A 44924-nucleotide genomic window follows, 5' to 3' on the forward strand; every position below is an offset into this window, starting at 1 on the left:
GTGCCCGCCACGGGCGCCACCGGCGCAGCGCCCACCGCCCCGGCCGGTGCGCCGCGCCTGCGGCTCGACCCGCCCGACCTGAGCGCCGGCACCTCTCCCAACGCCGCGCCGGACGCCGCCGCGCCCGCTGCAGCGCCCGCCGAGCCCAGCCCGCTGGAAGCCGCGCTGTCGCTGGCCAATGAGGAGTCGCGCCGCAACGCTGAGCGCCTGGCCGCACTGGAGTCGGAAATGGCGCGCTTTCGCGAGGCGCAGCAGCGCGATCAGGCGCGCGTGGCCGAGCTCAGCGCGCAACTCGCCCTGGCGCAGGAGCAGCGCTACTCGAACTGGCTGGTCTTCCTGCTCGGTGGCCTGCTGCTGGTGTCCCTGGCGGCCCTGGTCGCCCTGCTGCGCCGCCAGCGCCGCGACGCGGCCATCGCCTCGGACGCCTCGCGCGCCTGGTGGAACGGCCCGGACGCGGAGGGCGAAGCCCCCCGTGCCTCGCGCCGCGCGCCGCTGGCGCCCAGCGCGCCGGTGCCGCTGGGTTCGGTCGACGTGGACCTGGACGTGGATTCCACGCCCGCGCCACTGGCGCCGGCCAGCCGCCGCGCGCCCACGTTCGGCACCACCCTGCCGCCGACGGATCGCCGCGACTTCGCTCCCAGCGCGATGGGCGTGTCGCGTTCCGTGGCGGCCGAGGAGCTCTTCGACGTGCAGCAGCAGGCCGACTTCTTCGTCTCCCTCGGCGAGGACGACCAGGCCATCAACGTGCTGCGCAACCACCTGGCCGAGAGCCACGAACCCAGTCCGCTGGCCTACCTGGACCTGTTCCGCCTCTACCACCGCCTGGGCCGCCGCGCCGAGTACGAGGGCCTGCGCGAGGAGTTCAACACCGTGTTCAACGCCGGCGCGCCGCCGTTCGAGCGCTACGCCGACAACGGCCGCGGCCTGGACGCCTACGAGTCGGCCTTCGGGCGCATCCAGGCGCTGTGGCCGCAGCCGCGCGTGCTCGACCTCATCGAGCGCAGCCTGTTCCGCGACGCGGCGGAGGGCGATACCGAGGTGTTCGACCTGGAGGCCTATCGCGAGCTGCTGATGCTGCACGCGATCGCCAAGGACATCGTTCAGCGCGAGTCCGCCACGCTGCCGCCGCAGGAGTTCCGCAACACCTCCATGCAGCCGCTCAAGGCGGTGTCGCGCAACGCGCCGCTCGCCGCCACCGGCGACGACCCGCAGCGGCGCACCGTGCCCATGGACCTGCACGTGATCCCGCCCGCGTCGGCCCGCCAGTCGCTCGACGTGAACCTGGAGGACATGGAGGCGGAGTCGCAGTTCGAGGCTTCGCTGCCCGAGGTGGACGTGCCGGTGGAGCCCACGGCTGGGCGCAGCGGCATCTTGCGCAGCGGCGAGAGCAGCCTGATCGATTTCGAGATCGTGGACAACGACCCGCGCCCCGAGGAGCCGCGCAAGCCGCGCGGCGAGGACGACGAAGAACCGCGTTGACGGCGCCGGGTGCGCCGCCGCTCAGCGGCGCACCTGCAGTGCGCCGGGGTTGACGATGTTCGTCGGCGTCCCCTTGATGAAATTCACCACGTTGTCGAAGGCCGAGCTGAAGTACATCTCGTAGCTGTCCTGCTCGACGTAGCCGATGTGCGGCGTGCAGATGCAGTTCTCCAGGCGCAGCAGCGCATGGCCCTGCAAGATGGGCTCGGACTCGAACACGTCCACCGCCGCCATGCCGGGACGCCCCCGGTTGAGCGCGGTGATCAGGGCATCGGGTTCGATGAGCTCGGCGCGGGAGGTGTTCACCAGCAGCGAGGTGGGCTTCATGCGCAGCAGGTCGTCGAGCTTGACGCAGCCCATGCTGCGCTCGCCCAGCCGCAGGTGCAGGCTCAGCACGTCGCAGCACTCGAAGAAGCCCTCCTTGGACGTGGCGACGTCGTAGCCGTCATCGGCGGCGCGGGCGCGCGCCTCGTCCGAGCCCCACACCACCACGCGCATGCCGAAGGCGCGGCCATAGCCGGCGACGAGCTGGCCGATGCGGCCGTAGCTCCACACGCCCAGGGTCTTGTCGCGCAGCACCATGCCCAGGCCGAAGTTGGGCGGCATGGCCAGGGATTTCAGCCCCGACTGCTGCCAGGCGCCGTGCTTGAGGTTGGATACGTACTGCGGGATGCGGCGCATGGCCGCGAGCACCAGCGCCCAGGTGAGCTCGGCCGTGGACACCGGCGAGCCCACGCCCTCGGCCACGGCGATGCCGCGTTCGGTGCAGGCGGTCACGTCCACGTGGCTGCCGATGCGCCCGGTCTGAGCGATGAGCTTGAGGCGCGGCAGCTTCTCGATGAGCTGGCGGGTGATGGGCGTGCGCTCGCGGATCAGCACGAGCACATCGGCGTCGCGCAGGCGGACAGAGAGCTGACCAACACCCTTGACGGTGTTGGTGAAGACCTTGGCGGGGTAGGGCTCGAGCTTCTCGGCGCAATGCAGCTTGCGCACGGCGTCCTGGTAGTCGTCGAGGATCACGATGTTCATGCCGCCTATTGTGCCCGGCGGCCCTGTAACGCCTTGTCGGCGCCGGGTGAGATCCGGTGGCGGCCGGGCGCCGCGAACGGCTCAGGCCAGGCGCCGTTGCAGCCTGGCGGGTGCCGCCTCGTCCTGCGCGGCCAGGCGGTCCAGTTCGCGGCAGACCTCGTCGATGCGACCGGCCAGGGCCACTCGGCCGTCGTGCGCGCGCGGGCCGTTGGCGGCCGAGCGCCCCAACCAGCCCGCGCGGGCGAAGCGGCGCACGGTGGGGCTGGCGGGCGTGGCGGACGCTGCGCGGGGAGCGGCGTTGCCCGTGCGGGGTTCGGGCAGCCAGCAGTCGATCAATTGAAGGGGCTTGCGCCAGCTGTTCGATGCGAAGGAGTGAAAGAGCAGTCCCATGCGAAACACCTCGTGAAGGGGTTGAACACAGGCAGGATTGATCTGGAATGCCGTCGCTGCGGGGTTTCGTGCCCGGCCCGGGGGCCGGGGGCACGCAACGCCCGCCACCCGCAGTGGCGGCGCCGACCGGGGGTCAGTTCTGGAAGTTGTTGCGGATCAGGCCCACGGCCAGGCCCTCGATTTCGAAGGGCTCGCCGGGCTCGACCACGATGGTGGGGTAGTCGGGGTTTTCGGCGTGCAGCTCGATGTGGTCGCGCTGGCGCTGGTAGCGCTTGACGGTGACGTCGTCGCCCAGGCGGGCCACCACGATCTGGCCGTTGCGGGCCTCGCGGGTGGAGGCCACGGCCAGCAGGTCGCCGTCGAGGATGCCGGCGTCGCGCATGGACATGCCGCGCACGCGCAGGAGGTAGTCGGGGGTGCGCTGGAACAGGCCGGGCTCGACGCTGTAGGTCTGGTCCACGTGTTCCTGCGCGAGGATGGGCGAGCCCGCCGCGACGCGGCCGATGAGAGGCAGCACCAGTTGCGCCAGCCCGGGCAGCGGCAGCGTGAGCTGGTTGTCGCGGTGGATACTCTGCAGATCGGCCCGGCGCAGGCGGATGCCGCGCGAGGTGCCGCTGACCAGTTCGATGACGCCCTTGCGTGCCAGCGCCTGCAGGTGTTCTTCGGCCGCATTGGCCGACTTGAAGCCCAGTTCCGCGGCGATTTCGGCGCGCGTGGGCGGCGCCCCGGTGCGCGCGATGGCGGTCTGGATCAGCGCCAGGATCTGCTGCTGGCGGGCGGTGAGCTTGGGAGCGGGTGAGTCGAGCATGGAACCTCGCATCAAGGGCTGGTGGGCCGGGCGCTGGGTACTGTTTGGGTATCCAGTATCTGTATTTTTAACCAGTTGATCGGAGAACGCAAGTGGGTGAGGCGACACAGGCCGGGCGCATCGTCGTGCTGGGCATGGGAGGGACGATTGCCGGCCGGGCCGAGCGCGTGGGCGACAACGTGGGGTACGACGCCGGCGCGGTGCCGGTGCAGGACCTGGCGGCCGGCCTGCCGGCGCTGCGCGGGCGGGACATCGCCTTCGAGCAGGTCGCGCAGATCAACAGCAAGGACATGCGCCTGGCCGACCTGCAGCGCCTCGTGGACCGCGCGCGGGCCCATCTGGCCGACGCCGCCGTGCAGGGCATCGTCGTCACGCACGGCACCGACACGATCGAGGAAACCGCCTACCTGTTGCAGACCGTGCTGGCGCCCGCCAAGCCCCTGGTGCTGACCTGCGCCATGCGCCCGGCCACGGCGGTGTCGCCCGACGGGCCGCAGAACCTGAGCGACGCAGTGGCGGTGGCCACTGAGCCCGGCGCGCGTGGTGTGGTGGTGGTGTGCGCAGGGCGCGTGCACGGGCCCCTGGAGGTGGCCAAGCAGCACCCGTACCGCACCGACCCCTTCGATTCGGGCGACGCGGGGGTGATCGCACTGGTGGAAGAGGGCCGCGTGCGGCGATTCCGCGACTGGCCGGTGAGCGCGCGCCACGCCGATCGCGTCGAGGCCTTTCTGCGCGCGAGCGCCATGCCGCGCGTGGCCTGGCTCAGCAGCCACGCCGACGCGCAGGCCTGGCCGGTGCGTGCGCTGCTGGCCGCGCCGCCTGAGCAGCGTGTGCAGGGCATCGTGGTCTCGGGCACGGGCAATGCGTCGTTGCACGCCGACCTGGACGCCGCGCTGCGCGAGGCGGTGGTGGCGGGCGTGCGCGTGGCCATCGCCAACCGAAACGGCGCGCCACCGGTGCCCTACCCGCAGCAGCCGTTCGCCGACATCGACGGCCTGTCGCCGCCCAAGGCCCGCTGGGCGCTGGCGCTGGATCTGCTGGACGCCTGAACATGTTCGCCACGCTCGGCTCGCACCCCTGGGCCTACCCCATGCTGGAGGTGGTGCACATCCTGGGCATCGCCTTGTTGATGGGCAATTTGCTGCTGCTGGAGGCGCGTGTGTTCGGGCTGGGGGCGGCCTTGCCGGTGCAGCCGCTGGCGCGGCTGAGCCTGGGTCTGGCGGTGCTGGGCTTCGGCCTGGCGGCGGCCAGCGGCCTGACGATGTTCGCCACCATGCCCGAGGAACTGTTGGCCAACCGGGTGTTCACAGCCAAGATGGCGCTGATCGCGCTGGCGGCGTGCAACGCCGGCTGGTTCCACGGCCGGCATTCGTTGCAGCGCCTGGACGGCACGGCGCGCGCGCTCATGGCGCTGTCGACGCTGCTGTGGTTGTTGGTGATCACCTGTGGCCGCTGGATCGGCTACGTCTGAAGGAGGTACCCCGATGGACAGACGAACCCTCTTGCAGGCCGGCGCCCTGGCGCTGGGCGGCGTGGCCGGCGCGGCGCGCGCGCACCATGGCTGGAGCAGCTTCGACCAGAACCGCCCGATCTACCTGGAGGGCAAGGCCGTGCAGGTGGCCTGGCGCAACCCGCACGCCGAGCTGGTGCTGGAGGTGCCGGCGAACCTGGCCGTGCCCGCAGGCCTGGCGCAGCGGCCGGTGCCGGCGCAGTCGGCCACGGTGGACGGCGCGGCCTTGCTGGCGCGCGCCACGGTACCCACGCGCAAGGACCGGCGCTGGGAGATCGAGCTCGCGCCCATCTTCCGCATGAACCAGTGGCAGGTGCCCGAGGTGAAGGTGGGCGACAGCATCGCCATGGTGGGCTTCACCTTCGAAGGCGAGCGCGGCGAGCCGGTGCTGCGCGTGGAGTACCTGTTCGTCGGGGACAAGACCTACGGGTTGCGGTCGAGCCCGGCGTGAGCGGGCGAGGGGTGGGATGAGCTTGCTCTTGGCGTGAGAGAAAGGTGAGGGACTGCGCGTAGGGGTCAGGCACTGACGGGGGTGGATCCTTGGGTCCACCCCGCCCGGAGCACGGGGCCCATGACTCCTTGGACCATCGAACGCGTTTCCCACCATGAACAAATCCGGAGGGCCTACCCCAGTCGGTAGCCCACGAGGCATCAACACAGGAAGGAAACTTCCTGACCTTCCACCACGCGGCAGCAACACCGGCGTCACGCATGCACCCGAAGGCCGCACGGACGAGAGCCAGGGCATGCCTGAATTGCAGACCGATTCGTCCAATCTTCGCTATGAGCGTGATGAGGACGAAGGCGGTCAGGACAGCGGCTCGCTTACGCCTCCATTGCACCTGGAGCTGAGTTCGATGGAATCGCTGGAGGTCGTCACGTTCAGTGGTGAGGATTCCTCGTCACAAGGCCAGCCGATTCCTTCGCTGGCACGTTGGGCGAATTCTGGCGAGGAGGAACTCGGCGTTGAGGAATTTCTGGCTGAACTGGGGCGTGGGAGCGCCGCACACGCCACGCTGCGATCGGCTGTTGATGACCCCCACAAACAGCATCGCCCTACGCGGCATTCCAAAGTTCGCCAAGAACTCGCCGCGAAAATAACCCAAGCGAGTCACAAGCTGGGGCTGGACCTAAAAAGGCTGCTGCCGCAGACCGAGGTGACACCGGCGACGCCGACCTCGTTGTCGCCAACATTCATGCGGGGATCTCCAAGATCGGTGCCATCGACGAGGCGTTCAGCGCGGGAGTCTGATCAAGAACGGAAGAGGCCAGTGTCCCCGGTCGTGCACACCGGGCATGTCCGCGGCGGTTCTTACATTGACCAGTCGCCGACCCAGCTATGGGCTGTGTCGCCATCGAAGACCTGCGCAACGAAGGGCCATGAAACCGTGGCGGACAAAGAACCGCTTCCCACACCGAGGCCGTCGAAGCAGACGCGGCGCGGCCTGACCAAACGGGAGCCTACGTCATTCGTCTCCGTCCGGAGGAAGCGCGGGCCCGCTGCCAGCAAGCAGGCGGGCGAGGTCGCTCGTCACGCCAACGAGCTCAATCTGAGAATGCTCCAGACCGACCTGGAGGAACTGGACCACGTGTATGACGATCTTCGCGCCACGTACCCCTATGAGGAGACCCCCGCCAAGCAGCCACAGGAAAAGTCCGAGAACTCCTGATCAGGCCGCAGGCACCGTCGCGGTCGCAACGGGCCAGCGCAAAAAAATGCCCCGTCGAGCGGGGCATTTTCTTGGGAGGGCCTCGGTGCGAGGCGAAGCTCAGGTCCCGTTCAAGACCCCAGCGCCTGCAGCGCGCGCGCGGTGATCTCTTCCACGCCGCCCAGCCCGCTGATGGCGCGGTACTTGGGCGCGGCGTTCGGCTCGGCCTTGGCCCACTGGCTGTAGTAGTCCACCAGCGGGCGGGTCTGCGCGCTGTAGACCTCCAGGCGCTTTTTCACCGTGTCTTCCTTGTCGTCGTCGCGCTGGATCAGCGGCTCGCCGGTCACGTCGTCCTTGCCGTCCACCTTGGGCGGGTTGAACTTCACGTGGTAGGTGCGGCCCGAGGCGGGGTGCGAGCGGCGGCCGCTCATGCGCTCGATGATGGCGTCGAAGGGCACGTCGATCTCGAGCACGTAGTCGAGCTTCACGTTGGCGGCCTTCATGGCGTCGGCCTGCGGAATGGTGCGCGGGAAGCCGTCGAAGAGGAAGCCGTTGGCGCAGTCGGGCTGGGCGATGCGCTCTTTCACGAGGTTGATGATGAGCTCGTCGCTCACGAGGGCGCCGGCTTCCATGACGGCCTTGGCTTGCAGGCCCAGCGGCGTGCCGGCCTTGACGGCGGCGCGCAGCATGTCGCCGGTGGAGATCTGGGGAATGCCGAACTTCTGGCAGATGAACGCGGCCTGCGTTCCCTTGCCGGCCCCCGGTGGACCCAACAGAATCAATCTCATCGCTTTCCTTTTCAGAGTTTCAATGGCGTCGCCGCTGTCTCCTCGCGCGGCGGCCCCAGGGCGTGCCCGCCGGGGTAACCGTCGGAGGATAGCATGTGCCCTCCTGACAAAGCCTTACGGCGCACCAGGGCGGTGCGGGAGCATCCGACGCCGGGGCGCGCATCGGCGCAGCGGCGCTGCGTGGGGGCGTCGTTTCAGGCTGCGCGGATCAAGGCGCGCACGCGCTCCAGGTCTTGCGGGGTGTCGACGCCCGGGCCTGGCGCCAGTGCGGTGAGGTGCACCGCGATGCGCTCGCCGTGCCACAGCGCGCGAAGCTGCTCGAGCGATTCCAGCCGCTCGGTGGGGGCGGGGGGCAGGGTGGGAAAGCGCCGCAGGAACGCCGCCCGGTAGGCATAGATGCCGACGTGGCGCAGCGGCGCGGGCGACGGCAGTTCGTCGCGCGACATGCCGTCGCGCCACCAGGGAATGGGCGCGCGGCTGAAGTACGCGGCGGTGCCGCGCGCATCGGTCACCACCTTCACCACGTTGGGGTCGAGCCAGTCCTCGCTGCGGTGGATGGCGTGCGCGGCGGTGCTCATGGCGCAGTCGGGGCGCGCCCGCAATTCGGCCGCCACGGCGTCGATCAGCGCGGGCTCGATCAGGGGCTCGTCGCCCTGCACGTTGACCACGATCTCGTCGTCGGCGAGGCCCAGCGCGGTGCAGGCCTCGGCCAGCCGGTCGCTGCCGCTGGGGTGATCGGCGCGCGTGGCCAGAGCGGCCACGCCGTGCTGCGCGCAGGCTTGCAGGATGCGCTCGTCATCGGCCGCGACCACGCAACGCGTGGCGCCGCTCAGCGCGGCGCGCTGCGCCACTCGCACCACCATTGGAAGGCCGGCGATGTCGGCCAGGGGCTTGTCCGGCAGGCGGCTGGAGGCCAGGCGCGCCGGGATGAGCACGGTGAAGCCGGCCACCGTCAGTCCTGGGGCGCGGCGGGCTTGGGTGGGCGGGCGGCTTCTTCCTCGCTCAGGGGCCGCGCCTCGTGCTCCAGCAGCACGGGGATGCCGTCGCGGATGGGGTAGGCCAGGCGCGCGCTGCGCGAGAGCAGTTCCTGGCGCTCGCGGTCGAGCAGGAGCGGGCCCTTGGTGACGGGGCACACCAGCAGTTCGAGGAGTTTGGAATCCATGCGGCGATGATAGGCGCGAGCGGGCGGGCTCAGGCGCGCGGCGCGCCCAGCCGCTCATCGACGGCGGCGAAGAACGCCGGGTCGACGTCGAGCACCAGCGGCACGGCCCAGAGGTCTGCGCGCGCGGTGCCGATGAGCTTCACCAGGTCCTTCTCGGTGCACAGCACGGCGCCTGCCGCTCGGTCCACCGCCCGGGCGAGGGCGCCGGCGTCGGCGTGATCGCCCAGCGCGAGCGTCGCCGCCAGCCGCAGGCCGCGTCCGCGCAGCATGTCGAAGAAGGCCTCGGGCCGCGCGATGCCGGCCACCGCCGTCACGGGCTGGTCCGCCAGGGCATCCAGCGCCACACGCTCGCCTCGGGCGTTCACGGCGTGCCGGGCCAGCGCGCGCCTCGCCTGAAACGAGGGCAGGCCACCGGGCAGCGCGGCCGGCGCGGGCGCGCCATCGGGCGCCTGCTGCAGCACGAGCTGCGGCGCGCGCGGGGCGTCGGTGCAGGGCCAGGGCTCGCGCAGCAGGCCGGCCGGCAGCAGCCAGCCGTTGCCCAGGCCGCGCTCGTCGAACACGGCCACGCGCAGGTCGCTGGCCAGTGCCCAGTGCTGCAGGCCGTCGTCGCAGACGATGAGGTCCACCTCGGGGTGGGCGCGCAGCAGGGCCGCCGCCGCGTCGGCGCGCGCGCGGCCCACCCACACCGGCACGCCCGTGGCGCGCCGGATCAGCAGGGGTTCGTCGCCGCTGTGAGCGGGGTCGCTGTCGGCTTGCACGGCGAGCGGCACTGCATCGGCGCGCCCGTGCCCGCGCGAGACCACGCCGGGCCGCCAGCCACGCGCCTTCAGGTGCTCGACGAGCGCGATCGTGGTCGGTGTCTTGCCCGCGCCGCCCACGACCACGTTGCCCACGACGACCACGGGCACCGGCAGACGCGTGGTCTGGCGCCGGCCCGATTGGTACGCACGGCGGCGCGCCGCCAGCAGCGCGCCGTAGAGCCAGGCCAACGGCAGCAGCAGGTGCGCGGCCAGTCCGCGGCGCAGGCTCAGCGCGCGCCAGCCGGCCTCGACGCGGGCCCGGGCCATGGCGGGGTCAGCGCTTGCGCGCCGGGGCGGCGTTGCCGCTCTGCTGCGTGGCGAAGGTGATCTGCACCAGGCCCGCGCGGCGCGCGGCGTCCATCACGTTGATCACCGCCTGGTGGGCCGCGGCGGCGTCTGCGCTGATCACCACCACGGTGTCCTGCCCGTCCTGCACGCTGGCCTGCAGGGCGCTGGCGATGAGCTCGACGCTGGTGCCTTCGAGCACGGTGCGGTTGACGGCGTAGCGGCCGTCGGCGCCCACGGCCACCACGATTTCCTTGGGGTTCTGCTTCGGTGCCTCGGCGTCGGCCGTGGGCAGGTTCACCTGGAGCTCGGTGAACTTGCTGTAGGTCGTCGTGAGCACCAGGAAGATGAGCACGACCAGCAGGATGTCGATGAACGGGATCAGGTTGATCTCGGGTTCATCGCGGTGACCGCTTGAACGGAAGTTCATGGCTTGCGCACGCTCAGAAGATGGCGGGCGAAGCGCTCGGTGGACACCTCCATGGCCAGGAGGTACTCGTCCACGCGCGCGCGGAAGTAGCGCCAGAAGATGAGCGCCGGGATGGCGATGATCAGGCCGAAGGCAGTGTTGTAGAGCGCGATGGAGATGCCGTGCGCGAGCTGCGCGGGGTTGCCGCCGCCGGGCACGATGCCCATGCCGTCACCCGCCTGCGAGCCGAAGATCTCGATCATGCCGATGACCGTGCCCAGCAGGCCCAGCAAAGGCGCGGCGGAGGCGATGGTGGCCAGCGCGCCCAGGTAGCGCTGCAACTTGGCCGCGGCCTGGCGGCCCGCGCCTTCCAGGTTGGCGCGCAGGTCCTCGGGCGTGGCCTTGGGGTTGGCGTTGAAGGTGCGAAAGCCGGTGGCCAGCACCGCGCCGAGCAGCGAGTTCTGCTCGAGCTGGGTCACCACGTCGGGGCCGGGGATGCCGTTGCGCGAGACCATGATGGCCTCGTCGAGCAGCTTGGCCGGCACGATCTTGTTCGCCTTGAGGCTGACGAAGCGTTCGATGACGAGGGCCAGACCGAGCACGGAACACACGATCAGGGGCCAGATCGGCCAACCGGCCGCTTGTATGATGGACAACAACTCAGGGCTCCGGGCTAGGACAACAGCGCCGGATTATGTCCCAGCCCTCTGTGCCACCCCCTCGTTTCAGGCGATGCGCGCGCTTCCTCCGGGACGACCGGAGCCGGCCCGCGACATCCACATCTCCTGTGGACATCTTTGTGAAGAACCCGGCGAACAAGCCCCGCAGGCCCAGCGTTTTCGCGCTTTTCGACGGATTGATGAAAAATTGGGCAGCACAAAGTGCTTTGGAATCAAGGCACTGCGCCGCAGGCCTTGTGGTGTCGGGCATTGGCGACAACAACCCCAGTATCGGTGCGGTTTGTGGACACATTTGACCCCTTCGAACCAGCAACGAAGCCATCCGGCGCGGGCGATGGCCCGTCCGGCGCGCGTTTCTGGGCGGTTGGCGCGCTGGTGCGAGCCGTGGCGGACGCCCTGGCCTCGCGCTTCAATCCCGTGGCGGTCCAGGGCGAGATTTCCGGCTTCTCGCGCGCGGCCAGCGGGCATTGCTACTTCTCGCTCAAGGACGACGCCGGCCAGTTGCGCTGCGCCATGTTCCGCCGCGCGGCCGAGCAGGTGGGCTTCCCGGTGCGCGACGGCCAGCGCGTGCAGGTGCAGGGCCGGCTGGACGTCTACGGCCCGCGCGGCGACCTGCAGCTCATTGTGGAGAACCTGCGCCTGGCGGGGCAGGGCAGCCTGTACGAGCAGTTCCTGCGCCTGAAGGCCGCGCTGCAGGCCGAGGGCCTGTTCGATACCGAGCGCAAGCGGCCGCTGCCGGCGCAGCCCCGGCACATCGGCGTGGTCACCTCGCTGGGCGCCGCCGCGCTGCGCGACGTGGCCACGGCCTTGCGCCGGCGCGCGCCGCACATCCCGGTGACGGTGTTTCCCGCCTCCGTGCAGGGCGCGCAGGCGCCGGCCGAGCTGGTGGCCGCGCTGGCCGCGGCGGCGGCGCACCGGGGGCCACGCGGCGCCTGCGACGTGCTGCTGCTGGTGCGCGGCGGTGGCTCGCTCGAAGACCTCTGGGCGTTCAACGACGCCGCCGTCGTGCGCGCGGTCGCGGCCTCGCCCCTGCCGGTGGTGGTGGGCGTGGGCCACGAGACCGACTTCAGCCTGGCCGACTTCGCCGCCGACCTGCGCGCGCCCACGCCCACGGCGGCGGCCGAGCTCTGCGCGCCCGAGCGACGCCAGCGCGAACTCGAGCTCGAGCGCCTTCAAGGCCTCATGCGGCGCGGCGTCGAAAGCGCCCTCGACCAGCGCGCGCAGCGGCTGGACCGGCTCTCGGCCCACCTGGGCCGGCCCTCGGGGCGCCTGGCGCGCGCGGCCGAGCAGCTCACGCGCGCGCAAGGCCGCATGCACAAGGCGCTGGAACTCGCGCTGCAACGCCAGGCCTGGCGGCTCGACGAACTGCAATCGCGCCTGCCGCCGGCCGTGCACCGTGGCCTGCTCACCAGTGCGCAGCGCCTGCAGCGCGCCCAGGACTCGTTGGCCCTGCTCGACCCGCGCCTCGTGCTGCAGCGCGGCTACGCCTACCTCACCGATTCGACGGGCCAGGCCGTGACCCGCGTGGCACAGGCTTTGCCGGGGGCCGAGGTGCAGGCCACGCTCGCCGACGGCGTGCTGCCCCTGCGCGTGCGCGAACCCGGCGCATGAGGCGCGCATCGGGCCTGCGCATAACCCCGCGCGTGGTGCCGTCACCGTCGCTGCCTACAATCCGGCCCCGACCCCACCCACAACCCACCAACAAGAGGAAACGCACATGGAACACACCCTGCCCCCGCTGCCCTACGGCCTGGACGACCTGGCCCCGCACTACAGCCGCGAGACGCTGGAGTACCACCACGGCAAGCACCACAACGCCTATGTGGTGAACCTCAACAACCTGCAAAAGGGCACCGAGTTCGAAAGCATGGACCTCGAGTCCATCGTCAAGAAGTCCAGCGGTGGCATCTACAACAACGCCGCGCAGATCTGGAACCACACCTTCTTCTGGAGCTGCATGAAGCCCGCTGGCGGCGGCGAGCCCTCGGGCGCGCTGGCCGAGGCCATCAAGGCCAAGTGGGGCAGCTACGCCGCGTTCAAGGAAGCCTTCACCAAGAGCGCCGTGGGCAACTTCGGCTCGGGCTGGACCTGGCTGGTGAAGAAGCCCGACGGTTCGGTGGACATCGTCAACACCGGTGCCGCCGGCACGCCGCTGACCACCGCCGACAAGGCCCTGCTGACCGTGGACGTGTGGGAGCACGCCTACTACATCGACTACCGCAACGCCCGCCCCAAGTTCGTCGAGACCTTCCTCGACAAGCTGGTGAACTGGTCCTTCGCCGAGAAGAACTTCGCCTGATTCCCGTGCGGATCGACAAGGGCTCGAAGGGCAACCTTCGGGCCCTTTTTGCTTTCCGCCTCCCCGATTCGCCGCAAATTTCTTCTCGCGGTTTTTGTATCGTGGGAGTACGGTCCCAGAATCGGCGGATCGGGCACCGCGGGGACAGCACAATCGCGGGGATACCGATGATCCGTATCCGCGCGGAAGCCAACAACCCTGGAGATAAGCCATGAGCAGCAGCCAGCAACCCACCATCATCTACACCCTGACGGACGAGGCGCCCCTGCTGGCCACCGCTTCGTTCCTGCCGATCATCCGCAGCTTCGCCGCGCCGGCGGGCATCAACGTCGAGACCGCCGACATCTCGGTGGCCGGGCGCATCCTGGGCCAGTTCCCCGAGTTCCTCACCGAAGAGCAGCGCGTGCCCGACACCCTGAGCGCGCTGGGCAAGCTCACGCTCAAGCCCGAGGCCAACATCATCAAGCTGCCCAACATCAGCGCCTCGGTGGCCCAGCTCAAGGCGGCCATCAAGGAACTGCAGGACAAGGGCTACAAGATCCCCGACTTCCCCGAGAACCCCAAGACGGACGAAGAGAAGGACATCCGCGCGCGCTACAACAAGTGCACCGGCAGCGCGGTGAACCCCGTGCTGCGCGAAGGCAACTCCGACCGCCGCGCGCCCAAGGCGGTGAAGGAATACGCCCGCAAGAACCCGCACAGCATGGCCGAGTGGAGCCAAGCCTCGCGCTCGCACGTATCCCACATGCACCACGGCGACTTCTACCACGGTGAGAAGTCCATGACGCTGGACCGCCCGCGCACCGTGAAGATGGAGCTCATCACCAAGAGCGGCAAGACCATCGTGCTCAAGCCCAAGGTCGCGCTGCTCGACCGCGAGGTCATCGACTCGATGTACATGAGCAAGAAGGCCCTGCTGGCCTTCTACGAACAGCAGATCGAGGACGCGCACAAGACCGGCGTGATGTTCTCGCTGCACGTGAAGGCCACCATGATGAAGGTCTCGCACCCCATCGTGTTCGGCCACTGCGTGAAGATCTTCTACAAGGAAGCCTTCGAGAAGCACGGCAAGCTGTTCGACGAACTGGGCGTGAACGTCAACAACGGCATGGTCGATCTCTACACCAAGATCGCCTCGCTGCCGCAGAGCAAGCAGGAAGAGATCAAGCGCGACCTGCACGCCTGCCAGGAGCACCGCCCCGAGCTCGCCATGGTCGATTCGGCCAAGGGCATCACCAACTTCCACTCGCCCAACGACGTGATCGTGGACGCCTCCATGCCCGCGATGATCCGCGCTGGCGGCAAGATGTACGGGGCCGATGGCCGCCTGAAGGAAGTCAAGGCCGTGATGCCGGAGAGCACCTTCGCCCGCATCTACCAGGAGATCATCAACTTCTGCAAGTGGCATGGCGCCTTCGACCCCACGACCATGGGCACCGTGCCCAACGTGGGCCTGATGGCGCAGCAGGCCGAGGAATACGGCTCGCACGACAAGACCTTCGAGATCCCCGAGGACGGCGTGGCCAACATCACCGACCTGGACACGGGCGAGGTGCTGATGAGCCAGAACGTGGAGCAGGGCGACATCTGGCGCATGTGCCAGGTCAAGGACGCCGCCATCCGCGACTGGGTGAAGCTGGCCGTGAACCGCGCCCGCAACTCCGGCATGCCGGTGGTGTTCTGGCTCGACCAGTACCGCCCGCACGAGGCGCAGCTCATCACCAAGGTGAAGATGTACCTGCACGAGCACAACACCGCCGGCCTGGACATCCAGATCATGAGCCAGGTGCGCGCCATGCGTTACACGCTGGAGCGCGTGATCCGCGGTCTGGACACCATCAGCGCCACCGGCAACATCCTGCGCGACTACCTCACCGACCTGTTCCCCATCATGGAGCTGGGCACCAGCGCCAAGATGCTGTCCATCGTGCCCCTGATGGCCGGCGGCGGCATGTACGAAACCGGTGCCGGCGGCTCGGCGCCCAAGCACGTGCAGCAACTGGTGGAAGAGAACCACCTGCGCTGGGATTCGCTGGGTGAGTTCCTGGCCCTGGCCGTGAGCTTCGAGGACCTCGGCCTCAAGAACAACAATCCGCGCGCCAAGCTGCTGGCCAAGACGCTGGACGCGGCCACCGGCCAACTGCTGGACAACAACAAGAACCCCAACCCCAAGACCGGCCAGCTCGACAACCGCGGCAGCCAGTTCTACCTGGCGATGTACTGGGCCAAGGAGCTGGCCGCGCAGACCGAAGACAAGGAGCTGGCCGACAAGTTCGCTCCGCTGGCCAAGGCGCTGGCCGAGAACGAGCAGGCCATCGTCAAGGAACTCACCGACATCCAGGGCAAGGCGGTGGACATCGGCGGCTACTACAAGCCCGACTTCCAGAAGCTCGAGACCGTGATGCGCCCCAGCGCCACCTTCAACAAGGTGCTGGCCTCGCTGAAGGCCTGATCGGGCCCTTCAAGAGAAAAGCCACCGGTGACGGTGGCTTTTTTCATTTGCCGAAGGGCGGCCCGCTCAGTCGTGCGCCGGGCTTGATGCCGCGCTTGCCGAACCAGCCCTGGTGCATCTCCAGCACGTAGCGCACCGGCTTGGCCGAGCAGTGCGAGTCCAGGCTCTGCGGCTGCATGTCCGCCAGGTTCACGATGGTGCCGTCGTCGGCCACGAAGGCGGCGGTCAGCGGCAGCACCGTGTTCTTCATCCAGAAGCACTGCGTGGCGGGCTGCTCGAACACGAAGAGCATGCCCTCGTTCTCCGGCATCTCCCGGCGAAACATCAGGCCCACGGTGCGCGACTGCGGCGTGTCGGCCACCTGCGCGTGGATGAGGCGCATGCCGGCCGACAGCGTGGTGCGCGGCAGGTTCAGTTGCGGGCCGTCCTGGGACCAGGCCGGGCCCCAGGCCAGCAGGCCCAGGCACAGCAATCGGGTGAAGAGGGCGTTCATTCGGTGTGTGGAGTCGATGGGGGTGGGGGGCATTGTCTGCCAACGGGGCGAAGCGGGTCGAGGCGCTTCGCCAGAGACCACCGTCTAGAATTTCCGTTCCCGTTTTTCATCAGCCCTCCGTCACATCCCCGACATGCCACAGCACATCCAGGTGCCCCCGCAAGGCCAGAAGATCACCGTCCGCGACGACTTGTCCCTGCAGGTGCCCGATGAGCCGATCGTGCCGTACATCGAGGGCGACGGCGTGGGCGTGGACGTGACGCCGGTGATGCTCAAGGTGGTGGACGCCGCGGTGGCCAAGGCCTACGGCGGGCGCCGCAAGATCCACTGGATGGAGGTGTACGCGGGCGAGAAGGCGGTCAAGCTCTACGGTCCCGGCGTCTGGCTGCCCGACGAGACCGTGGCCGCCCTGCGGGATTACGCGGTGTCCATCAAGGGCCCGCTGACCACGCCGGTGGGGGGCGGCTTCCGCTCCCTCAACGTGACCCTGCGCCAGGTGCTGGACCTGTACGTGTGCCTGCGGCCGGTGCGCTACTTCAAGGGCGTGCCCTCGCCGCTGAAAGAGCCGCACAAGACGAACATGGCGATCTTCCGCGAGAACTCCGAGGACATCTACGCCGGCATCGAATACGAGGCCCGCTCGGACAAGGCGCGCAAGCTCATCCGCTTCCTGCAGGAAGAGATGGGCGAGACCACCATCCGCTTCCCCGAGACCTCGGCCATCGGCGTCAAGCCGGTGTCCATCGAAGGCACCGAGCGCCTGGTGCGCCAGGCGATCCAGTACGCCATCGACCACGACAAGCCCAGCGTGACGCTCGTGCACAAGGGCAACATCATGAAATTCACCGAAGGGGGCTTTCGCGAGTGGGGCTACGCGCTGGCCCAGCGCGAATTCGGCGCGCAGCCGATCGATGGTGGGCCGTGGTGCCGGCTGCCGAACCCGAAGACCGGCCGGGACATCGTCATCAAGGACGTCATCGCCGACGCCTTCCTGCAGCAAATCCTGCTGCGCCCGGCCGAGTACGCGGTGGTCGCCACGCTCAACCTCAATGGCGACTACATCTCCGACGCCGTGGCCGCGCAGGTGGGTGGCATCGGCATCGCGCCCGGGGCGAACATGAGCGATTCGGTGGCCTGCTTCGAGGCCACGCATGGCACGGCGCCCAAATACGCCGGCAAGGATTACGTGAACCCGGGCTCCAGCATCCTCTCGGCCGAGATGATGCTGCGCCACATGGGCTGGAAGGAGGCCGCCGACCTGATCATCTCGTCGATGGAGCAGGCCATCCAGTCCAAGAAGGTCACCTACGATTTCGCGCGGCTGATGGATGGCGCCATGCAGGTGAGCTGCTCGGGCTTCGGCGAGGTGATGATCGAGCACATGTGAACGGCGAGGGCCCCATGCGGCCCGCGGCCCGAACACGAGAACAGCCCCTGGGGCCTTGCGGCCCCAGGGGTTTTTCAATCAGGCCTGGCTCCTGGCGGGAGCCTCAACGCTGCTGACGGCTCGGATCCTGGCGCGACGAGCCGCTGTCGTCGCGCTGGGCCCCGGGCTGGCTGCTGCGCTGCTTGTCCTGCGAGGTACCGCCTTGCTGGCTGCGCTGGTTGTCCTGGGCCTGCTGCTGATTCCCCTGGCTCGGGTTGTTCTGCTGCTGGCCGCTGCGCTGGTTGTTCTCCTGCTGCTGCTGGCGGTTCTGGTTCTGCTGGTTTTGTTGGTTTTGTTGCGGGTTCTGCTGGTTTTGCTGGTTCGGCATCGTGAACTCCTGATGGACTGAGCCGGCAACATTGCCGACAGCCTGGGATGGCAAACGCCGTGCCCGGCGGGGGCCCAATGACCTGGGCGCCGGGTTTGCCCGGGATGCAGCTCCATCCCCGCTTCACAGGAGCCCCCATGACCGCAACCAAGTCTTCCCCCTCGCGCGGCGGTGCCGAACAGGCCACGCTTGAACGCCAGCGCGACATCCAGCAGCAGCAGGACGAGGCCGACCAACAGAAGAAGAGCGCCATGTCCAAGTCGCCGTCGAAGGAAAAACCCGCCGTGCAGGCCGGCGCGCGCGCGCAGCCCGCCGACATGCCCGCCCAACACATCGAGAAGCCCGGCCTGGAGGCCGAACTCGAACTCGCGCCGCGCTTCATGGCGCCACAGTACGAAGGCAGCCACAAGCTGCGCGACCGCGTCGCGCTCATCACCGGCGGCGACTCCGGCATCGGCCGCGCCGTGGCCGTGCTGTTCGCGCGCGAGGGCGCCGACGTCGCCATCGTCTACCTCGCCGCGCACGAGGACGCCGAGGAAACGCAACGCCGCGTGCAGGCCGAGGGCCGGCGCTGCCTGCTCATCCCGGGCGACGTGAAGGACGGCAAGTTCTGCCGTCAGGCGGCGCAGCGCACGGTCGATGAACTGGGCCGGCTCGACGTGCTGGTGAACAACGCGGCCTTCCAGGAGCACGCGGCGTCGATCGAGGAGATCACCGACGAGCGCCTGCACGAGACCCTGGACACGAACATCAACGGCTACTTCCTCATGACGCGCGCGGCCCTGCCGCACCTGAAGCAGGGCTCGGCCATCATCAACACCGGCTCGGTGGTGGGGCTGCGCGGCAGCGCGCACCTGCTGGACTACGCGGCGAGCAAGGGCGCGATCCACGCTTTCACCAAGTCGCTGGCGCAGAACCTCATCGACAAGGGCATCCGCGTGAACGCGGTGGCGCCGGGCCCCGTGTGGACGCCGCTCAACCCAGCGGATTCGCCGGCCGAGAAGGTGGCCGAATTCGGCAAGAGCACCGACATGAAGCGCGCCGCGCAGCCCGAGGAGTTGTCGCCGGCCTACGTGTTCCTGGCCTCGCCGGTGATGTCGGGCTACATCACGGGCATCGTGTTGCCCGTGACGGGCAGCGTGGGCGCGATCTAGCCCAGTGCCCCGGCCGCGCGCAGGCGTTGCTCGATGAGCGCGCACAGCGCGTGGCCGATGAAGATGTGCGCCTCCTGGATGCGCGCGGTGGCCTGCGAGGGCACCACGATGGGCACGTCGCACAGCGGCGCCAGCCGCCCGCCGTCGCGCCCGAGCAGGCCCACGGTGGTGAGGCCCAGGCCACGCGCGGTCTCCATGGCGCGCACCACGTTGGCCGACATGCCCGAGGTGGAGATGCCGATCAGGCCGTCGCGCGCGCGGCCCAGGCCCGCGACCTGGCGCGCGAAGACCTCGGTGAAGTCGTAGTCGTTGCCGATGCAGGTGAGCACCGAGCTGTCGGTGGTGAGGGCCATCGCGGCCAGGGGCCGCCGATCGGCCTGGAAGCGGCCGGTGAATTCGGCCGCCAGGTGCTGGCTGTCGGCGGCCGAGCCGCCGTTGCCGCAGAACAGCAGCTTGCCGCCGCGGCGCAGGCAGTCGGTGAGCGCGCGCGCGGCGTGCTCGACGTCCTCGCGCAGGCCATCGAGCGTGTCGAAGAGGGCCAGGTGCTCCTGCAGCCCGCGCTGGAACAGGTCGTCGACGGGCAGCAGGGTGGGCGCGAGGACGGGACGCTCGGGCAAGGCCAGGCGCCGGCGGCGCAGGGGCTGCACCACGCTCATCACGCCACCTCCGCTTCGCCCAGGTGCTGCGCGCGCCGCAGCAGCCCGGTGGTCGAACAACCCGCGCGGTAGGGCAGCACCACCGTGCGCCCGCCCCAGTGGCGCATCAGCCGCGCCTCGGCGAGGTCCTCCAGGCGGTAGTCGCCGCCCTTGACGTAGATGTCGGGCCGCAGCTCCTCGATCAGCGCGCCGGGCGTGGCTTCGTCGAACACCACCACCAGGGACACGCAGGCCAGCGAGGCGATCACGGCGGCGCGGTCCTCGGCCGGGTTGAGCGGGCGGCCCGGCCCTTTGCCGAGGGCGCGCGCCGAGGCGTCGCCGTTCACCCCCACCACCAGCGAACAGCCCAGGCGGCGCGCCGCCATCAGGCACTCGATGTGGCCGCGGTGCAGCAGGTCGAAGACGCCATTGGTGAAGACCATGGGACGCGGCAGCGCCACGCGGCGCGCGCGCGTCTCGTGGCGCAGGTGAAGGCTCGGTGACGGGGTCGACAGCATCATGGGGTGGGCTCGCGCAGGGTGGGGGGACGGCTCGTCCGGGCAAGCGCCATGCCCGTGCGGCGCGCGGGCGCGCGCAGGCCCAGCACCGCGCGCAAATGCGCGGCCGTGCGCGCCAGGCCTTCGTCCAGCGGCACGCGCGGCGCCCAGCCCAGGCGCGTGCGCGCCCGCTGGATGTCGGGGCAGCGCCGGCGCGGGTCGTCGGCCGGCAGCGGGCGGTGCACCAGGCGCGAGCGGCTGTCGGTGAGGCGCAGGATGCGCTCGGCCAGCTCGCGCATCGTCACCTCGTGCGGGTTGCCCAGGTTCACGGGCTCGTCGATGCCGCTGGCCATGAGGCGCAGCAGGCCGTCGATGGTGTCGTCGACGAAGCAGAACGAGCGGCTTTGCTGGCCGTCGCCGTACAGCGTGATGTCCTCGCCGCGCAGGGCCTGCACGATGAAGTTGCTCACCACGCGGCCGTCGCCGGGCAGCATGCGCGGGCCGTAGGTGTTGAAGATGCGCGCCAGGCGGATGGCCACGCCGTGCTGGCGCTGGTAGTCGCAGCACAGCGTCTCGGCGCAGCGCTTGCCTTCGTCGTAGCAGGCGCGCGGTCCCAGCGTGCTCACGTTGCCGCGGTAGTCCTCGGTCTGGGGGTGCACGTCCGGGTCGCCGTAGATCTCGCTGGTGGACGCCTGCAGCACGGGCACGCCCTGGTCGTGCCCGATGTCCAGCGCGCGCAGCGTGCCCAGCACGCAGGTGAGCGTGGTGCCGATCGGGTCGCGCTGGTAGAAGGGCGGGCTGGCCGGGCAGGCAAGGTTGAACACCGCCGAGGCGCGCACGCCCTGCAGCGCCGTGGCGTCCTGCTGGCGCAGCTCGAAGCCCGAGTGCGCGAGCAGGTGGCGCACGTTGTCCACCCGTCCCGAGGACAGGTTGTCCACGGCCAGCACGCGGTGGCCCTCGCGCAGCAGCCGTTCGCAAAGGTGGCTGCCCAGGAAGCCGGCGCCACCGGTCACCAGCACGGGTCGGGGGTCGTGGCCGTTCGGCGTCATGGCGTCACCTCCGCCGCCGCGTCGACTTCCGTGACCCGCGCCGATCGCGCCGGGTCGCTGGCGCTCTCGCGCATGACCGAGCTGGCCGCGCGCCGCGGTTTTTCCAGGAGGAAGTTGCCGATGACCAGCGCGTCCAGCGGCGTGCTGTGGAAGGCGTGCAGCGCGTCCTGCGGCGTGCAGACGATGGGCTCGCCGCGCACGTTGAACGAGGTGTTGATGAGCACCGGCACGCCGGTGAGTTCGCCGAAGCGTTCCAGCAGGGCGTGAAAGGCCGGGTGGGTGGCGGCGTCCACCGTCTGCACGCGCGCCGTGCCGTCCTGGTGGCAGGCCGAGGGGATGCGCGCGGCCTGGTGCGGCAGCACGTCGTACACGAAGAGCATGAACGGCGCCTCGCCGCCGTTGGCCTCGGCGGGCGAGAACCACTCACCCAGCCGCTCGCGCGGCACCGCCGGGGCCACGGGCCGGAAGTCCTCGCGGTCCTTGAGCTCGTTCAGGCGGGCCTGCATCTCCGGCCGCAGCGGCGAGGCGAGGATGGAGCGCGCGCCCAGCGCGCGCGGTCCGAACTCCATGCGGCCCTGGAACCAGCCGATGACCTGGCCCTCGGCCAGGCGCCGCGCGGTGGCCGAGGCCACGTCGCCCAGCCGCGTGTAGGGCAGGTTCGCCCACTGCAGCAGGGCCTCGATGTCCTCGTCCGCGAAGCCGGGGCCGAGGTAGGCGTGGTCCATGCGCCAGCGGCGCGGCGCCAGCGCGAGCGGGCCGCCGTCGAAGCGCGCCGGGTCGGCGGTGCCGGGCAGGCGGGCCCGCGCGTCCACCCACAGCGCGGCGCCCAGCGCGGTGCCGGCGTCGCCGGCCGCGGGCTGCACCCACACGCGCTCGAACAGCCCGCTGTCGCGCAGGCGCGCGTTCATCACGCAGTTGAGCGCCACGCCGCCGGCCATCGCCAGATCCGGCAGGCCCGACACCGAGCGCAGCCAGCCCGCGAGTTCGAGCACCGCGTCCTCGAGCACGGCCTGCAGGGCCGCGGCGGCGTCGTAGTGGCGCTGCTCCATGGGCGCTCCGCGCTCGCGCGGCGCACCGAACAAGGCGCTCAGGTCCATGGGCGCCAGCTCGTAGCCGCCCGACGCCTGCAAGCGCACGTGGCGCCACAGGGCGTCGCGGTAGCGGTGACGGTCGCCCATGGCCGCCATGGCCATCACCTTGTACTCGTCGGACGAGTGCAGGAAGCCCAGGTGGGTGGTGATGCGCTCGTACAGCAGCCCCAGGGAATGCGGCACCAGCACCTCGCCCAGCGACTCGTAGTGCCCGTCGCGGTACACGCCGTAGCTGGTGGAGGCCCGTTCGCCGCGCCCGTCGATCGTCATCACCGCGCACTGCTGGAAGGGGCTGGCGAGGAAGGCGCTGGCCTGGTGCGCGAGGTGGTGGCCGACGAAGTGGAAGCGGTGCGGCCCGTCGTGCCGCACGCCTTGCAGGCGCGCGCGCAGGTGGTGCGGCGCGCCGCTGGCCAGTTGGCGCGGCGCGTTGACCACGTAGGCCGCGAACAGCGGGTCCCACACGTTCTCCCACTCGGTGCTCGCCTGCGCCGAGGGCCGCAGCGGCAGGCTGAGCGTGGCCTCGCCGGCGCGCGCGCCGAGGAAGCGCGCGGGGTCGTAGCTGTAGGCCACGTGGTTCACGTCGGCCAGCGTGACGCCGGCCTGGCGCAGGCAGTCGTCGATGGCGTGAAAGGGCAGTTCCCAGGCCGTGAAGGGCAGGGGACGCTTGCCGTGCTTGATGCGCGTGAAGCGCTCTTCCTCGCTCGCGGCGACGGTTTCGCCGTCGACCACCAGCGCGGCCGCGCTGTCGTGGAACGCGGCGTTGATGCCTAGGGTGATCATGCGCGGGCCTCCTGCAGGGGTTGGATGGAAAAGGGCGGGCGCGCCGCGAAGGGGCCGCCGTCCGGGTGGTCGAGCAGCTCGCCCACCGCGTCCACCACCTGCTGCACCTCGATGCGTCGCAGGCAGTGGTGGTGCCCTTCAGGGCAGACGCTCTTGAGGCAGTGGCGGCAGGGCACGTCGTGGCTGAGCACGCGCGCGTTCGCGCGCCAGGGGGTGTGCTGCGGATTGGTGAGCGCGTACAGCACCACCACCGGCGTGCCCAGCGCCGCCGCCAGGTGCGCGGGCCCGCTGTTGTTGCACAGCAGGGCGCGCGCGCCACCGATGAGCGAGGCCAAGGGGCCCAGGCCCAGCCGCCCGGTCAGGTTGACGAAGGGCGAGCGCATCGCCGAGGTCGCGTCGTTCACCAGCGGCTGTTCATCGGCCGTGCCGGTGAAGACGATCTGGCAGCCCGTGCTTCGCGCCAGCGCGTCGGCGGCCTGGCCGAAGCGCTGCGCCGGGTAGCGGCGCGAGGGCGCGCTCGCGCCCGGGTGCACCACGATCCAGGGCCGCTCGGGGTGGCCGCCAGCGGCGCTCAGGGCCGCGTGCATGGCCAGCCGGTCGGCCGGTTTCAGCTCGAAGCGCAGGCGGTCGTTCTCGCTGGCGTAGCCCACCGAACGCACGAGGTCGAGCTGGCGCTGCACCTCGTGGCGCATGCCGTCGGCGCAGACGTCCGTCTCGAGCACCCAGTCGGTGAGCAGTTCATAGGGGTTCTCGCGCGAATGCGCCAGCCGCAGCGGTATGCCGGCCAGGCGGCACAGCAGCGCGGCGGGCAGGGCGCTTTGCGTGCAGACGGTGAAGACGATCGCGGCATCGAAGCGGTGCGCGCGCAAGCGCTCGATGAGTTCCAGGTCCCGCGTGGGGGACCCCGGCTCGTCCTCGGGCTGCCGCGTCCACGGCGATCGGTAGACGAGGCATTCGTCCACCGCCTGAATGTGGCGCGCCACTTCCGCTCCCTGGGGCGAGGTGAGCAGGGTGAGCCGCGTGCCGTTGGCGCGCCGCTTGAGGGCGGCCAGGGCCGGCGCGGTCATGAGCACGTCGCCCATGTTGTCCAGCCGCACGGCGAGGAGGCGGCGGGCCTCGGCCCAGCGCGGCGCGGCCACCGGGCCAACCAGGGTCGGGTTCAGGGCCATGAGGTCTCCTGGTCGGGCAGCACCATGAGTTCGGCGATCACCGAGCCGCGCGGCAGGCTCAACACCGCGTGCACGGCCTCCGCCACGTTGGCGGGGTCCTGCAGGGTCTCGGGGTTCAGGTCGGGGAAGCGCTCCAGCAGAAAAGGCGTGCGCATGCCGCCCGCGATCAGCGAACTCACGCGCACGCCGCTGGCGCGCAACTCGGCGTGCAGGGCTTTGCTCAGGCCCAGCAGGCCCCACTTGCTCGCGTGGTAGGCGCTGGCGTTGGGCCAGGCGCGCAACGAGGCGGTGGAGGCCACGTTGACGATGTGCCCGCCGCGCCCCCCGTCCGAGGCCTTGAGCGCGGGCAGCGCGGCCTTGGTGAGCAGGAAGGGGCCGATGAGGTTGGTCTCCAGCACGCGCGTCCAGCCCGAGTAGCTGACCTCCTCGATCGGTGCGGTGACGTCGGTGCCGGCGTTGTTCACCAGCACGTCCAGGCCGCCCCAGCGTTCGAGCATGGCGGTGAGCGCGTCGAACACGGCGGCCTGCTGGCCCACGTCGACGCCGATGGCCAGGGTCGACTGGCCCTGCGGGTCGATCTCGCCCGCCACCTGCGAGGCCTTGGCGTGGTGGAGGTCGGCCAGGGCCACCTTGGCGCCGGCGGCGACGAAGCGCCGCGCCATGGCCGCGCCCAGGCCGCTGCCGGCACCGGTGATGAGGATCTTGCGTTCCGAGAGGCTGGACATGGGCTCGCGCTCCAGGGGTTCGTGGTCGGACTGCGGCACGGCAAGGCGTGTGCCGGGGCCGCGCGGAACACCAATTGCCGCGTCCCTGCATGAGCGCCGCACGGCCGCCCCGAGGGGCTTGCACCGCAGTGCGCTGCACGGGGGTTGCCCCGTGAGCGCGACGGACCTTGCGTGGACGGTGAGCCGGGGGCTGGAGGCGCTCGACGTGGTGCTGTTTCGCCTGGGCGATGCGCGCATCACGCCGGGCCTGCTGCTCAAGCTGGTGCTGCTGCTGATCCTGGTGTTCTGGGCCGCGGGTGCGCTGCGGCGCTGGCTGTTGGGCGCGGGCCTGCGCCGCTTCGACATCGACACCGGCACGCGCCACGCGGTCGCGTCCACCGCGCGCTACCTGATGCTGGTGCTGGGCGTGCTGATGGTGCTGCAGAACGTGGGCATCAACCTCGCCGCGCTGAGCGTGGTGGCGGGCGCGGTGGGCGTGGGCGTGGGCTTCGGCCTGCAGAACGTGGTCAGCAACTTCATCAGCGGCCTGATCATCATGTTCGAGCGGCCCATCAAGGTGGGCGACCGCGTGGAAGTGGGGGGCATCGAGGGCGAGGTGCGCGAGATCAGCGCGCGGCGGACCACCGTGGTGAGCTCGGACAACGTGGCCATCCTCATCCCCAATCAGCGCTTCATCCTGGACAACGTGGTGAACCTGGCCTACCTGGACGCGCCGGTGCGCCTGCGCGTGGCGGCGGGCCTGGCGCCTGGCACGGATCCGACCCTGGTCGAGCGCGTGCTGCTGCAGACCGCGGGCGAACTGCCCGGCGTGCTGAGCGAACCGCCGCCCGCCGTGCTGATGAAGGCCCTGGGCGGCGCCGCCCAGCAGTTCGAGCTGGCGGTGTGGTTCGATCCCGCGCGCACGGCGCGCGACCAGCTCGCGAGCGCGCTCAATCTGGCAGTGGCGCGGCGGCTGGCCCAGGCCGGGGTGAAGCAGGCCTGAAGGAGGCGAAGGCACCGGCACGCGGCTTGCCCCCAGTGGACTTTGCAGGAGGCCTGACATGCCCGCACCCCCCGTCCCCCAAGGCCCCGCGTCCGCGCGGTCGAATGCCCCGTCGAACGAAACCACGCCCTCGAAAGAGACCGCGCCGTCGAACGAGACCGTGCCCGAGGCCGACAGCGCGCCGCGCGAGTCCGTCAACACGGGCCTGCCACCGCACGCGCCCGGTGCGAACGTCAAGCGCCGGCTCGGCCCGCTGGAGCTGCCCCATGAACGCGACGAAAGCCTGCACGCCACCGCATCGCAACCCGATCCGGTGATCGAGCAGGCCGCGCGCGACCTAGCCAAGGGACAGGTCGACACCGACCTGCGCACCACGCCCGGCCTGGACGCGCAGCGCCGCGAGCAACTGCTGCGCCGGCGCCGCTGAGACCTCGCACATGGGAACGGCGCTTGCCGTCTCCCATGCGCAGGCCGGCAGCAACGGCCGGCATGTCGCAAACCCGATCCATCGCATCAAGGAGCACGAGATGGCACAGCATGAACGGGGCCGCCGCCAGGGCGGCCAATATGGCGGCCAGTACGGCGGCCAGGGCCAGGGCCGCTCACCGCGGCAACAGCAGGAGGCTTATCAGCAGGGCGGCTGGGGCCAGTCCGACGAGCATCCCTACGGAGGCTACGGCGGTTATGGGCACCAGCAGGGCCAGTTCAGCCAGGCCGGTGGCCAGCAGGGCGGCTGGCAGGACGAGTCGCAGGGCTGGTCCGGTGGCGGCCGCTACCAGGACGAAGGCCGCTACGGCGGCGGGCAGGGCGGCTGGCGCCCGTCGCAAGGCCAGCGCGGCAGTGAGCCGGGCTTCCATGAAGGCATGGAGGACCCGGGCGAGCACGCGGCCTACGGCACGCGCCGCGGCTATGGTCCCAGCGGCTTCGGCCAGAGCGGATATGGCCAGCGCTACGGCGGCCAGGGTGGCTACGGCGGCCAAGGCAGCTTTGGCGGTCAGGGCGGCTTTGGCGGCAGCCAGAGCGGCTACGGTGGCTACGGCGGCGAGCAGGGCGGCTACGGCTATGGCAGTGCGCAGGGCCGCTTCGACGAGGACCCCTGGCGCCAGCAAGGACAAGGACAGGGGCAGGGACAGCGCCGCTACCAGAGCGATCCCGACTACTGGCAGTGGCGCGAGGAGCAGATGCGTGCGCTCGACGACGATTACCACAACTGGCGCCAGGAGCGCTACCAGACCTTCTCCGACGAGTTCTCGCAATGGCGCAACAAGCGCCAGTCCTCGCCGGGCGGCAGCAGCGCCAACGACACCTCGAACCGCTCCGCCGGTTCATCGAGCGACAGCTCGGCCAGCAGCAGCAGCAACCAGGGCTCCGGCACGTCGGGGTCGAGCGGCTCGCGCAGCCGCTGAACGCCCGCGCGGCGGGATTCACCCGCCGCGCCTGTCGGCCGGCCCTTGGGCCGGCCTTTTCGTGGGTGGTTCAGGCGCCGTGGCGGCGCCGCTTGTCCACCGGCTCGATGCGCAGCAACTGCCGGTACTTGGTGACGGTGCGCCGCGCCACCACCAGGCCCTGCGTGGCGAGCTGTCGCGTGATCTCGGCGTCCGACAGCGGGCGCGACGAACTCTCGGCCTGGATGATGTCGCCGATGAGTCCGCGGATCGCCGTGCCCGAGCAGGCGTTGCCCGCCGCGCTGACCATGGGCCGCGAGAAGAAGTACTTCAGCTCGAACACGCCCAGCGGCGTGGCCATGTGCTTGTTGTTCGTCACGCGCGAGACGGTGGACTCGTGCACGCCCACCTCCTCGGCGATCTCGCGCAGCACCAGCGGCTTCATGGCCATGGGGCCGAACTCCAGGAAGTGGCGCTGGCGGCGAACGATGGCCTGCGCCACGTCGAGGATGGTGGAGAAGCGCTGCTCCACGTTGCGCAGGGTCCAGCGCGCGTCCTGCAGTTGTTCGCTCAGCGCGCCGTTCTGGCGCGAGCGGTGGCGCTGGAACAGCTCGGCGTAGACCTGGTTCAGGCGCACGCGCGGCACCACGGCGGGGTTGAGCTGCACCGTCCACTGGCCGCGCTGGCGGCGCACGATCACGTCCGGCACGATGTAGTCGACGCGCGAATCGCCGACGCGCCAGCCGGGCCGTGGGTCCAGGTGGCGGATGCGGTCGACCACGGCCTCCACGCGGCGCACCGGCTCGCGCAGCGCGGCGGCCAGGCCCGGCACATCGCGCGCGGCCAGCGCGTCCAGGTGTTCACACACGATGCGCTCGGCCAACTCGCGGCAGGGGCCGTCTTCCATCTGCCGCACCTGCAGCAGCAGGCATTCGCCCACGCCGCGCGCGGCCACGCCGGCGGGCTCCAGCGACTGCACCAGCCGCAGGGCGATCAGCATGTCCGCCTCGGCGGCGGGCGGCGTGCAGGGCACCAGGTCGGCGATCTCCTGCAGCGGTGTGCGCAGGTAGCCGTCCTCGTCCAATGAATCGACCACCGCGCGCGCCAGGGCCAGGTCGCGCGGCGACAGCGCCATCACGTTGAGCTGGCCGTGCAGGTGCATGGCCAGCGTGGTCTCGCTGGCGGTGAGCTCCATGGCCGAGAGCTCGCCCTCGGTGGCGGCGCGGCGGCCGGCCGCGCCGTCCTGCATCCACATGTCGCGGTCGTCGCCGCCATCGCGGCGCACGCTGTCCCAGGGCTCGCCCATCGCGTCGGCGCGCCCCTCGGGGTCCGCGCCGTCCACCGCGCCATCGGCGTCGTTCAATCGCGGCCCGCCCTCGGCCTCGTCTTCGCCTTCCAGGAAGGGGTTGTCGCCCAGCTTCTGGCGCACCAGGGCCGCGAAGTCCAGCGAGGACATCTGCAGCAGTTGCACCGCGCGCTGCAGGCGCGGTGACAGCGTCTGTGCCTGTGTTTGCGATGGTCTGAGATCGTTGCGCAGCGCCAGTCCCATGAAAACTCCTCTGGTGGTGTGGAGGCGCCGCCCATCGGCGCCCGGAGCGGGATCTCTGCAAAGCCCGTGCCGGTGGTGCCCGACAGGCGGTCGATCGGCCCGCAGCCCGCGCCGTTATTGGCCCTGCGGGCGGTGCGGCCGATCACCTCCAGTCCGCGCACGCGGGGTGATGGGAAGAATCTGCCGCACCGGGCGCGCGAATTGCCGCAAATGCTGCCGCGACCCCTTCACTTCGGCTCGCAGCGGCTCAGTCGGGCGCTTCGTCCTGCAGCCACTCCGCGCGCCACTGGGCCAGCTCGGCCGCCAGTGGCGGCAAGTCGTCTTCGGGCAGGCGCGGCCACACGTGGCGCTGCTGCCAGTGCGCGTGCGTGCGCAGGGCCTGCGCCAGCGCGCGCACCTCGCGTTGCGTGTGGGCGTTGTCCGTCGCGCGCGCGGCCACGTGCTCCACGCGCGCCTGCAGGTCGGCGATCTGCGATTGCGTCTCGTCGCGCAAGGCGGGCTCTGGCAGGCGCGGCAGCACACGCTCTTGCTCGAACTGCGCGAGGGCCTGCACACGGCCGCCGATGCGCCCCAGGCGCGCGCCGAGGTCGGTGGGGCCGGTGCCGTCGGCCGCGAGCCGTTCGTATTCGGTGAACAGGCGCACGAGCTTGTCGAATTCCTGTTCCAGTGGCAGCAAGGGGGCCGGGGTGGTGGTCGCGTCCATGACCAGCGCGGGCAAACGGCGGGCCCGCGTGCGGGCGTGGGCGCGCCGTTTGCCGTCGGCTATCACAAGAGCAAGAGCTTTCGTGTTCCGCCAATGGCCCTGCGTGTCCGCCTGATTCTGTTGGTCCTTGCTGCGCTGCTGCCCGTGCTCGGGGCGGCGGCCTGGGTCGTTTTCCGTTCCGCGCAGTCAGGCCAGATCGCGCTGGACCGCCAGGCGGCAGAGGACACGCGCACCCTGACGCTGGCGATCGATCGCGAGTTCACCAAGTACCACGCCATCGCCCGCACCCTGGCGGCCTCACCGCTGCTGGACCAGGCGCCGCGCCTGAGCGAACAGCAGCGCGCCGCCTTCGACCGGGGCGCGCGCCGCGCCATCGAAGGCTCACCGGTGTCGGTGGAGTTGTTCAGCGAGGCGGTGCTCTGGATCGACACCCGCTTGCCCGCGAGCGCGCCGCCGAGCCGCCACGCGTCGGGCACGCGGGTGCTGGCCGGCGCGCCGGGGGTGCGCGCACTCGGCGCCAGTGGCGGCGTGGCCGTGGTGCAGCCGGTGTTCCGCCAGGGCCAAGGCGTGGCGATGAACCTGCACGTGGTGATCCCCCTGGCCGAGCTGCATCGGCTGCTGGACCGGCGCCCCCTGCAGGCGGGCTGGGGCGTGCTGCTGCTCGATTCGCGCGGCCAGGTGGTGGCGCGCCGCCCGGCAGCGGCCAGCGCGGCGTCGGCTGGCTCGCTGGACGCGCTCATCCGCGAGAGCCTGGCGGGCCGCGGCGAGGGCCGCTTCGCGCTGCGCGCGCGGGACGGTGAGCCGCTGCGCGTGTACTTCAGCCGCGCGTCCCAGGGCTGGACGGCCCTCACCACCGTGCCGCGCGCGCCATGGGCCCCGGGCTTCTTCAGCGGCCCTGGCGGGCTGCTGCTGGCCGCGCTGGCGCTGCTGGCCCTGGCGGTGGCCGGCGCCTGGAGGGTGGCGCGCGGCGAGTTGCGTCGCCAGGTGGCCGAGGCGGTGGAGCGCACCCGACAGGCCGAGCAGTGGGCCGCCAGCCGCGAGCGCGTGGAAGCGCTGGGGCGGCTCACCGGGCGCGTGGCGCACGAGTTCAACAACCTGCTGGGCGTGATCAGCAACAGCGCCCACCTGATCCAGCGCGAGGCCACGCAGCCCGCGCTGGCCATGCCGGTGGCCGCCACGCTGCGCGCGGTGGAGGCCGCGAGCCGGCTCACACAGCAACTGCTGCGCTTCGGCGGGCGCCAGCCGGCGCGGCCGCGCACGATCGCGCTCAGCGAATGGCTGCCCGAGCGGCGCGAGACGCTGGGCGTGGTGCTGGGCCGGCGCGTCGATCTGCGCATCGACGTGCGCGACGAGGGGCTTCACGTCCACGTCGACCCGGACGAGTTGGAGCTCGCGCTCATCAATCTGGCGCTGAACGCGCGCGACGCGCTGCCCGATGGCGGGCGCGTGCGCATCGGCGCCGGGCGCGCCAGCGCCGCGGAGGCGGTGGGTCTGCCCGACGGCGACTACCTGAGCATCACCCTGAGCGACAACGGCGCCGGCATGGACGCCGCCCAGGGCCAGCGCGTGTTCGAGCCCTTCTTCACCACCAAGGACCCCAACCCGGGCGCCGGCTTCGGCCTGAGTCAGGTGCACGGCCTGTGTGCGCAGGCCGGCGGCAAGGCCCTGCTGCAGAGCCAGCCGGGGCGGGGCACGACGGTCTCGCTGGTGTTGCCGGTGGTGCAAGCCGAGGCGCGCGAGGCCCGGGCGCCGGCCGGCGCGGGGGCGACGCCCCTGCGCGCGCGCGTGCTGCTGGCCGAGGACAACGACGCCCTCGGCGACGTGACGGCGGCGCTGATCGAAAGCATGGGCGCGCGCGTGGAGCGCGCCGGGCACGCCGCGCAGGCCCTGGCGCGGCTGGAGCATGGCCCCGCGGTGGACGTGCTGTTGACCGACGTGGCCATGCCCGGCGGGATCGACGGTGTGGAGCTCGCGCGCACCGTGCGCCGGCGCTGGCCCGGGGTGCACGTGGTGCTGATCAGCGCGCATGGCGAGGCGCTCGCCGGGGCGCTGGACAGCTTCCCCGTGCTGCGCAAGCCCTGCACGCCGGAGGTGTTGTTGGCGGCACTGCGGCGGCAGGCGCCGGCCGGCGGCTAGGGCCGATGCCGCGCCGGGGCGGGCACGCCACGTGCCCGGTGGATGGGTCGCGCACCGCGCCTGCGCGCGTGACCTTGTTCAACCCAACCGAGGACACATCAACATGGACCAGAAATCCCTGATCAATTGCCTGAACGACCTGATCGAAACCTGCAAGGACGGCGAGTTCGGCTTCCGCAGCACGGGCGAGCACCTGCACACCGCCGAGCTGCAGCGCCTGTTCCTGGCGCGCGCCGAGGAGTGCCGCCAGGCGGCCTCCGAGCTGCAGGCGCTGGTGCTGCAACTGGGCGGCAACGCGCAGGAACACGGCTCCGTGGCCGGTGCCGCGCACCGCGGCTGGGTCGCGGTCAAGGGCACGCTCGCCGGCTACAGCGACGTCGCCATGCTCGAAGAGGCCGAGCGCGGCGAGGACGTCGCCATCGAGCGCTACCGCGACGCGCTGTCCAAGGACCTGCCGCCGGACGTGCGCGTGGTGGTGGAGCGCCAGTACGAAGGCGCCAAGCGCAACCACGCGCAGGTGAGGGCGCTGCGCGACCAGGCCCGCGCCACGGCGGAATAAACCGGCTGGCCGCACCGGCGCCGCACAGGCGCCGGTGCCTGCGGCCGGCCGGGCCGAACAGGCGCCTGGGCGCCTGTTCGCGCGCTCATCGCGCGGTGCCGCGGCGCACCAGGTTGACGATGGCCAGCAGGATCACGGCCCCCACCAGCGAGACCAGCAAAGAGGCGAGGCTGAAGACGCCTTCATTGATCGTGGGCACGCCCAGCAGCGGCGAGATGAACCAGCCCGCGAGCACCGCGCCCACGATGCCGACCACGATGTTGAGCAGCACACCCTGCTGCGCGTCGGTGCGCATGAGCAGGCTGGCGATCCAGCCCAGCACGCCGCCGACGACAAGCCAGACGATGAAGTTCATGAAGGTTCTCCGGGGGTTGATGGGGATGTGTCCACGGCAATCCGCATGCCCCTGTGGAGCGCGCGGCCCGGGTACATGCCTTGCCTGCCATGGGCGGGAAGTTCTCGGGCCGAAGGGTCAAGCCTTCCCTCAACACCACAAAGGAGTCAGACATGAACAAGCGACTTTCCCGTACCCACACCCTCATGGCAGCCACCGCACTGATGGCCACTGGCCTGGTGATGGCACAAACCCCGCCGTCCGGCGGGACCGGCGCCCCGATGCCGCCGGCTCAGCAAACCACGCCACCGGGCACCCCCGCACCCGCCACGCCACCGGGATCGACCGGCTCGCCGGGCACCACGCAATCACCTTCCACCGCCACCCAGGGGGGCACCGGCACCACGCCGGGCAGCACCACCGACATGAACCAGGGCCAGCGCGCGGCGCGCGCCGACCGCGGCTGAAGACCGCGCCTCAGCGCGGGGGAGGCGGGGCCGCTTCCCCCTGCGAGGGCTTGAAGCGGGGGAAGGCCTCGCTCAGGCTGAGCCGCTCGGGCAGCACATAGGCCAGGCCCCGGCCACGGGCGAAGCGCGGGTGCAGCTCGCGGTCGTAGAAGGTGGCGGGCACGTTCACGCAGCCATACGAGATGCGGTTGTCGGCGGCCGTCGGCGTGGCCAGCCGCTCGAGCCGCCGTTCACCGGCGTGCGCGCTGCGCACGCGGTGCATGGACACGGCGGCGTCGTAGTCGATCCAGAGGATGTCCTCGCCCTTGAGGTTTTCGCCGGGCTCCAGCGGGAAGCGGCCCGCGGGCGTGGTGCGTTCGTGCGACGCGATGCGCGAGAGCGGGCGCGTGCCGATGTCGGGCGCGGAGGTGTCGCCCTCGGCGGCGCCGAGCAGCACGGCGGTGTCGGCCATCAGGCGGTGCCGGCCATCGAACACCCACAGGCGGGCCGCGCGCTTGTCGAGGATGACGAAGGGCAGGCCCTGGTTGTCCGCGCCCATCGAGATCCAGTGCAGCAGGTCTTGCGCGGGCGCGCTCAGCGCCGGTGCGGCGGTCGTGGCGCTGGCGCTCAGGGCGCTCAGGCCCAGGGCGACTGCGATGGCGGTTCGATGAATGGCAGATGAAAAGCTCATGGTGGCTCCGCAGAAGGCATTGTCCCTCGGGAGAGCGCCTTGGCAAGGCCCGTGCCGTGCGGGTCCGCCAGCCGCCGCGGCGAACCGCTTCGGCATGCGGTTTGCCATGCGGCTGCGCCATTCAGCAGGAGCCATGCAATGAACCAAACACCGCTCAGGGTATTGATGATCAGCGAGCACGCCTCGCCCTTGGCCTTGTCCGGCGGCGTGGACGCTGGTGGACAGAACGTCTACGTCGACAGCGTCGCGCGCGAACTCGTGCGCGCCGGGCACACGGTGGACGTGCTCACGCGCCGCGACGACACCGCCTTGCCCGCCGTGGTGGAGCCTGTGCCGCGCCTGCGCGTGCACCACCTCACGGCGGGGCCACCGCGCCCCGTGCCCAAGGAGGCCCTGCTGCCCTACATGCCGGCGTTCACGCTCGCCGCGCGCCAGCGCCTGCGGGGGGCGTCGCCGTTCGACGCGATCCACGCCAACTTCTTCATGTCGGGCCTGGTGGGGCTGAGCCTGCGCCGCCCCTTGCACACACCGCTGGTGACGACCTTCCACGCCCTGGGCCTGGTGCGGCGCGCGCACCAGGGGTCGGCCGACGCTTTCCCCGAGTCGCGCATTGCGATCGAGCGCGATCTGGTGCGCTTCTCCGATCGCGTGGTGGCCGAATGCCCGCAGGAGCGGCGCGACCTGATCGAGGCGTATGGCGCCGAGGCGCGTCGCATCGCGCTCGTGCCCTGTGGCGTGGACCTCGATCTGTTCCGGCCTGGCGACCGGCGCGCCGCGCGCGCGCGCCTGGGCCTGCCCGAGGACGAGTTCATCGTGCTGCAACTGGGGCGGCTGGTGCCGCGCAAGGGCGTGGACAACGTGGTGCGCGCCATGGCCCTGCTGCCACCCGAGTGGCCTGCGCGGCTGGTGGTGGTGGGCGGCGACGCCGACGCGCCGAGTGAAGTCCTCACGCCCGAGATCGGCCGCCTGCGCCGCCTGGCCGCCGAGTGCGGCGTGGGCGCGCGCGTGCAGTTCGCGGGCCGCCACGGCCGCGAGGCCTTGCGCGACTGGTATGTGGCCGCCGACGTGTTCGTCACCACGCCCTGGTACGAGCCCTTCGGCATCACGCCGCTGGAGGCCATGGCCTGTGGCACGCCGGTGATCGGCAGCGCCGTGGGCGGCATCCAGTACACGGTGCGCGACGGCGTCACGGGCTTCCTGGTGCCGCCGCGCGACCCGGCAGCGCTCGCGCAGCGGCTGATCGAACTGCACCGGCGCCCCGCGCTGGGCCGCGCGCTCGGCGCGGCCGGCGTGGCGCGCGTGCGCGGCCACTTCACCTGGGAGCGGGTGGCGCACGAGCTGGCCAGCGTCTACCGCGGGCTGCACGCGCCCCTGCGCGCGCCGCGCGGCGTGAGCCGGCCCGTGGCCGGTGCCGAAGACCTTGCGGCGGTGGTGTCATGAGCGCCGCCGGGGCGTTCCCAAGGCGCTCAGCCCCGCAGTGCGCAGCACGGAGGGTAGCTCCAGTGAGCGCCGCCGGGCCGTTCCCAAGGCGCTCAGCCCCGCAGTGCGCAGCACGGAGGGTAGCTCAGTGAGCCATGCAGCCGTCTTCGTCGACAAGGACGGCACGCTGGTGACCAACGTGCCCTACAACGTCGATCCCGCGCAACTGCGCTTCGAGCCCGGTGCGCTGGCGGCGTTGGCCCGGCTGGTGTCGGTCGGCCTGGAGATCGTGATCATCAGCAACCAGAGCGGCCTGGGGCGCGGCCTGTTCACCTGGCCGCAGTTCCTGGACCTGCGCCAGGCCTTGGAGCGCCGACTGCGCGACGAAGCGGGCGTGGCGCTGCGTGGCTTCTACATCTGCCCGCACGCGCCCGACGCGCAGGGCCAAGCCACCTGCGACTGCCGCAAGCCGGCGCCCACGCTGCTGCTGCGGGCGGCGCAGCGCCTCGACCTGGATCTCTCGCGCTCCTGGATGGTGGGCGACACGCTGGACGACGTGGAGGCCGGGCGGCGCGCGGGCTGCCGCACCATCCTGTACGACTCGGGCGGCGAGACGCTCTGGCGCGACGCGCCCGAACGCCGGCCGCACGCGCGCCGAACGCACTGGAGCGAGGTGGCGGCGACCATCCTGGCCGATGCCTGGCGGGAACGCCCCTCGGCCGGCCACACCAGGGCTCCGAGGCCAGCGGCATGGCAGCGCGCGGGCTGAACGAATGCCCCCACCGGGGCACGGCGCGCCTGGCGGCGGTGGCGCCTGGCCTGTGCACGGTGCGCGCGCACGGTGCCTTGTGCCACTCGCCGCGCCTGTCGGTGGTGGTGCCCACCTACCGGCGCCTGCCGCTGCTGCAGCGCTGCCTGCGCGCGCTGCTGGCGCAAAGCGTCGGCCACGCCGCCTTCGAGGTGCTGGTGGTCGACGATGGCCACTGCGAGCGCACGCGCGAGTGGGTCGAAGCCGAGGCCCGTCGCCACGCGGCGGGCTTCCTGCGCTACCTGCGCCCCGACGCCGGCCGCGGCCCCGCCGTGGCGCGCAACCATGGCTGGCGCCACGCGCGCGCGCAGCTCATCGCCTTCACCGACGACGACACCGTGCCCGATCCGCACTGGCTGCGCGAAGGCGAGCGCGCCATGGCCTCGGGCGACTGGGCCGCCGTGGCCGGACGGGTGGTGGTGCCGCGCCCCGAGGACGCGGGCCCGCGGCCCACCGACCATGAGCGCATGACGCGCGGCCTCGAAGCGGCGGAGTTCGTGACGGCCAATGCCTTCGTCTGCAAATGGGCGCTGTGCGTGGTGCAGGGCTTCGACGAGCGCTTCCGGCGCGCCTGGCGCGAGGACAGCGACCTGCAATTCCGTCTGGAAGAACTGGCCGGGCCGATCGGCCGCGCGCCCGACGCGGTGGTGGAACACCCCGTGCGGCCCGAGCGCTGGGGCGTGTCGCTGCGCCAGCAGAAGAACGTGTTCTACGACGCGCTGCTCTACGCCAAGCACCCGCAGCGCTACCGCGGCGAACTGCGCCGCCGGCCGCCCTTCGACTACTACGCCATCGTGGCGCTGGCCCTGGCCGCGCTGGGGTTCGCCTGGCACGGCCTGCTGGCGCTGGCGGTGGCCAGCGCCCTGGGCATGCTGGGCCTGCAGATCGGGCTGGCCGTGCGCCGCCTGCGCGGCGGCTCGCGCGCGCCGGGACACGTGGCCGAGATGTTCGCCACCTCGGCGCTGATCCCTTTCCTGTCGGTGTTCTGGCGCTTGCGCGGCGCCCGGCACTTTCGCGTCTGGTTCTGGTGATGGCCGCGCCCAAACGCATCGCCGTCTTTCGCGCGCTCATGCTCGGGGACCTGCTGTGCGCCACGCCCGCGCTGCGCGCCTTGCGCGCGGCCTGGCCGCACGCGCGCATCACGCTGGTGGGTCTGCCCTGGGCGCGCGAACTGGCGCAACGCCTGCGCAGCGTGGACGACTTCGAGTGCTTTCCGGGCTGGCCAGGCCTGTCCGAGCAGGCACCACCCGGCCAGGAGGCCATGCACGCCTTCCTGCGGCGCCTGAGCGCGCGCCACTTCGACCTGGCGATCCAGTTGCACGGCAGCGGCGCGGTCAGCAACCCGCTGGTGGCGCGCTTTGGCGCGCGCCGGCTGGCGGGCTTCGCGGGCCCGGGCGCCTGGTGCCCCGACGCCGACGCCGAACGCTTCCTGCCCTGGCCCGCGCAGGGTCAGGAGATCGAGCGCCTGCTGGCGCTCACCGATCACCTGGGCCTGCCGCGGCGCGGCGAGGCGATGGATTTCCCGTTGCGGCCCGAGGACCACCTCGGCGCCCGCGCCTGGCTGCCGGCGGGCGAGGCCTACGCCGTGGTGCACCCGGGCGCGCGCTGGTCCTCGCGGCGCTGGCCGGCCGAGCGCTTCGCCGAGGTGGGCGACGCCCTGTCGCGCCGGGGCCTGCGGGTGGTGCTCACCGGCAGCACCGAGGAGCGCGAGCTGGGCTCGGCCGTGGCCGCGGCCATGGCCTGCGCGCCGCTGGACCTGACGGGCCGAACGGACCTCTGGACCCTGGGCGCGCTGGTGGCCTCGGCCCGGCTGGTGGTGAGCAACGACACGGGCCTGTCGCACGTGGCCGCGGCCCTGGAGACACCCAGCGTGGTGGTGTCCTGCGGCAGCGACGTGGCCCGCTGGGCGCCGCTGGCCCACGAGCGCCACCAGGTGCTCTGGCACGACCTGCCTTGCCGGCCCTGCGAGCACCGCGATTGCCCGGTGGGGCATGGCTGCGCGCTCGCGCTGGACACCGAGGCGGTGGTGCACGCCGCGCTTGGCCGACTGGAGGCACCCCGCGATGCCGCTCTGGCCGCCTGAGCCCCCGCGCCCGCCGGGCCGGCGCCTGCGCATCCTCACCTGGCACGTGCACGGCAACTACCTCTACAACCTCACGCAGGTGCCGCACGACTTCTGGCTGCTGACGGACGAGGCGCGTTCGGTGCACCGCACGGGCCGCGCGGGCTCGCTGCCCTGGGGCGACAACGTGCACGAGGCGCCGGCCGAGCGCCTGGCGTCGCTCGAGTTCGACGTCGTGCTGTACCAGTCGCGCCAGGCCTGGGAGACGGACCGCGAGCGCTACCTGAGCGAGGCCCAGCGGCGGCTGCCGCGCATCGTGCTCGAACACGATCCGCCGCAGTTGCACCCCACCGACACGCCGCACTGGTGCGACGACCCCGGCGCGCTGCTGGTGCACGTGACGCCCTTCAACGCGCTGATGTGGGACAACGGCCGCGTGCCCGTGCGCGTGGTGGAACACGGTGTGCGGCCGCTGGCCGAGGTGGACTGGACGGGCCACCTGGCGCGCGGCCTGGTGGTGGTGAACCACATCGAGCGGCGCGGGCGCCGGCTCGGCCTGGACCTGTGGCGCCAGTTCGCCGCGCAGGTGCCGCTGACGCTGGTGGGCATGGGCAGCGAGTCGGTGGGCGGGCAGGGCGAGGTCGCGCAGCACGCGCTGCCGGCGCTGATGGCGGCGCACCGCTTCTACTGCCACCCGGTGCGCTACACCAGTCTGGGGTTGGCGGCCATCGAGGCCATGCTGGCCGGCCTGCCGGTGGTGGGCCTGGCCACCACCGAACTCGTCACGGTGATCCGCAACGGGCAGAACGGCTACATCGACACCGACCCGCGGCGCCTGGTGCCGGTGATGCGCGCGCTGAGCGAGGACCGGGGCCTGGCCCGGCAATGGGGCCAGGCCGCGCGGCGCACGGCGCTGGAGCGCTTCTCCATCGGGCGCTTCGTGGACGACTGGCTGGCGGTGCTGCGGGAAGTGGCGGCCTAGGGCGGGGGGCGTGCGCTCAATGCCGCGCCGAGGGCTCGCCCGCGTATTCCTTGAGCCGGTTGTAGAGCGTCTTCAGGCTGATGCCCAACACGGCGGCCGTGCGCTCCTTCTGCTGCTGGCACTGCTGCAGCGTGGCCTGGATGAGCAGGCGCTCGGCCTGCGCCATCGACACGCCCACGGGCAGCGTGATGGCGGGCACGCCGTCGGGAACGGGCGTGGCCGGTGCCGCCGCACGCGCGGCCGGTCCGGGCAGGGCGGGGGGACGGGCCGGCTCCAGTGCCGCCATCGGCACCGCGCCGGCGTCGGGCGCCGGCAGCCACTGCGCGTCGATGGACTCGCCATCGGCCATCACGTAGGCGCGGTGCACGGCGTTGCGCAGCTCGCGCACGTTGCCGGGCCAGGGGTAGGTCACCAGGCGGCGCAGCGCCGATTCGTCGAAGCGGCGCGCCGTGCCCTCGCGGCGCGAGATGTCCTCGAGGAAGTGCCGCGCGAGCAGGGGCACGTCGTCCAGGCGATCGCGCAGCGGCGGCAGCTCGATGGGGAAGACGTTCAGGCGGTACAGCAGGTCCTCTCGCAGCTTGCCCTGGGCCACGGCCTCGTGCGGCGCGCGGTTGGTGGCGGCGATGATGCGCACGTCGGTCTGGATGCTCTGCGTGGAGCCCACGCGCATGAAGCGCCCGGTTTCGAGCACGCGCAGCAGCTTGACCTGCAGGTCCGGCGGCATCTCGGTGATCTCGTCGAGGAAGAGGGTGCCCCCGCAGGCGCGTTCAAAGAAGCCCAGGTGCTGGCGGTCGGCGCCGGTGAAGCTGCCCTTTTCGTGGCCGAAGATCTCGCTTTCCATGAGGTTGGGCGAGATGGCGCCGCAGTTCACCGCGAGGAAGGGGCCCGACTGGCGGCGGCTGAAGGCGTGCACCGTCTGCGCGACCACCTCCTTGCCGGTGCCGCTTTCGCCGGTGATGAAGACCGTGACCGAGGTTGGCGCGACGCGGTGGATCTGCTCGTAGACGCGGCGCATGGCGGGGGTCTGGCCCCACAGCAGGCCAAAGCGGCCCCCTTCGGCGGTGGGGTCGCGCGGCGTGGGCGCCGCCGGCGCGGCCTCGTTCGCCGGCCGGGCGCTGCAGCGCGTGAGCACGCGCTGCAACTGCTTCATGGCGATGGGCTTGACCAGGTAGTCGGCCGCGCCGCGGCGCATGGCTTCGATGGAGGTGTCCAGGCTGGCATGGCCCGTGACGAGCACGATGTCGGAGTCGTTGACGAGCTGAGGGTCGGAGAACAGGTCCAGGCCGTTGCCATCGGGCAGTTGCAGGTCGAGCAGCACCAGATCCGGCGGCTGCAGGGCGATCTGACGGCGTGCGTCGCGCAAGGTGTGGGCCACGGCCACCGAAAAACGGTCGGCGCGGACGAGTTCGCGCAGGGTGGTGGCGGAGTCGGTGTCGTCGTCGACGATCAGCACGTGATTCATTCGATGCATATTCCCTGTTGAACGTGGCTGTCACGAGAACGGACTGGGCATCATGGGCGCCCTGCGGTGCCCTGTCTGTTTCGAGATGTACATGAGAGCGGGCGCGCAGGTCTCAGGACCCGCGCAACTCGCTTGCCGACACGACGGCCGTGCCGAACTTGCCCACCGCCAGGCCCGCGGCGCGGTTGGCCTGGCGCACCGCTTCCTCGATGGGCTGGCCGCTGGCCAGGAAGGCCGCGAGCGCGGCCAGCGCGGTGTCGCCCGCGCCGCTGACGTCGTAGACCTCGCGCGCCTCGGTGGCAATGTGCCGCGGGGGCAGGTCCTCGCTGAACAGCGACATGCCGCGCTCGCCGCGCGTCACCAGCAGGTGGCGCAGCCGCAGCCGCGCGCGCAGGGCGGCCATGGTCTCGGCGAAGCCCTGTTCGTCGGCCCAGGGACCGGCCAGGGCGCGGGCTTCGGCCTCGTTGGGCTTGAGCAGCCAGGCGCCATGGTAGCGCTCCACGTCGCTGCCCTTGGGGTCGACGAGCGCGCGGCAGCCCTGCGCGCGGGCCTCCTGCAACAGCTCGTCGCAGTGGCGCAGCGCGCCCTTGCCGTAGTCGCTGAACACCACCCAGGGGTGCGCCGGCAGCAGGGCCTGCGCCAGGGTGCACAGGGCACGCGTGGCATCGGGTGGCGGCGCATCCTCGATGTCGATGCGCAGCAGTTGCTGGCGCCGGCAGACGGTGCGGATCTTCTGCGTGGTGGCGGCCTGTGCGCACAGCACGGCCCGCAGGCGCACGCCGCCGTGTTCGATGAGTTCGCGCAGTTGCTGGGCCGCCTCGTCCTGGCCCATCAGGGTGGCCAGCGTCACGTGGCCGTCGAGGGCCGCCAGGTTGAGGGCCACGTTGGCCGCGCCGCCCGCGCGCTGGTGCTCGCGCCCGAACCGAAGCACCGGCACCGGTGCCTCGGGCGAGATGCGTTCGACGCTGCCCTCCCAGTATCGGTCGAGCATGCTGTCGCCGACAACGAGGACGGGATCGGGGGACATGGTGCGGACCTGTGGCAAGCCCGGTGCCCGCGCCGGGCCGCCGAGGGCCCGGCCGCGTGGCGGGGCGGTGCAGGCCTTGCGGCACGGATTGCCACGGACCGCACGCACCGGGCGCGCGCATCGCCGGCTTCACGGCGTGGCGGTGGTGGCCGCGGCGGGCGCCTTCACCCGGTGGTCGAGCAGGTGGCTGAGTTGCAGCGGGCTCACGGGTTTGGTGAGGTGCAGGTCAAAGCCCGCCTCGAGCGCGAGTTCGCGGTCGTGCAACTGGCTCCAGCCCGTCACCGCCACCAGCAGCGTGGCCTCGCCGCCGGGCGTGCGCCGGATCTCGCGCGCGACCTGGTAGCCGGTGCGCCCGGGCATGCCGATGTCGAGCAGGCAGACGTCGGGGCGTTCCTGGCGCCACAGGCTCAGGGCTTCGTTGCCGTCGTAGGCCATGCGCAGCTCGTGGCCGTCGGCCTCCAGCAGGGCGGCCAGGGTGTCGGAGGCGTCGCGGTTGTCGTCGGCGATGAGCACGCGCAGGCGCCGCCGCTCGCGCACCACGGGCGCGTCGCCGTCGGCCAGAGCCGGCAGCAAGGCCTGGGCCGCCGGCAGGCGGATGGTGAAGACACTGCCGTGGCCGGTGCCTTCGCTGCTGCCCGTGAGCGTGCCGCCGTGCAACTCCACCAGTCCCTTGGACAAGGCCAGGCCGATGCCCAGGCCACCGCCGTTGCGCTCGCTCATGGGGCGCAACTGCGCGAACATGCGGAAGGCCTCGGGCATGGACTCGGGCGGGATGCCGATGCCGTTGTCCTGCACCTCGATGACGATGGCGTCGCCGCGCCGGCCGGCCCGCAGTTCGATGGTGCCGCCGGGGTCGGTGTACTTGGCGGCGTTGGTGAGCAGGTTGCCCACCACCTGCGCCAGGCGCAGTGGGTCGGCGTCGAACACGATGGGCTCTTCGTCGATGGCCGTGAGCAACTGGTGGCCCTTGGCGTCGATCAGTGGGTGCGCCGTTTCCAGGGCCGAGGTGAGCACGCTGCTCAGGTCCGTGGGCGAGCGGCGCAGCGCCAGCGCGCCGCGCGTGATGCGCGAGATGTCGAGCAGGTCGTCCAGCAGCAGGGCCATGTGCGAGACCTGGCGGTCGATGACTTCGCAGCTCCAGCGCTTTTGTTCGTCGCTGGTGTGCGGCGACATGGCCAGCAGCGTGGCCTGGCGAATGGGCGCGAGCGGGTTGCGCAGTTCGTGCGCGAGCGTGGCGAGGAACTCGTCCTTGCGGCGGCCGCTCTCGCGCAGCAGCTGTTCGTTGCGCATGCGCTCGGAGATGTCGGTGAACCACACGCCCAGGCCGTCGGGAATGGGCGAGGCGATGCAGTGCAGCCAGCGCGGCTCGGCCCCCTCGTTGTCGACGGCGTCGAACTCGCAGGTGCTGGCCGATTCGATGGCGGTGACGCAGTAGCTGAACGCGGGGTGGCCCATCCAGCGGCAGACGGGGTTTTGCAGCACGCGCTGGCCCACCACCGCGTCGGCACCGCAGCCCAGCGCTTCGGCCGCCGCGCGGTTGAGGTAGACCCACTCGAAGTCGACGATGCGATGGGCCTGGCGCACCGGCCGCAGGATGACGAAGGGCGCGCCGGAGGCCGCGAGCACGGCCTCGAAGCGCCCCTGGGTGACGAGCAGTTCGTCGCGCGTGCTGGCGCGCTCGGCGAACACGGCGGCCTTGCGGGCACAGATGTCGGCCAGGCGGCGTTCGCGCTCGGTCGGCTCGCGCGGCTCGTCCAGGTACACGGTGATCGCGCCCAGCACCTGCCCGTGCGAATTGAGCAGCGGTGTGCCATGGACCGCGCGGATCGCCTGGGTCTCGAAGAAATCGCGGCAGGCCTGGAAGGTTTCGCTGGTGCGGGTGTCTTCCACCACCACGCGCGCGTGCTGGCGGCAGGCTTCGGCGCAGGGGCCGGTGCCCACGCGTTCGGCCATGGCCAGGGCTGCGGCGTCGAAGCCCAGGCTGGCCTCGATGCGCAGCCCGCCGGTGCCGGGTTCGCACAGCGAGACCAAGCCGCGGCGCGCGCCGTGGAAATGGGCCAGGGTGCCCAGGATCATGCTCAGCTGGCGCACGAGCTGCGGCGTCTCCAGCAAGTGCGTGCTCAACTCGTGCAGGTGGTTCAGGTCGTCGACCTGCTGGCTGAGCTGACCGCGCGTGGCCTCGAGCTGGGCGTCGATCCGCTTGCGCTCGGTGACGTCCACGCAGGCGCCGCGCAGGCGCACCGCGCGTTGGCCTCGCCACACGACGTGCACGCGAAGCAGCAGTTGCCGCGGCTGCGGGTGGGCGTCGTCGGTCGAGGGCACGCTCAATTCGCGTTCGTAGTAGGTGGTGCCCTGTTTCAGGCGGCGAGCGATCTGCTCGCGGCTGTCGGCCAGCAACTGGGCGGGGATGTGCGCCGTCCAGGTGGACAGGGGCACGGCCTCGTCCGTCACGGGCGCGCCGGCCAGCCGGGCCAGCACGGGCGAGGCGCGCACGGTGTGGCCGACGAGGTCGATGTCGAACACGCCGATGCCCGTGCCTTCGATGGCCATGCTGAGCCGGTCCTCCGCCGCGGCCGCGCGGGCGCGCGAGTTGCGCAGCGAGGCGCCCAGGGCGATCAGCAGCGTGCCCAGCATCAGGTACAACGCCAGGCGCATCGGGTCGGCGCTGCTGGGGCTGGCCCAGGCGCTGAATTCGTGCAGCGGCCAGCCGGTGCCGATGGCGCCGGCCAGCAGCAACAGCACGCCCGGCCCGGGGCCCAGCGCGGCGGCGGCCACGGCCGCGGCCGGCAGGTAGAACACGAACGGGCGCAGTGCCCCCACCGATGGCCACAGCAACCAGTGAAGCGCCCCGGCCGCCACCGCGATCAGCAGGGCGATGGCATAACGTTGCGTGGTCGACATTTCCTTACCGTACCGCCATTGGCTCATGGTGTCCGTTTCCAGAAGAAAACCGGGGCGCCGGCCATCGTGGCCGGCGCGCTGACGGGGAACGTTCGGGTGGGCGGCTGGCTCCACGCCTCAGAACGCACGCGATCGACATGAAACCCTCGGCCCCACCCCTGTGGCAACGCACCCTGCGCAAGATGACCGGGCTGTTGGCGCGGCCGCGGCGCGGGGCAGGTGCCCCGGCCGCCGCGCCGCGCGACGAGAGCGACTGGGCGGCCCGCTCCGCGGTGGGCGAGGAAGACCCGGGCGCCAGCGTGGACCTGCTGGACACCCTGCCGCCTGTCCCGGGCGGCGTCAAGGGGGATGGCCCCCCGAGATCCTGAGCCCGGCGCTGCCGGGCGGGCCC

45 protein-coding genes and 1 pseudogene are annotated in these 44924 nt (G+C 71.4%); 22 read left to right on the plus strand and 24 right to left on the minus strand.

All coding sequences use genetic code 11. The annotated features are described in order from the left end of the window. Nucleotides 1–1479, plus strand: a pseudogene (locus tag VLG41_RS19660) (hypothetical protein); the annotation flags it as partial. Nucleotides 1480–1500: 21 nt separating this feature from the next. Here VLG41_RS19660 and VLG41_RS19665 read toward each other — a convergent pair. The 3 genes from VLG41_RS19665 to lexA form a co-directional block, all read right to left on the minus strand. Continuing rightward, on the minus strand, nt 1501–2508 hold the full coding sequence (locus VLG41_RS19665; protein ID WP_325351080.1) for a D-2-hydroxyacid dehydrogenase family protein: 1008 nt from the start codon (nt 2506–2508) through the stop codon (nt 1501–1503). Between the two features lie 81 nt (nt 2509–2589). Next, entirely contained in the window at nt 2590–2898 is a 309-nt protein-coding gene (locus VLG41_RS19670) for a hypothetical protein (protein WP_325351081.1), read from the minus strand. A gap of 133 nt (nt 2899–3031) precedes the next feature. Further along, a complete protein-coding gene (gene lexA, locus VLG41_RS19675; RefSeq protein ID WP_291020591.1) occupies nt 3032–3706 on the minus strand; it encodes a transcriptional repressor LexA in 675 nt (224 codons plus the stop codon). A gap of 92 nt (nt 3707–3798) precedes the next feature. Here lexA and VLG41_RS19680 point away from each other — a divergent pair, with 92 nt between their 5' ends. The 4 genes from VLG41_RS19680 (at nt 3799) to VLG41_RS19695 (ending at nt 6886) form a co-directional block, all read left to right on the plus strand. Further along, complete coding sequence (locus VLG41_RS19680; protein ID WP_325351082.1) at nt 3799–4755, plus strand: asparaginase; 957 nt, start codon at nt 3799–3801, stop codon at nt 4753–4755. Between the two features lie 2 nt (nt 4756–4757). Continuing rightward, nucleotides 4758–5177 (plus strand): hypothetical protein, encoded by a 420-nt coding sequence (locus VLG41_RS19685; RefSeq protein WP_325351083.1) that lies wholly within the window; start codon nt 4758–4760, stop codon nt 5175–5177. Nucleotides 5178–5190: 13 nt separating this feature from the next. Next, complete coding sequence (locus VLG41_RS19690) at nt 5191–5667, plus strand: DUF6152 family protein (RefSeq protein ID WP_325351084.1); 477 nt, start codon at nt 5191–5193, stop codon at nt 5665–5667. Between the two features lie 295 nt (nt 5668–5962). Then, a complete protein-coding gene (locus VLG41_RS19695; protein ID WP_325351085.1) occupies nt 5963–6886 on the plus strand; it encodes a hypothetical protein in 924 nt (307 codons plus the stop codon). Nucleotides 6887–6996: 110 nt separating this feature from the next. Here VLG41_RS19695 and adk read toward each other — a convergent pair whose 3' ends face one another. From adk to VLG41_RS19725, 6 genes are all read right to left on the minus strand, one after another. Beyond that, entirely contained in the window at nt 6997–7653 is a 657-nt protein-coding gene (gene adk, locus VLG41_RS19700; protein ID WP_325351086.1) for an adenylate kinase, read from the minus strand. A 194-nt stretch (nt 7654–7847) separates the two neighbouring features. Next, nucleotides 7848–8609, minus strand: coding sequence for a 3-deoxy-manno-octulosonate cytidylyltransferase (gene kdsB, locus VLG41_RS19705; protein WP_325351121.1), 762 nt, complete (start codon nt 8607–8609; stop codon nt 7848–7850). Beyond that, on the minus strand, nt 8606–8815 hold the full coding sequence (locus VLG41_RS19710; RefSeq protein ID WP_325351087.1) for a Trm112 family protein: 210 nt from the start codon (nt 8813–8815) through the stop codon (nt 8606–8608). Before VLG41_RS19710 ends, kdsB begins: the two co-directional genes overlap by 4 nt. Nucleotides 8816–8844: 29 nt before the next feature. Then, nucleotides 8845–9882, minus strand: a complete 1038-nt coding sequence (gene lpxK, locus VLG41_RS19715; RefSeq protein WP_325351088.1) for a tetraacyldisaccharide 4'-kinase — start codon at nt 9880–9882, stop codon at nt 8845–8847. A 7-nt stretch (nt 9883–9889) separates the two neighbouring features. Then, complete coding sequence (locus tag VLG41_RS19720) at nt 9890–10330, minus strand: biopolymer transporter ExbD (RefSeq protein ID WP_325351089.1); 441 nt, start codon at nt 10328–10330, stop codon at nt 9890–9892. After that, nucleotides 10327–10968 carry a MotA/TolQ/ExbB proton channel family protein gene (locus VLG41_RS19725; protein WP_325351090.1) on the minus strand — a complete coding sequence of 214 codons (642 nt, stop codon included), beginning with the start codon at nt 10966–10968 and terminating at the stop codon, nt 10327–10329. Before VLG41_RS19725 ends, VLG41_RS19720 begins: the two co-directional genes overlap by 4 nt. Before the next feature lie 405 nt (nt 10969–11373). On the opposite strand from VLG41_RS19725, the gene xseA reads away from it, so the two are divergent. The 3 genes from xseA to VLG41_RS19740 all read left to right on the plus strand — a co-directional run bounded on the left by xseA (nt 11374) and on the right by VLG41_RS19740 (nt 15740). After that, nucleotides 11374–12600, plus strand: coding sequence for an exodeoxyribonuclease VII large subunit (gene xseA, locus VLG41_RS19730; RefSeq protein ID WP_325351091.1), 1227 nt, complete (start codon nt 11374–11376; stop codon nt 12598–12600). 106 nt (nt 12601–12706) lie between these two features. Further along, entirely contained in the window at nt 12707–13288 is a 582-nt protein-coding gene (locus tag VLG41_RS19735) for a superoxide dismutase (RefSeq protein WP_325351092.1), read from the plus strand. A gap of 211 nt (nt 13289–13499) precedes the next feature. Beyond that, the gene (locus tag VLG41_RS19740; RefSeq protein WP_325351093.1) at nt 13500–15740 is read left to right on the plus strand and encodes an NADP-dependent isocitrate dehydrogenase; all 2241 of its coding nucleotides are present in this window, start codon (nt 13500–13502) and stop codon (nt 15738–15740) included. A gap of 43 nt (nt 15741–15783) precedes the next feature. On the opposite strand, the gene VLG41_RS19745 is transcribed toward VLG41_RS19740, so the two are convergent. Beyond that, nucleotides 15784–16233, minus strand: coding sequence for a DUF192 domain-containing protein (locus VLG41_RS19745; protein ID WP_325351094.1), 450 nt, complete (start codon nt 16231–16233; stop codon nt 15784–15786). Between the two features lie 133 nt (nt 16234–16366). On the opposite strand from VLG41_RS19745, the gene icd reads away from it, so the two are divergent. After that, on the plus strand, nt 16367–17620 hold the full coding sequence (gene icd, locus VLG41_RS19750; RefSeq protein WP_325351095.1) for an NADP-dependent isocitrate dehydrogenase: 1254 nt from the start codon (nt 16367–16369) through the stop codon (nt 17618–17620). 103 nt (nt 17621–17723) lie between these two features. Here icd and VLG41_RS19755 read toward each other — a convergent pair whose 3' ends face one another. Further along, nucleotides 17724–17987 carry a hypothetical protein gene (locus tag VLG41_RS19755; protein ID WP_325351096.1) on the minus strand — a complete coding sequence of 88 codons (264 nt, stop codon included), beginning with the start codon at nt 17985–17987 and terminating at the stop codon, nt 17724–17726. Nucleotides 17988–18124: 137 nt separating this feature from the next. Here VLG41_RS19755 and VLG41_RS19760 point away from each other — a divergent pair, with 137 nt between their 5' ends. Continuing rightward, complete coding sequence (locus VLG41_RS19760) at nt 18125–19141, plus strand: SDR family oxidoreductase (protein WP_325351097.1); 1017 nt, start codon at nt 18125–18127, stop codon at nt 19139–19141. Here the strand turns inward: VLG41_RS19760 and VLG41_RS19765 are convergent. From VLG41_RS19765 to VLG41_RS19790, 6 genes are read right to left on the minus strand one after another with little or no spacing between them, the layout of a single operon-like run. Further along, on the minus strand, nt 19138–19797 hold the full coding sequence (locus VLG41_RS19765) for a D-sedoheptulose 7-phosphate isomerase (RefSeq protein ID WP_325351098.1): 660 nt from the start codon (nt 19795–19797) through the stop codon (nt 19138–19140). The genes VLG41_RS19760 and VLG41_RS19765 overlap by 4 nt on opposite strands. Further along, the gene (locus VLG41_RS19770; protein ID WP_414652520.1) at nt 19797–20297 is read right to left on the minus strand and encodes an adenylyltransferase/cytidyltransferase family protein; all 501 of its coding nucleotides are present in this window, start codon (nt 20295–20297) and stop codon (nt 19797–19799) included. The genes VLG41_RS19765 and VLG41_RS19770 overlap by 1 nt, the downstream gene beginning before the upstream one ends. After that, nucleotides 20294–21322 carry a UDP-glucuronic acid decarboxylase family protein gene (locus tag VLG41_RS19775; protein ID WP_325351099.1) on the minus strand — a complete coding sequence of 343 codons (1029 nt, stop codon included), beginning with the start codon at nt 21320–21322 and terminating at the stop codon, nt 20294–20296. Before VLG41_RS19775 ends, VLG41_RS19770 begins: the two co-directional genes overlap by 4 nt. Next, nucleotides 21319–23193 carry a carbamoyltransferase family protein gene (locus tag VLG41_RS19780; protein WP_325351100.1) on the minus strand — a complete coding sequence of 625 codons (1875 nt, stop codon included), beginning with the start codon at nt 23191–23193 and terminating at the stop codon, nt 21319–21321. Before VLG41_RS19780 ends, VLG41_RS19775 begins: the two co-directional genes overlap by 4 nt. Continuing rightward, complete coding sequence (locus VLG41_RS19785; RefSeq protein WP_325351101.1) at nt 23190–24362, minus strand: glycosyltransferase family 9 protein; 1173 nt, start codon at nt 24360–24362, stop codon at nt 23190–23192. Before VLG41_RS19785 ends, VLG41_RS19780 begins: the two co-directional genes overlap by 4 nt. After that, entirely contained in the window at nt 24353–25087 is a 735-nt protein-coding gene (locus VLG41_RS19790) for an SDR family oxidoreductase (protein ID WP_325351123.1), read from the minus strand. Before VLG41_RS19790 ends, VLG41_RS19785 begins: the two co-directional genes overlap by 10 nt. 151 nt (nt 25088–25238) lie before the next feature. Between VLG41_RS19790 and VLG41_RS19795 the strand changes: the two genes are divergently transcribed. The 3 genes from VLG41_RS19795 to VLG41_RS19805 all read left to right on the plus strand — a co-directional run bounded on the left by VLG41_RS19795 (nt 25239) and on the right by VLG41_RS19805 (nt 27475). Continuing rightward, complete coding sequence (locus VLG41_RS19795; protein WP_325351102.1) at nt 25239–26069, plus strand: mechanosensitive ion channel family protein; 831 nt, start codon at nt 25239–25241, stop codon at nt 26067–26069. Nucleotides 26070–26127: 58 nt separating this feature from the next. After that, nucleotides 26128–26496: a hypothetical protein gene (locus VLG41_RS19800; RefSeq protein ID WP_325351103.1), complete on the plus strand. Its 369-nt coding sequence runs from the start codon at nt 26128–26130 to the stop codon at nt 26494–26496. A 100-nt stretch (nt 26497–26596) separates the two neighbouring features. After that, a complete protein-coding gene (locus VLG41_RS19805; RefSeq protein WP_325351104.1) occupies nt 26597–27475 on the plus strand; it encodes a hypothetical protein in 879 nt (292 codons plus the stop codon). 70 nt (nt 27476–27545) lie between these two features. Here VLG41_RS19805 and rpoN read toward each other — a convergent pair whose 3' ends face one another. Together rpoN and VLG41_RS19815 are read right to left on the minus strand one after the other, a co-directional pair. Continuing rightward, the gene (gene rpoN, locus VLG41_RS19810; protein ID WP_325351105.1) at nt 27546–29003 is read right to left on the minus strand and encodes an RNA polymerase factor sigma-54; all 1458 of its coding nucleotides are present in this window, start codon (nt 29001–29003) and stop codon (nt 27546–27548) included. A 247-nt stretch (nt 29004–29250) separates the two neighbouring features. Next, nucleotides 29251–29706 (minus strand): hypothetical protein, encoded by a 456-nt coding sequence (locus VLG41_RS19815; protein WP_325351106.1) that lies wholly within the window; start codon nt 29704–29706, stop codon nt 29251–29253. 93 nt (nt 29707–29799) lie between these two features. Between VLG41_RS19815 and VLG41_RS19820 the strand changes: the two genes are divergently transcribed. Both VLG41_RS19820 and VLG41_RS19825 read left to right on the plus strand, forming a co-directional pair. Continuing rightward, a complete protein-coding gene (locus VLG41_RS19820) occupies nt 29800–31842 on the plus strand; it encodes an ATP-binding protein (protein WP_325351107.1) in 2043 nt (680 codons plus the stop codon). A gap of 103 nt (nt 31843–31945) precedes the next feature. Next, nucleotides 31946–32401, plus strand: coding sequence for a PA2169 family four-helix-bundle protein (locus VLG41_RS19825; RefSeq protein ID WP_325351108.1), 456 nt, complete (start codon nt 31946–31948; stop codon nt 32399–32401). 85 nt (nt 32402–32486) lie between these two features. Here VLG41_RS19825 and VLG41_RS19830 read toward each other — a convergent pair whose 3' ends face one another. Beyond that, nucleotides 32487–32756, minus strand: a complete 270-nt coding sequence (locus VLG41_RS19830) for a GlsB/YeaQ/YmgE family stress response membrane protein (protein WP_325351109.1) — start codon at nt 32754–32756, stop codon at nt 32487–32489. A 152-nt stretch (nt 32757–32908) separates the two neighbouring features. On the opposite strand from VLG41_RS19830, the gene VLG41_RS19835 reads away from it, so the two are divergent. Continuing rightward, a complete protein-coding gene (locus VLG41_RS19835; RefSeq protein WP_325351110.1) occupies nt 32909–33202 on the plus strand; it encodes a hypothetical protein in 294 nt (97 codons plus the stop codon). Nucleotides 33203–33212: 10 nt separating this feature from the next. Here VLG41_RS19835 and VLG41_RS19840 read toward each other — a convergent pair whose 3' ends face one another. Then, nucleotides 33213–33872: a L,D-transpeptidase gene (locus VLG41_RS19840; RefSeq protein WP_325351111.1), complete on the minus strand. Its 660-nt coding sequence runs from the start codon at nt 33870–33872 to the stop codon at nt 33213–33215. A 138-nt stretch (nt 33873–34010) separates the two neighbouring features. Between VLG41_RS19840 and VLG41_RS19845 the strand changes: the two genes are divergently transcribed. The 5 genes from VLG41_RS19845 (at nt 34011) to VLG41_RS19865 (ending at nt 39143) form a co-directional block, all read left to right on the plus strand. Beyond that, nucleotides 34011–35312 (plus strand): glycosyltransferase, encoded by a 1302-nt coding sequence (locus VLG41_RS19845; RefSeq protein WP_325351112.1) that lies wholly within the window; start codon nt 34011–34013, stop codon nt 35310–35312. A gap of 127 nt (nt 35313–35439) precedes the next feature. Beyond that, nucleotides 35440–36060 carry an HAD family hydrolase gene (locus tag VLG41_RS19850; protein ID WP_325351113.1) on the plus strand — a complete coding sequence of 207 codons (621 nt, stop codon included), beginning with the start codon at nt 35440–35442 and terminating at the stop codon, nt 36058–36060. Next, nucleotides 36042–37130: a glycosyltransferase family 2 protein gene (locus VLG41_RS19855; RefSeq protein ID WP_325351114.1), complete on the plus strand. Its 1089-nt coding sequence runs from the start codon at nt 36042–36044 to the stop codon at nt 37128–37130. The genes VLG41_RS19850 and VLG41_RS19855 overlap by 19 nt, the downstream gene beginning before the upstream one ends. Further along, nucleotides 37130–38182, plus strand: coding sequence for a glycosyltransferase family 9 protein (locus VLG41_RS19860; RefSeq protein WP_325351115.1), 1053 nt, complete (start codon nt 37130–37132; stop codon nt 38180–38182). The genes VLG41_RS19855 and VLG41_RS19860 overlap by 1 nt, the downstream gene beginning before the upstream one ends. Further along, nucleotides 38163–39143: a glycosyltransferase family 4 protein gene (locus VLG41_RS19865; RefSeq protein ID WP_325351116.1), complete on the plus strand. Its 981-nt coding sequence runs from the start codon at nt 38163–38165 to the stop codon at nt 39141–39143. Before VLG41_RS19860 ends, VLG41_RS19865 begins: the two co-directional genes overlap by 20 nt. Before the next feature lie 16 nt (nt 39144–39159). Here the strand turns inward: VLG41_RS19865 and VLG41_RS19870 are convergent, their stop codons facing one another. The 3 genes from VLG41_RS19870 to VLG41_RS19880 all read right to left on the minus strand — a co-directional run bounded on the left by VLG41_RS19870 (nt 39160) and on the right by VLG41_RS19880 (nt 44560). Next, complete coding sequence (locus VLG41_RS19870) at nt 39160–40605, minus strand: sigma-54 dependent transcriptional regulator (protein WP_325351117.1); 1446 nt, start codon at nt 40603–40605, stop codon at nt 39160–39162. A gap of 112 nt (nt 40606–40717) precedes the next feature. Continuing rightward, the gene (locus VLG41_RS19875) at nt 40718–41632 is read right to left on the minus strand and encodes a bifunctional heptose 7-phosphate kinase/heptose 1-phosphate adenyltransferase (protein ID WP_325351118.1); all 915 of its coding nucleotides are present in this window, start codon (nt 41630–41632) and stop codon (nt 40718–40720) included. A 129-nt stretch (nt 41633–41761) separates the two neighbouring features. Continuing rightward, on the minus strand, nt 41762–44560 hold the full coding sequence (locus VLG41_RS19880; RefSeq protein WP_325351119.1) for an ATP-binding protein: 2799 nt from the start codon (nt 44558–44560) through the stop codon (nt 41762–41764). A 110-nt stretch (nt 44561–44670) separates the two neighbouring features. On the opposite strand from VLG41_RS19880, the gene VLG41_RS19885 reads away from it, so the two are divergent. Further along, on the plus strand, nt 44671–44901 hold the full coding sequence (locus tag VLG41_RS19885) for a hypothetical protein (RefSeq protein WP_325351120.1): 231 nt from the start codon (nt 44671–44673) through the stop codon (nt 44899–44901). Nucleotides 44902–44924: the final 23 nt, after the last annotated feature.

It is taken from the genome of Hydrogenophaga sp., from assembly GCF_035481345.1.
GTDB lineage: Bacteria > Pseudomonadota > Gammaproteobacteria > Burkholderiales > Burkholderiaceae_C > Hydrogenophaga.

Excerpts from the sequence above, each read along its gene's own strand:
- VLG41_RS19665 (WP_325351080.1), bottom strand. The coding sequence starts at position 2,508 with ATGAACATCGTGATCCTCGACGACTACCAGGACGCCGTGCGCAAGCTG.
- VLG41_RS19670 (WP_325351081.1), bottom strand. The coding sequence starts at position 2,898 with ATGGGACTGCTCTTTCACTCCTTCGCATCGAACAGCTGGCGCAAGCCC.
- lexA (WP_291020591.1), bottom strand. The coding sequence starts at position 3,706 with ATGCTCGACTCACCCGCTCCCAAGCTCACCGCCCGCCAGCAGCAGATC.
- VLG41_RS19685 (WP_325351083.1), top strand. The coding sequence starts at position 4,758 with ATGTTCGCCACGCTCGGCTCGCACCCCTGGGCCTACCCCATGCTGGAG.
- VLG41_RS19690 (WP_325351084.1), top strand. The coding sequence starts at position 5,191 with ATGGACAGACGAACCCTCTTGCAGGCCGGCGCCCTGGCGCTGGGCGGC.
- VLG41_RS19695 (WP_325351085.1), top strand. The coding sequence starts at position 5,963 with ATGCCTGAATTGCAGACCGATTCGTCCAATCTTCGCTATGAGCGTGAT.
- adk (WP_325351086.1), bottom strand. The coding sequence starts at position 7,653 with ATGAGATTGATTCTGTTGGGTCCACCGGGGGCCGGCAAGGGAACGCAG.
- VLG41_RS19710 (WP_325351087.1), bottom strand. The coding sequence starts at position 8,815 with ATGGATTCCAAACTCCTCGAACTGCTGGTGTGCCCCGTCACCAAGGGC.
- lpxK (WP_325351088.1), bottom strand. The coding sequence starts at position 9,882 with ATGGCCCGGGCCCGCGTCGAGGCCGGCTGGCGCGCGCTGAGCCTGCGC.
- VLG41_RS19720 (WP_325351089.1), bottom strand. The coding sequence starts at position 10,330 with ATGAACTTCCGTTCAAGCGGTCACCGCGATGAACCCGAGATCAACCTG.
- VLG41_RS19735 (WP_325351092.1), top strand. The coding sequence starts at position 12,707 with ATGGAACACACCCTGCCCCCGCTGCCCTACGGCCTGGACGACCTGGCC.
- VLG41_RS19740 (WP_325351093.1), top strand. The coding sequence starts at position 13,500 with ATGAGCAGCAGCCAGCAACCCACCATCATCTACACCCTGACGGACGAG.
- VLG41_RS19745 (WP_325351094.1), bottom strand. The coding sequence starts at position 16,233 with ATGAACGCCCTCTTCACCCGATTGCTGTGCCTGGGCCTGCTGGCCTGG.
- icd (WP_325351095.1), top strand. The coding sequence starts at position 16,367 with ATGCCACAGCACATCCAGGTGCCCCCGCAAGGCCAGAAGATCACCGTC.
- VLG41_RS19755 (WP_325351096.1), bottom strand. The coding sequence starts at position 17,987 with ATGCCGAACCAGCAAAACCAGCAGAACCCGCAACAAAACCAACAAAAC.
- VLG41_RS19760 (WP_325351097.1), top strand. The coding sequence starts at position 18,125 with ATGACCGCAACCAAGTCTTCCCCCTCGCGCGGCGGTGCCGAACAGGCC.
- VLG41_RS19765 (WP_325351098.1), bottom strand. The coding sequence starts at position 19,797 with ATGAGCGTGGTGCAGCCCCTGCGCCGCCGGCGCCTGGCCTTGCCCGAG.
- VLG41_RS19770 (WP_414652520.1), bottom strand. The coding sequence starts at position 20,297 with ATGATGCTGTCGACCCCGTCACCGAGCCTTCACCTGCGCCACGAGACG.
- VLG41_RS19775 (WP_325351099.1), bottom strand. The coding sequence starts at position 21,322 with ATGACGCCGAACGGCCACGACCCCCGACCCGTGCTGGTGACCGGTGGC.
- VLG41_RS19780 (WP_325351100.1), bottom strand. The coding sequence starts at position 23,193 with ATGATCACCCTAGGCATCAACGCCGCGTTCCACGACAGCGCGGCCGCG.
- VLG41_RS19785 (WP_325351101.1), bottom strand. The coding sequence starts at position 24,362 with ATGGCCCTGAACCCGACCCTGGTTGGCCCGGTGGCCGCGCCGCGCTGG.
- VLG41_RS19790 (WP_325351123.1), bottom strand. The coding sequence starts at position 25,087 with ATGTCCAGCCTCTCGGAACGCAAGATCCTCATCACCGGTGCCGGCAGC.
- VLG41_RS19800 (WP_325351103.1), top strand. The coding sequence starts at position 26,128 with ATGCCCGCACCCCCCGTCCCCCAAGGCCCCGCGTCCGCGCGGTCGAAT.
- VLG41_RS19805 (WP_325351104.1), top strand. The coding sequence starts at position 26,597 with ATGGCACAGCATGAACGGGGCCGCCGCCAGGGCGGCCAATATGGCGGC.
- rpoN (WP_325351105.1), bottom strand. The coding sequence starts at position 29,003 with ATGGGACTGGCGCTGCGCAACGATCTCAGACCATCGCAAACACAGGCA.
- VLG41_RS19815 (WP_325351106.1), bottom strand. The coding sequence starts at position 29,706 with ATGGACGCGACCACCACCCCGGCCCCCTTGCTGCCACTGGAACAGGAA.
- VLG41_RS19820 (WP_325351107.1), top strand. The coding sequence starts at position 29,800 with ATGGCCCTGCGTGTCCGCCTGATTCTGTTGGTCCTTGCTGCGCTGCTG.
- VLG41_RS19825 (WP_325351108.1), top strand. The coding sequence starts at position 31,946 with ATGGACCAGAAATCCCTGATCAATTGCCTGAACGACCTGATCGAAACC.
- VLG41_RS19830 (WP_325351109.1), bottom strand. The coding sequence starts at position 32,756 with ATGAACTTCATCGTCTGGCTTGTCGTCGGCGGCGTGCTGGGCTGGATC.
- VLG41_RS19835 (WP_325351110.1), top strand. The coding sequence starts at position 32,909 with ATGAACAAGCGACTTTCCCGTACCCACACCCTCATGGCAGCCACCGCA.
- VLG41_RS19840 (WP_325351111.1), bottom strand. The coding sequence starts at position 33,872 with ATGAGCTTTTCATCTGCCATTCATCGAACCGCCATCGCAGTCGCCCTG.
- VLG41_RS19845 (WP_325351112.1), top strand. The coding sequence starts at position 34,011 with ATGAACCAAACACCGCTCAGGGTATTGATGATCAGCGAGCACGCCTCG.
- VLG41_RS19855 (WP_325351114.1), top strand. The coding sequence starts at position 36,042 with ATGGCAGCGCGCGGGCTGAACGAATGCCCCCACCGGGGCACGGCGCGC.
- VLG41_RS19860 (WP_325351115.1), top strand. The coding sequence starts at position 37,130 with ATGGCCGCGCCCAAACGCATCGCCGTCTTTCGCGCGCTCATGCTCGGG.
- VLG41_RS19865 (WP_325351116.1), top strand. The coding sequence starts at position 38,163 with ATGCCGCTCTGGCCGCCTGAGCCCCCGCGCCCGCCGGGCCGGCGCCTG.
- VLG41_RS19870 (WP_325351117.1), bottom strand. The coding sequence starts at position 40,605 with ATGAATCACGTGCTGATCGTCGACGACGACACCGACTCCGCCACCACC.
- VLG41_RS19875 (WP_325351118.1), bottom strand. The coding sequence starts at position 41,632 with ATGTCCCCCGATCCCGTCCTCGTTGTCGGCGACAGCATGCTCGACCGA.
- VLG41_RS19880 (WP_325351119.1), bottom strand. The coding sequence starts at position 44,560 with ATGAGCCAATGGCGGTACGGTAAGGAAATGTCGACCACGCAACGTTAT.
- VLG41_RS19885 (WP_325351120.1), top strand. The coding sequence starts at position 44,671 with ATGAAACCCTCGGCCCCACCCCTGTGGCAACGCACCCTGCGCAAGATG.